46 protein-coding genes and 1 riboswitch are annotated in these 57671 nt (G+C 72.6%); of the genes, 25 read left to right on the top strand and 21 right to left on the bottom strand.

The annotated features are described in order from the left end of the window. Nucleotides 1-79: 79 nt before the first annotated feature. The gene (locus AB0G79_RS23905) at nucleotides 80-709 is read right to left on the bottom strand and encodes a hypothetical protein (protein WP_360809651.1); all 630 of its coding nucleotides are present in this window, start codon (nucleotides 707-709) and stop codon (nucleotides 80-82) included. A gap of 377 nt (nucleotides 710-1086) precedes the next feature. Here AB0G79_RS23905 and AB0G79_RS23900 point away from each other — a divergent pair, with 377 nt between their 5' ends. From AB0G79_RS23900 to AB0G79_RS23875, 6 genes are all read left to right on the top strand, one after another. Then, complete coding sequence (locus AB0G79_RS23900; RefSeq protein WP_360809649.1) at nucleotides 1087-3246, top strand: RecQ family ATP-dependent DNA helicase; 2160 nt, start codon at nucleotides 1087-1089, stop codon at nucleotides 3244-3246. A 153-nt stretch (nucleotides 3247-3399) separates the two neighbouring features. Continuing rightward, nucleotides 3400-4851 (top strand): DUF4192 domain-containing protein, encoded by a 1452-nt coding sequence (locus AB0G79_RS23895; RefSeq protein WP_360809647.1) that lies wholly within the window; start codon nucleotides 3400-3402, stop codon nucleotides 4849-4851. Between the two features lie 115 nt (nucleotides 4852-4966). Beyond that, nucleotides 4967-7045, top strand: a complete 2079-nt coding sequence (locus tag AB0G79_RS23890) for a glycogen debranching N-terminal domain-containing protein (RefSeq protein WP_360809645.1) — start codon at nucleotides 4967-4969, stop codon at nucleotides 7043-7045. Nucleotides 7046-7155: 110 nt separating this feature from the next. Next, a complete protein-coding gene (locus AB0G79_RS23885; protein ID WP_360809643.1) occupies nucleotides 7156-7959 on the top strand; it encodes an NUDIX domain-containing protein in 804 nt (267 codons plus the stop codon). 122 nt (nucleotides 7960-8081) lie between these two features. Beyond that, entirely contained in the window at nucleotides 8082-9986 is a 1905-nt protein-coding gene (locus tag AB0G79_RS23880) for an ATP-binding cassette domain-containing protein (protein WP_360809641.1), read from the top strand. A gap of 160 nt (nucleotides 9987-10146) precedes the next feature. Then, nucleotides 10147-11034 carry a FadR/GntR family transcriptional regulator gene (locus AB0G79_RS23875; protein WP_360809639.1) on the top strand — a complete coding sequence of 296 codons (888 nt, stop codon included), beginning with the start codon at nucleotides 10147-10149 and terminating at the stop codon, nucleotides 11032-11034. Between the two features lie 252 nt (nucleotides 11035-11286). On the opposite strand, the gene AB0G79_RS23870 is transcribed toward AB0G79_RS23875, so the two are convergent. Continuing rightward, complete coding sequence (locus AB0G79_RS23870) at nucleotides 11287-11478, bottom strand: hypothetical protein (protein WP_360809806.1); 192 nt, start codon at nucleotides 11476-11478, stop codon at nucleotides 11287-11289. On the opposite strand from AB0G79_RS23870, the gene AB0G79_RS23865 reads away from it, so the two are divergent. Together AB0G79_RS23865 and AB0G79_RS23860 are read left to right on the top strand one after the other, a co-directional pair. After that, nucleotides 11411-12958 carry an RNA polymerase sigma factor gene (locus AB0G79_RS23865; protein ID WP_360809637.1) on the top strand — a complete coding sequence of 516 codons (1548 nt, stop codon included), beginning with the start codon at nucleotides 11411-11413 and terminating at the stop codon, nucleotides 12956-12958. The genes AB0G79_RS23870 and AB0G79_RS23865 overlap by 68 nt on opposite strands. 135 nt (nucleotides 12959-13093) lie before the next feature. Further along, nucleotides 13094-13912, top strand: coding sequence for a serine protease (locus AB0G79_RS23860; protein ID WP_360809635.1), 819 nt, complete (start codon nucleotides 13094-13096; stop codon nucleotides 13910-13912). Nucleotides 13913-14258: 346 nt separating this feature from the next. Here AB0G79_RS23860 and AB0G79_RS23855 read toward each other — a convergent pair whose 3' ends face one another. Next, nucleotides 14259-14492, bottom strand: a complete 234-nt coding sequence (locus AB0G79_RS23855; RefSeq protein ID WP_360809633.1) for a hypothetical protein — start codon at nucleotides 14490-14492, stop codon at nucleotides 14259-14261. A 432-nt stretch (nucleotides 14493-14924) separates the two neighbouring features. On the opposite strand from AB0G79_RS23855, the gene AB0G79_RS23850 reads away from it, so the two are divergent. From AB0G79_RS23850 to AB0G79_RS23840, 3 genes are all read left to right on the top strand, one after another. Then, nucleotides 14925-17042: a DNA topoisomerase IV subunit B gene (locus AB0G79_RS23850; RefSeq protein ID WP_360809631.1), complete on the top strand. Its 2118-nt coding sequence runs from the start codon at nucleotides 14925-14927 to the stop codon at nucleotides 17040-17042. Nucleotides 17043-17210: 168 nt separating this feature from the next. Beyond that, complete coding sequence (locus AB0G79_RS23845; protein WP_360809629.1) at nucleotides 17211-17636, top strand: DUF485 domain-containing protein; 426 nt, start codon at nucleotides 17211-17213, stop codon at nucleotides 17634-17636. Next, nucleotides 17633-19228, top strand: a complete 1596-nt coding sequence (locus AB0G79_RS23840; RefSeq protein ID WP_360809627.1) for a cation acetate symporter — start codon at nucleotides 17633-17635, stop codon at nucleotides 19226-19228. The genes AB0G79_RS23845 and AB0G79_RS23840 overlap by 4 nt, the downstream gene beginning before the upstream one ends. A 21-nt stretch (nucleotides 19229-19249) precedes the next feature. Here AB0G79_RS23840 and AB0G79_RS23835 read toward each other — a convergent pair whose 3' ends face one another. Further along, nucleotides 19250-19936, bottom strand: coding sequence for a response regulator (locus AB0G79_RS23835; protein WP_360809625.1), 687 nt, complete (start codon nucleotides 19934-19936; stop codon nucleotides 19250-19252). Continuing rightward, nucleotides 19933-21621, bottom strand: coding sequence for a sensor histidine kinase (locus tag AB0G79_RS23830; protein WP_360809623.1), 1689 nt, complete (start codon nucleotides 21619-21621; stop codon nucleotides 19933-19935). The genes AB0G79_RS23835 and AB0G79_RS23830 overlap by 4 nt, the downstream gene beginning before the upstream one ends. 146 nt (nucleotides 21622-21767) lie before the next feature. Here AB0G79_RS23830 and AB0G79_RS23825 point away from each other — a divergent pair, with 146 nt between their 5' ends. Further along, on the top strand, nucleotides 21768-22820 hold the full coding sequence (locus tag AB0G79_RS23825; RefSeq protein WP_360809621.1) for a GTP-binding protein: 1053 nt from the start codon (nucleotides 21768-21770) through the stop codon (nucleotides 22818-22820). Between the two features lie 44 nt (nucleotides 22821-22864). Here AB0G79_RS23825 and AB0G79_RS23820 read toward each other — a convergent pair whose 3' ends face one another. Further along, nucleotides 22865-25324 (bottom strand): DNA topoisomerase IV subunit A, encoded by a 2460-nt coding sequence (locus AB0G79_RS23820; protein WP_360809619.1) that lies wholly within the window; start codon nucleotides 25322-25324, stop codon nucleotides 22865-22867. A gap of 181 nt (nucleotides 25325-25505) precedes the next feature. On the opposite strand from AB0G79_RS23820, the gene AB0G79_RS23815 reads away from it, so the two are divergent. The 4 genes from AB0G79_RS23815 to AB0G79_RS23800 all read left to right on the top strand — a co-directional run bounded on the left by AB0G79_RS23815 (nucleotide 25506) and on the right by AB0G79_RS23800 (nucleotide 30225). Further along, nucleotides 25506-26846 (top strand): pitrilysin family protein, encoded by a 1341-nt coding sequence (locus AB0G79_RS23815; protein WP_360809617.1) that lies wholly within the window; start codon nucleotides 25506-25508, stop codon nucleotides 26844-26846. A 26-nt stretch (nucleotides 26847-26872) separates the two neighbouring features. After that, nucleotides 26873-28240 (top strand): pitrilysin family protein, encoded by a 1368-nt coding sequence (locus tag AB0G79_RS23810; RefSeq protein WP_360809792.1) that lies wholly within the window; start codon nucleotides 26873-26875, stop codon nucleotides 28238-28240. A gap of 216 nt (nucleotides 28241-28456) precedes the next feature. After that, nucleotides 28457-28618: riboswitch (cyclic di-AMP (ydaO/yuaA leader) on the top strand. Nucleotides 28619-28625: 7 nt separating this feature from the next. Further along, nucleotides 28626-29408 (top strand): M23 family metallopeptidase, encoded by a 783-nt coding sequence (locus AB0G79_RS23805; RefSeq protein WP_360809615.1) that lies wholly within the window; start codon nucleotides 28626-28628, stop codon nucleotides 29406-29408. Nucleotides 29409-29541: 133 nt separating this feature from the next. Next, nucleotides 29542-30225 (top strand): GntR family transcriptional regulator, encoded by a 684-nt coding sequence (locus tag AB0G79_RS23800; protein WP_360809613.1) that lies wholly within the window; start codon nucleotides 29542-29544, stop codon nucleotides 30223-30225. Nucleotides 30226-30378: 153 nt separating this feature from the next. On the opposite strand, the gene AB0G79_RS23795 is transcribed toward AB0G79_RS23800, so the two are convergent. Then, nucleotides 30379-30660 carry an HPr family phosphocarrier protein gene (locus AB0G79_RS23795; protein WP_360809611.1) on the bottom strand — a complete coding sequence of 94 codons (282 nt, stop codon included), beginning with the start codon at nucleotides 30658-30660 and terminating at the stop codon, nucleotides 30379-30381. Nucleotides 30661-30835: 175 nt separating this feature from the next. Here AB0G79_RS23795 and AB0G79_RS23790 point away from each other — a divergent pair, with 175 nt between their 5' ends. From AB0G79_RS23790 to AB0G79_RS23775, 4 genes are read left to right on the top strand one after another with little or no spacing between them, the layout of a single operon-like run. Further along, a complete protein-coding gene (locus tag AB0G79_RS23790; protein ID WP_360809609.1) occupies nucleotides 30836-33916 on the top strand; it encodes a GNAT family N-acetyltransferase in 3081 nt (1026 codons plus the stop codon). 57 nt (nucleotides 33917-33973) lie between these two features. Next, a complete protein-coding gene (locus AB0G79_RS23785) occupies nucleotides 33974-34570 on the top strand; it encodes a DUF5998 family protein (RefSeq protein ID WP_360809607.1) in 597 nt (198 codons plus the stop codon). Beyond that, a complete protein-coding gene (locus tag AB0G79_RS23780) occupies nucleotides 34570-35775 on the top strand; it encodes a nucleotide pyrophosphatase/phosphodiesterase family protein (RefSeq protein WP_360809605.1) in 1206 nt (401 codons plus the stop codon). The genes AB0G79_RS23785 and AB0G79_RS23780 overlap by 1 nt, the downstream gene beginning before the upstream one ends. Before the next feature lie 47 nt (nucleotides 35776-35822). Next, nucleotides 35823-36473: a thymidine kinase gene (locus AB0G79_RS23775; RefSeq protein ID WP_360809603.1), complete on the top strand. Its 651-nt coding sequence runs from the start codon at nucleotides 35823-35825 to the stop codon at nucleotides 36471-36473. A gap of 13 nt (nucleotides 36474-36486) precedes the next feature. On the opposite strand, the gene AB0G79_RS23770 is transcribed toward AB0G79_RS23775, so the two are convergent. From AB0G79_RS23770 to AB0G79_RS23710, 13 genes are all read right to left on the bottom strand, one after another. Beyond that, nucleotides 36487-37143, bottom strand: coding sequence for a LysE family translocator (locus tag AB0G79_RS23770; protein WP_360809601.1), 657 nt, complete (start codon nucleotides 37141-37143; stop codon nucleotides 36487-36489). A gap of 17 nt (nucleotides 37144-37160) precedes the next feature. Beyond that, nucleotides 37161-38075, bottom strand: a complete 915-nt coding sequence (locus AB0G79_RS23765) for an alpha/beta hydrolase (RefSeq protein WP_360809599.1) — start codon at nucleotides 38073-38075, stop codon at nucleotides 37161-37163. Beyond that, nucleotides 38075-39454, bottom strand: a complete 1380-nt coding sequence (locus AB0G79_RS23760; RefSeq protein WP_360809597.1) for a hypothetical protein — start codon at nucleotides 39452-39454, stop codon at nucleotides 38075-38077. Before AB0G79_RS23760 ends, AB0G79_RS23765 begins: the two co-directional genes overlap by 1 nt. Continuing rightward, on the bottom strand, nucleotides 39454-40716 hold the full coding sequence (locus AB0G79_RS23755) for an ATP-grasp domain-containing protein (RefSeq protein WP_360809595.1): 1263 nt from the start codon (nucleotides 40714-40716) through the stop codon (nucleotides 39454-39456). The genes AB0G79_RS23760 and AB0G79_RS23755 overlap by 1 nt, the downstream gene beginning before the upstream one ends. After that, nucleotides 40713-41645, bottom strand: coding sequence for an alpha/beta hydrolase (locus tag AB0G79_RS23750; RefSeq protein WP_360809593.1), 933 nt, complete (start codon nucleotides 41643-41645; stop codon nucleotides 40713-40715). The genes AB0G79_RS23755 and AB0G79_RS23750 overlap by 4 nt, the downstream gene beginning before the upstream one ends. Then, a complete protein-coding gene (locus AB0G79_RS23745; RefSeq protein WP_360809591.1) occupies nucleotides 41642-42946 on the bottom strand; it encodes an MFS transporter in 1305 nt (434 codons plus the stop codon). Before AB0G79_RS23745 ends, AB0G79_RS23750 begins: the two co-directional genes overlap by 4 nt. Beyond that, nucleotides 42943-44205, bottom strand: coding sequence for an ATP-grasp domain-containing protein (locus AB0G79_RS23740; RefSeq protein WP_360809589.1), 1263 nt, complete (start codon nucleotides 44203-44205; stop codon nucleotides 42943-42945). Before AB0G79_RS23740 ends, AB0G79_RS23745 begins: the two co-directional genes overlap by 4 nt. A gap of 86 nt (nucleotides 44206-44291) precedes the next feature. Then, nucleotides 44292-44636 (bottom strand): Rieske 2Fe-2S domain-containing protein, encoded by a 345-nt coding sequence (locus tag AB0G79_RS23735; protein WP_360809587.1) that lies wholly within the window; start codon nucleotides 44634-44636, stop codon nucleotides 44292-44294. Beyond that, a complete protein-coding gene (locus AB0G79_RS23730; RefSeq protein WP_360809585.1) occupies nucleotides 44627-46045 on the bottom strand; it encodes an iron-containing redox enzyme family protein in 1419 nt (472 codons plus the stop codon). Before AB0G79_RS23730 ends, AB0G79_RS23735 begins: the two co-directional genes overlap by 10 nt. A gap of 65 nt (nucleotides 46046-46110) precedes the next feature. Next, entirely contained in the window at nucleotides 46111-47109 is a 999-nt protein-coding gene (locus AB0G79_RS23725) for a 50S ribosomal protein L11 methyltransferase (RefSeq protein WP_360809583.1), read from the bottom strand. Nucleotides 47110-47633: 524 nt separating this feature from the next. Continuing rightward, entirely contained in the window at nucleotides 47634-48083 is a 450-nt protein-coding gene (locus AB0G79_RS23720; protein ID WP_360809581.1) for a hypothetical protein, read from the bottom strand. Then, entirely contained in the window at nucleotides 48080-48850 is a 771-nt protein-coding gene (locus AB0G79_RS23715) for a 2OG-Fe(II) oxygenase (RefSeq protein WP_360809579.1), read from the bottom strand. Before AB0G79_RS23715 ends, AB0G79_RS23720 begins: the two co-directional genes overlap by 4 nt. Before the next feature lie 305 nt (nucleotides 48851-49155). Beyond that, nucleotides 49156-49830, bottom strand: a complete 675-nt coding sequence (locus AB0G79_RS23710; protein WP_360809577.1) for a TetR/AcrR family transcriptional regulator — start codon at nucleotides 49828-49830, stop codon at nucleotides 49156-49158. Nucleotides 49831-49945: 115 nt separating this feature from the next. Here AB0G79_RS23710 and AB0G79_RS23705 point away from each other — a divergent pair, with 115 nt between their 5' ends. The 4 genes from AB0G79_RS23705 (at nucleotide 49946) to AB0G79_RS23690 (ending at nucleotide 55913) form a co-directional block, all read left to right on the top strand. After that, nucleotides 49946-50566: an isochorismatase family protein gene (locus tag AB0G79_RS23705; protein ID WP_360809575.1), complete on the top strand. Its 621-nt coding sequence runs from the start codon at nucleotides 49946-49948 to the stop codon at nucleotides 50564-50566. 220 nt (nucleotides 50567-50786) lie between these two features. After that, nucleotides 50787-53447 carry a YfhO family protein gene (locus AB0G79_RS23700; RefSeq protein ID WP_360809573.1) on the top strand — a complete coding sequence of 887 codons (2661 nt, stop codon included), beginning with the start codon at nucleotides 50787-50789 and terminating at the stop codon, nucleotides 53445-53447. Nucleotides 53448-53474: 27 nt separating this feature from the next. Beyond that, a complete protein-coding gene (locus AB0G79_RS23695) occupies nucleotides 53475-54440 on the top strand; it encodes a glycosyltransferase family 2 protein (protein ID WP_360809571.1) in 966 nt (321 codons plus the stop codon). Between the two features lie 3 nt (nucleotides 54441-54443). Then, on the top strand, nucleotides 54444-55913 hold the full coding sequence (locus AB0G79_RS23690) for a polysialyltransferase family glycosyltransferase (RefSeq protein ID WP_360809569.1): 1470 nt from the start codon (nucleotides 54444-54446) through the stop codon (nucleotides 55911-55913). Between the two features lie 28 nt (nucleotides 55914-55941). On the opposite strand, the gene AB0G79_RS23685 is transcribed toward AB0G79_RS23690, so the two are convergent. Then, nucleotides 55942-56715, bottom strand: coding sequence for a VOC family protein (locus AB0G79_RS23685; protein ID WP_360809567.1), 774 nt, complete (start codon nucleotides 56713-56715; stop codon nucleotides 55942-55944). 121 nt (nucleotides 56716-56836) lie between these two features. Here AB0G79_RS23685 and AB0G79_RS23680 point away from each other — a divergent pair, with 121 nt between their 5' ends. Further along, the gene (locus AB0G79_RS23680; protein ID WP_360809565.1) at nucleotides 56837-57664 is read left to right on the top strand and encodes a sulfurtransferase; all 828 of its coding nucleotides are present in this window, start codon (nucleotides 56837-56839) and stop codon (nucleotides 57662-57664) included. Nucleotides 57665-57671 lie beyond the last annotated feature (7 nt).

The raw sequence follows: 57671 nt of genomic DNA, 5'->3' as shown, positions 1-57671 counted from the left end.
CGTCGAGAAGTCGAGCCGCCGTCGCCTCACGGGGTGCCGTACCGAGCCGCTCGCCCGCGCGGCCTCGACCGGTCTCGGCTCAGCGTGCCGCGGCGCGGCGCAGGGGTTCTGCCGCCCCGCTCGCGGTTCTCGGCGCGAGACGGCCGAGTTCGGCCGCCTCGGCGCCGAGCGGGACCGGGTGGGAGTCGGAGCTCGGGCGCCGGCCTCCGCGACCCTCGCCGAGCACCTGCCAACCCGCTCGGGTCAGCGTGATGTACGCGCCGCAGCGGAGCCCGTGGAGGGTGCAGGCGTCCCGGAGCCCCCACATCCAGGCCCCGTCCTCCTCCGTCCAGCGCTCGTCGCCCTCGCGGCAGTAGAGCAGCACCGCGGTCCTCACGGGGGCGCGGCGCCGCAGGTCGTGCGGAAGGACCCGGCGGAGGTGCGCCAGGAGCGCGTTCCGGAACTCCCAGCCGTCCGCCGGCAGGGAGCGGGGGACGAACGAGGCGCTGGCGGCGAGCCGTTCCTCGTGGTCCAGGATCGCCACGACCGCCGTCGACGGCGTCGGCGCGTGGCGCGAGTGCAGTCCGCTGACGACCTCACGCGGATTGCCGAGCAGCGGAATCCCCGCCGCGGCCCACTCGGCCGGTTCGAGTATCCGGGCGAGGCGGCTGGCGGACCCGGGCGACGAACGGGTCGAGGTGCCTGCGGACGGAGCGAATCCGAGGGTCATGGTCCTCCCTTCGGATACGCGCCCGCGCGGCGGGCAAGGGTCGGGTGAGGGCGCACCACGGCACGGTCCTTCAAGGCCGCAGAAGGGCCGTGTGGGGCGGTGCTCCAATTCTTGCTTGGCCTGCGGGGGACCGGCAATGAGCAATTGAAGTCGCTGACGAGAATGCGGTGGTATGCCTCTCATATCCCTGCCCCGTCGCCCATTGTTCACTCCCCGTTTCCTCCCCTGTTTCACCCCTGGCCGGTGAGCACCAACGGAAACATCCCTTCCGGTCCACTCGGGCCCCGACACACCGCGCACGGGGCCGCCGACCCGGGAGGGGAGCGTCACGCTGAGTGAGTTGGGCGATTGCCCGTGCCATCGGGTTGCATGGGGTCATGGACAACCAGGAGCTCCGCGCCGAAGCCGATGCCATCCTCGCCGAGCTCGTCGGTGCGCCCGGCGGCTCCGCACGGCTGCGAGAGGACCAGTGGCAGGCGGTGGCGGCCCTGGTGGAGGAGCGCAGGCGCGCCCTCGTCGTGCAGCGGACCGGCTGGGGCAAGTCCGCCGTGTACTTCGTCGCCACCGCCCTCCTGCGGCGGCGCGGCGCGGGCCCCACGGTGATCATCTCGCCGCTCCTCGCGCTGATGCGCAACCAGGTCGACGCCGCGGCGCGCGCCGGCATCCAGGCGCGCACCATCAACTCGGCCAACCCGGAGGAGTGGGACACCATCTACGACGAGGTCGAGCGCGGCGAGACCGACGTCCTCCTCGTCAGCCCCGAGCGGCTCAACTCCGTGGACTTCCGCGAGCAGGTCCTGCCCAAGCTCGCCGCGACCACCGGCCTCCTCGTCGTCGACGAGGCGCACTGCATCTCCGACTGGGGCCACGACTTCAGGCCCGACTACCGCCGCCTGCGGGCCATGCTGGCCGAGCTGTCCCCCGGCGTCCCCGTCCTGGCCACCACCGCGACCGCCAACGCGCGGGTCACCGCCGACGTGGCCGAGCAGCTGGGCACCGGGGCCGGTGAAGCCCTCGTCCTGCGCGGCACCCTGGAGCGCGAGAGCCTGCGCCTCGGCGTGGTCCGACTCCCCGACGCGGCCCACCGCCTCGCCTGGCTCGCCGAGCACCTGAACGACCTCCAGGGCTCCGGGATCGTCTACGCCCTCACCGTCGCCGCGGCCGAGGAGGCCACCGCCTTCCTCCGGCAGCGCGGATTCACGGTGACCTCGTACACGGGCCGCACGGAGAACGCCGACCGCCTGCAGGCCGAGACCGACCTCCAGGAGAACCGCGTCAAGGCGCTCGTGGCGACCTCCGCCCTCGGCATGGGCTTCGACAAGCCCGACCTCGGCTTCGTGGTCCACCTCGGCTCGCCCTCGTCCCCGATCGCCTACTACCAGCAGGTCGGCCGCGCCGGACGCGGCGTCGAGCACGCCGACGTCCTGCTCCTCCCCGGCAAGGAGGACGAGGCGATCTGGCGCTACTTCGCCGACACCGCTTTCCCTCCCGAGTCCCTGGTGCGGCAGACCCTCGCGGCCCTCGCCGACGCCGGACGGCCTCTGTCCGTACCGGCCCTGGAGGCGGCGGTGGACCTCCGCCGCACCCGTCTGGAGACCATGCTCAAGGTCCTCGACGTCGACGGTGCCGTGAAGCGGGTCAAGGGCGGCTGGGCCTCCACCGGCCAGCCCTGGAGCTACGACTCCGAGCGGTACGCCTGGGTGGCGCGCCAGCGCGCGGCCGAGCAGCAGGCCATGCGCGACTACGTCGGCACGACCGAGTGCCGCATGGAGTTCCTGCGCCGCCAGCTGGACGACGAGGGAGCCGTCCCGTGCGGCCGGTGCGACAACTGCGCCGGGCCCTGGGCCGACGCCTCCGTCTCGACGGAGACGCTGACCGGGGCCACGAAGGAACTCGACCGACCGGGCGTCGAGATCGAGCCGCGCCGGATGTGGCCGACGGGCATGCCGGCCCTCGGCGTCGACCTCAAGGGACGCATCCCCGCGGGCGAGCAGTGCTCCACCGGCCGCGCCCTCGGGCGTCTCTCGGACATCGGCTGGGGCAACAGGCTGCGCCCGCTGCTCGCCGACCACGCTCCGGACGGTCCGGTGCCCGACGACGTCCTGAAGGCCGCCGTGGCCGTGCTCGCCGACTGGGCGCGCTCGCCGGGCGGCTGGGCGCCCAACGTCACCGACGCGATCGCACGCCCCGTGGGCGTCGTCGCTCTGCCGTCCCTCACCAGGCCGCAGCTCGTCGGCTCCCTGGCCCACGGCATCGCCACCATCGGTCGCCTCCCCTTCCTCGGCACCCTGGCCTACACCGGCCCGGACGGTGCGCACGCGGCACGCCGCAGCAACTCCGCCCAGCGTCTCCGGGCGCTCTCCGGCGCCCTCGCCGTCCCTCCGGAACTGTCCGAGGCGCTGACCGCCTCGCCCGGCCCGGTCCTGCTCGTGGACGACAGCACCGACTCCGGCTGGACCCTCGCGGTCGCCGCCCGCCTGCTCCGTCGAGCCGGGGCCGGACAGGTGCTCCCGCTGGTCCTGGCCGCGGCCGGCTGAGGCCTGTCGGCACGTCAAACAGCGTCGAGCATAGGGGAATTCGGGGCATCGGACGTCGACCCTGTGGATAACTCCGCAGGGTCGGCAATGCCGCGTATCCGGAGTTATCCACAGGGCTTTCGGAAATCGGGAGATCGCGAGACCGTCCTGACCATGAACGCGAATCACCGCGAAACCAGCGGACCCTCCCGTACCCAGCGCATCACCCTGCGCGGCCCGGCCGAGCTCGCCGACGCGCTCCCCTTCATGCTGGGCTTCCACCCCACCGACTCCGTCGTCCTGGTCGCCCTCCACGGCGAACACGGCCGCTTCGGCGGCCGCGTCAGGCTCGGCATCCCCCGCTCCCCCCACGAATGGGCGTCCACCGCCGACCACCTCGCCGAGTGCCTGGTCGAGGGCGGCACCCGGCACGGCGCACGGCCGGACGGCATCGTCGTCTTCCTGTGCCAGGACCCGGCACCCGGCGAGACCGGCCGGGCGGTCACGGAGCGGCTGCGTCCCTTCGCCCAGCGCCTGCGCATCGCCTGCGGCGCCCTGGACATCCCCGTCTGCGAGGCCCTCTGCATCTCCGACGGCCTCTACTTCTCCTACTGCTGTCCGTCCCCCACCTGCTGTCCGGCCGACGGCACCCCGCTCGCCCTCGGCGGTACGTCGGTGATGGCGGCGACCGCGGCCTTCGCGGGGCTCCCGGCGCCCGGCTCGCTGCGGGAGATGGAGGCCCGGTTCAGGCCGCACGGCACGGCCGCCGACGAGCGGCAGCGCGCGGCCCTCGACGAGGCCGCGGCCGCGATCGTCCCCCGGATCGTCGAAGGCGCACCCGGGGAGGGCCGGGAGAAGGTGCGGACGGAGACGCTGCGGACCGCCCGCGAGATCCTCCGGCGCTTCGCCAGCCCGCCCCGGCCCGGTGCCGCCGCGATCACCGCCTCGACGGTCCGGGCCGGAGACGGGCCCGTCCGGGTCTCGGACTCCGGCGTGGAGACACCCGTGAGGAACCTCGGCGGCGTCGCGGCGACGGACGCGGCCGACGACGCCCTCGTCGGGGTCGAGGAGGCGGCCGCGCTCATCCTCGGCCTCCAGGACCGGGCGACCCGGGACCGCGCCGCCGAGTGGATGGAAGGCTGGGAAGGCACCGCGGCCCTGCGGCTCTGGCGGGTCCTCGCCAGGCGCTGCGTCGCCCCCTACCAGGAGCACGCCGCCGCGCCCCTGACCCTCGCCGGCTGGGCCGCCTGGTCCACGGGCGACGAGCCGACCGCCCGCGTCGCGCTGGGGCTCGCCCTCGAAGCCGACTCCGAGTACGTCTTCGCCCGCCTCCTCCACCAGGCCTGCAACGAGGGCCTCGACCCCGAGTCCCTCCGGTCCTGCCTGCGGGGCGAGCGGGACGCGCGCGCCACGGAACAGCTCGCGCCCGCCTCCTCCCGGCGGGTCAGGGTCCGCACCACCCGCCCGCAGGGAGCGCGGCTCGGCGCCGGCACGCCCGGTCGGCAGACCGGCGGAAGGCGCCGCGGGACCGCGGCCGGCGTGAGGCCCGGCGGCCCCGCCGCGAGCGGACCCGGGGCCCGGGCGGCACGCCACGACGGGCAGCCCGGCAGCAGGAGCGGACGATGACGCCCGTGACCCGGCCGCCCGCGCGCGCGTTCACCTCTCTGGCGGAGCCGGTCGCACCGCGCCGCCGACACCCCGCCGGCCGCCCGGACCGCACAGAGAGCAGCTCACACCCGCCATGGCCCTCAGCCCCCTCCCGGCCCCCGGACGACCCGCGGGACACCCACCGAAGGGGCTCGCCCCCGGCCACCCGTCCGGGGTGGGCGCCGCACCGCCCCGACCGGTACGGCCGGGCGAGCTGCCCTCGGTGCACGACGCCCTCCTCTGCGTCGCCCTGCCCGCCCTCGCCGTCTGCGCCGACCACGGCCAGCTCACCGGCGAGGGCCCCGAAGGGGTCTACACGTCGGGACGCCGGATCCTGTCCCGCTGCGTCCTGCGGGTGGCAGGACGCGAACCCGTCGCCCTCCAAGGCCGCCTCGCGGCCGTCGACCGGGCGGTCTTCCTCGGCGTCCTGCGGCTCCCCGGGGACGTGGGACCCGATCCCGGACTCTCCGTCGAGCGCACCCGGAGCGCCGACGGAACCGAGCGCGTCACCCTGCGCAACGCCACCGGCCGCCCCCTCCGCTTCCCGGTGGAAATCGCTCTGGGCACGGATCTCGCGGATCTGGGCGCGATCGCGTCCGGAAGACAGGGACCCGAACTCGCACCGAGCGTCCACGGCACGGGCCTGCGCTGGGCCTCCGGCGACGGCTGGTCCGTCGCCGTCACCGCCGACCCGCCGCCCATGGACTCCCTGGCGGCGGCCGGGGTCCTGCGCTGGGAAGCCGAACTCCCGCCCGGAGCCCCGTACACGATCCGGCTCCGGGTACGGGCGGACCGCGCGACCGGCACCGCCCCCTCCTCGGGGGCCGGCACCGGGCGACCCGGAGGCCACATCCTCGCCGAGGCGCGGGCCGAGGGCGACGACCCGCGCCCCGGAGAGCTGCTGCACACCTCCGTGGAGGACCTCCGGGCCCTCCTCCAGCGCGACCCCGCACACCCCACGGACGTCCACCTCGCGGCCGGTGTCCCCTGGCGCTGCGGACCGGTCACCGCCGAGGCCCTCTGGGCCGCCCGCATGGCCCTGCCCCTCGGGACCAGACTCGCCGTCACCACGCTCCGCTCCCTCGGCCGCGCCCAACTCCGGGGCACCGGGGCGGAATCGGGGCGCGTTCCCGGACCCCTGCGGGACGCGGGACCGGGCCTCCCGCCCCGCTGCACGGGAATCGAGGCCACCCTCGCCTTCCCCGTCGTGCTCGCCGAGGCCCGCCGCTGGGGGCTGCCCGCGGCGGACCTGGACGAGCTCCTCCCGGTCGCGGAGCGGTGCCTCGGCTGGCTCCGCCGCGCCTGGGAGCGCGACGGATACGTGCCGGACCCGGGGCCCACCGAGCCCTGGCGTGCCGAGACCCAGGCTCACGCCCACCGCGCGGCGCTGCTCGGCGCGGACCTCCTCGACGCCTGCGGCAGGCCCGGCGCGGACGCCCTGCGAGAAGGCGCCCGGGCGCTGCGAGAACGGTTCCGACGGGAGTTCTGGCTCGACGACCTCGGCGGCGGCCGGCCCGCCGTCGCCCGCACCGCCGACGGCGGGACCCGGTCCCAGCTCGGCGGCTGGGCCGCGCACCTCCTCGACACCGGACTGCTCGACGGCGGGCGGTACGCGCAGGGTCTTCTGGACAAGGTCGAGACCGAACAGGTCGCCCGGCTGCTGGCCACCCCGGCACTCGACTCCGGCTGGGGCCTGCGCGGCCTCGGGGTCAAGGAGCCCGGCTACAACCCCTTCGGGCACCGGGCCGGGGCCGTACGCGTGCACGAGACCGCCGTCGCCGTGGCCGGTCTCGCCGCCGCGGGGCACGAGAAGGAGGCCGCCGCCCTGCTGCGCGGGCTCCTCGACGCGGCGGAGTCCTTCGGCCACCGGCTTCCCGAGATGTACGCGGGCGAGCAGCGGACGGCCGGAGCGCGTCCGGTGCCCCATCCGGCGGCGTGCCGACCGGCCGCCGTCGCCGCCGCGGGGGCGGTGCAGGCGGTGGTGGCGCTCGCCGGGATCAGGCCCGACGCGCCGGGACGGTCCGTCTCGGTGCACCCCATGCCCTCCGCGCCGCTGGGAGCGATCCGCCTGTCGGGGCTCGTGGTGGCGGGCGAGCCCTTCGCCGTACGGGTCGGCCGACTCGGTCTCGGTATGGTCGAGGAGGCCGCGGAGGGGCTTCAGCTGGGTGTGTGACGGAATGCCGGGTGCGGATCCGGCGGAAGCGGCACGGTGCGGGGAAGATGTCACGGACGATCACTTCCCGGGGAGTGTTTATCGTCAGGAAGACGACTATGATTCGCGGCATGCCTCCCTACGACCCGTCGGCCTTTCCGCCTTTCGCTGTCACCGTCGACCTGGTCGTGCTCACCGTACGGCGCCACGCGCTCTGCACCCTGGTCGTGAGACGAGGGGAACCGCCGTTCCAGGGGCGCTGGGCACTGCCCGGCGGCTTCGTCCGGGAGGGCGAGGACCTCGGCGCCGCCGCGGCCCGCGAGCTGGTCGAGGAGACGGGACTCAGCGCCCACGACCCCGGCGCCCCGGCGCCCGTCACCGGCAACGGTGCGCACCTGGAACAGCTGGCCACCTACGGCGCGCCCGACCGGGACCCCCGGATGCGGGTCGTCAGCGTCGCGCACCTGGCGCTCGCCCCGGACCTGCCCGCGCCGCGCGCCGGCGGCGACGCGAACAGTGCGCGCTGGGCCCCGGTCGAGGAACTCCTCGGCGAGGACGGCCCCACCGGCGCGGAGGCCGAGAAGACGAGGGGCGGGGGAGGGGGTGGGGGCGGGGGAGCCGAACCCCTCGCCTTCGACCACGCCCGCATCCTCGCCGACGGCGTCGAGCGAGCCCGCTCGAAGATCGAGTACTCCTCCCTCGCCACCGCCTTCTGCCCGCCGGAGTTCACGGTCGGCGAGCTGCGCCGCGTCTACGAGGCCGTCTGGGGCGTCGCCCTCGACCCGCGCAACTTCCACCGCAAGGTGACCGGCACGCCCGGCTTCCTCGTTCCCGCGGGCGGCACCACCACGCGCCAGGGCGGACGGCCCGCCCAGCTCTTCCGGGCAGGTGGGGCCACCCTCCTCAACCCGCCGATGCTGCGTCCCGAGGTCTGACCGTCCCGGGGTTCCGGCGCCCCAGGACGCCGACCCTCCGCAAGAAGTCCGATATGTAGCGTTATCTTGCTGCGGTAGCGCCGCCCTGCCGCGGAGCGGTGTCACCTACCGCGAGAGAAGCGATGCTCCAGGCAATCGGACTGACCAGCACTCCCCGCCGCGATCACCCGCCGGCGGTGGACGATCTGACCTTCGAGGCCCGGCCGGGCGCCGTGACCGCGCTCCTCGGCCCCGCGGGGTCTGGCAAGACCACCGCGCTCCGTCTCATGCTCGAACTCGATCCGGGGCGCGGCTTCACCTACTTCAGAGGCCGGCCGCTGGCGCGGGCCGCCCACCCGTCCCGTGAGGTCGGCGTGTTTCTGGGGGACGTTCCGGGGCACCCGTCCCGGACGCTCCGCGGCCAACTCCGGATGCTCTGCGCCGCGTCCGGAACTCCCGTCGCGCGGGCCGACGACGTCATCCGGGCCGTGGGCCTGGCCGGACTCGAAGGCCGGCGCGTCGGGAGCCTTCCACGCGGGGCCGACCGTCGACTCGGCATCGCGTGCGCCCTGTTGGCCGCTCCGCACGCCCTGCTGCTCGACGATCCGGCCGGCGGTCTCGCCGCCGCCGACAGCGCGTGGCTCCACGGACTCCTCCGCGCGCACGCGGCCGAAGGCGGGACGGTCCTCTACACCACGCGGGATCCCAAGGACGCGGCCCGCAACGCCGATCGGGTCGTCACGCTCGACGGCGGCCGGGTGGTCGCCGACCAGGAGGCGAGCGAGTTCGCCCGCACCCGGCTGCGGCCCCGGGTCGCCGTCCGCACCCCTCATGCCGCGCGCCTCGCCGCCGCGTTGACCCAGGAGGCGCGGGCCGCCCGGCGGCCGGTCGAGGCGGTCGCGGAGGACGGCAACCTGCTGTCGGTCTACGGCAGCGACTGCGCCGCCGTCGGCGACACGGCGTTCCGGCACGGCCTCGTGATCCACCGGCTCGCCGACGAGACCGGCGACACGGCATCGGCCCGCACGCCCGCGCCCGCGTCCCCGTCCGCGCCCTCACCCGTGCCCCCGCCCACGCGCGTGCCTCCGACCGATCCCGTCGCCGCGGACGAGCCCGGCTCCGCATCCGCACCGGCACCGGCGTCCGCACCCGGCTCAGGTCCCGCATGCGGCCCCTCGTCCGGGTCCGGGTCCGCGTCCGCGCCTGCACCCTTGCCGGCGCCCAGTGGCCGAGCGGTCGAGTCCGTCACCGGGCGGCCGCCCGGCCGGAAGCCGCCCCGGGCGCCCTCGCGTCCGCTGCGGTACGAGCTCCACCGGCTCCTCGGTGTGCCGAGCACCGCGCTCGTCGCGGGGACGGTCCTGCTCGTCTCCGTGGCCTGCGCCCTGCTCCTCGGGCGCGGGGGCGCGGTCGACCTGCCGGTCGTCCTCGCCGGCTGGCCCGCGCTCGCCCCGCTGCCGCCCGCCGCCCTCGGTGCGGGTCTGATCGGCGCCTTCTCCTTCGGCGAGGAGTACCGCTACCCGGCACTCACCGCCGGGCGCGGTGCCGTCCCCCGGCGGCTCGGTCTGCTCCTGGCCAAGCTGGTCGTGGTGGCGGGGGTGGCCCTGGTCCTCGGGGCGCTCGTCGTGGCGGCCGACCTGGGGGCCCTGCGGGCCGTCTATGGCGCCGACTTGATTCCCGTACCGAAGAACTGGCCCTCCCTGGCCGCAAGTTGGTTCGGTCTGCTCGTCGGGTGCGCGTGGGCCGGGGTGCTCGGGGCGGGGGTGTTCCGGGCGGCGGCGGCCGGTGTGGCCGCGGTCCTCTTCGTACCGGTTGCCCTGGTTCCGGTTCTCGGGACCGTCCTGACCGGTCCCGCCGTCCGTTCGGCCGCCGGACTTCCCGCGCGGCTGCGCGAGTTGCTCGGACCCCAGTGGTCACCGGGTGTCGACCGCTGGCTGGCGGGTGCGCTGAGGGTCGTGGCCCAGCCCGTGGGGGTGGCGCTCACGCTGGTGTTGACGGGTCTGCTCTGCGCCTATGTGCTCACCGGGCTTCGCCGGAGCGTCCGTTGGTGATCACTTTTGGAGGGAAAGGGTTCGTCTCAAGGGCAACTCCCTTGGGTGGCACCCCATATGTCCGAATAATCGTCAATTGTGTAGGGGGTGCCGATCACCCTTTCGTGTGCTTTTCACCAAAGACCTCAAGGGTCACGGAGGCAACGCCGACAAAGGATGCGTGAGTACCCTTGCGCACACCATGATGACCGCCGCCCGCCCCGTCGAAGCAGGCCTCGGCGCCCCGGGCGACCTCGACCGCTACCCCTACGCGGAGACGCCCGGCGTCGGCCGCGCGACCCCGTCCTCCTGGGAGGGCGTGGACACCGACCTGGGCCGCGTCGGCCGCCGGACGGCCGGCAGCCGGGGCCGGGGTCTGCACGGACAGCTCGTCCAGCAGCTCGGCCAGATGATCGTCTCCGGCGACCTGGGCGCCGACCGCCCCCTCGTCCCCGAGGAGATCGGTCAGCGGTTCGAGGTCTCGCGCACCGTCGTCCGCGAGTCCCTGCGCGTCCTGGAGGCCAAGGGCCTCGTCAGCGCCCGCCCGAACGTCGGCACCCGGGTCCGGCCCGTCAGCGACTGGAACCTGCTCGACCCCGACATCATCGAGTGGCGCGCCTTCGGCCCGCAGCGCGACGACCAGCGCCGCGAGCTGAACGAGCTGCGCTGGACGATCGAGCCCCTCGCGGCCCGTCTCGCCGCCGGGCACGGCCGGGAGGACGTCCAGCAGCGCCTCGCCGACATGGTCGAGATCATGGGGCACGCGTACGCCCAGGGTGACGGCGTCACCTTCTCCCGCGCGGACACCGAGTTCCACTCGCTCCTCATCCAGCTCGCCGGCAACCGCATGCTGGAGCACCTCTCCGGCATCGTCGGGGCCGCGCTCCAGGTCTCCGGCGGCCCCGTCACCGGCTGTGACCGTCCGAGCGAGAACTGCCTCGCCCACCACGCCCGGATCGTCGACGCGCTCGCGGCCGGGGACGCCCAGGGCGCCGAGAACGCCATGCGCCAGCTGCTGACCGTCCACCCCGAGGTGGAGCGCGTCGTCCCTGCCCCCCGCGAACACTGACCGCGAGTCGTGGTGGGGAGCGCGGCGGCGCACGCACGGCGTGCCGCCGGGTCCGAGCGCGGTCCGGGGATCCGGCAGGGTTTCCCCGGATGGCGCCAGGGTTCCGGCGGCGCGAATGTGCCATGATGTAACGCTTCGGCTGTTTCGCCACATATGCGGTGTGACTCGGGCCACGAAGATTGGGCGTAACACTCCTCCGGGCCGTGCGATGACCTAAGAGGTGACAGCCGAGGAAGGAATACAGCAGCCGGTTCAGGCGCTGTGCAGTTCCCCGGTCCAGCCCGCGCCGTCGGCACATGTCCCGCCGACGGTCGTCGGCTCCAGCTCGATCCAGAGCGGGGCCGGAAGCCGTTTCCATCGTTCCGAGAGGTTGTTCGTGTCGGCCAGCACATCCCGTACGCTCCCGCCGGAGATCGCCGAGTCCGAGTCTGTGATGGCGCTCATCGAGCGGGGAAAGGCTGATGGGCAGATCGCCGGCGACGACGTGCGTCGGGCCTTCGAAGCCGACCAGATTCCGCCAACCCAGTGGAAGAATGTTCTGCGCAGCCTCAATCAGATCCTCGAGGAAGAGGGTGTGACGCTGATGGTGAGTGCAGCGGAGTCGCCGAAGCGCGCCCGCAAGAGCGTCGCCGCGAAGAGCCCGGTCAAGCGGACCGCCACCAAGACCGTCACCGCCAGGACGACCGTGACGAAGACGACCGTCACGGCCTCGGCCGCCCCCGCGGCGGACAGTGACGAGTCGGCCGACGAGTCGGGCGCCCCCGCCAAGAAGGCCGCCGCGAAGAAGACCGTCGCCAAGAAGGCGGTGGCCAAGAAGACCGTCGCCAAGAAGGCCACGGCGAAGAAGACCGCGTCCAAGAAGGACGCCGACGAGCTCGCCGAGGGCGAGGAACTCCTCGACGACGTCGCGCCCGGCAAGGGTGAAGAGGAAGAGACCGAGGGCGAGAGCAAGGGCTTCGTCCTGTCCGACGAGGACGAGGACGACGCGCCGGCGCAGCAGGTCGCTGTCGCCGGTGCCACCGCAGACCCGGTCAAGGACTACCTCAAGCAGATCGGCAAGGTCCCGCTGCTCAACGCCGAGCAGGAGGTCGAGCTCGCGAAGCGCATCGAGGCCGGTCTGTTCGCCGAGGACAAGCTCGCGAACTCGGACAAGCTCGCTCCGAAGCTCAAGCGCGAGCTGGAGATCATCGCCGAGGACGGCCGCCGTGCCAAGAACCACCTCCTGGAGGCCAACCTCCGACTGGTGGTCTCGCTGGCCAAGCGCTACACCGGCCGCGGCATGCTCTTCCTGGACCTGATCCAGGAGGGCAACCTCGGTCTGATCCGCGCGGTCGAGAAGTTCGACTACACCAAGGGCTACAAGTTCTCCACGTACGCCACCTGGTGGATCCGTCAGGCGATCACCCGCGCCATGGCCGACCAGGCCCGCACCATCCGTATCCCGGTGCACATGGTCGAGGTCATCAACAAGCTCGCGCGCGTCCAGCGCCAGATGCTCCAGGACCTGGGCCGCGAGCCCACCCCGGAGGAGCTGGCCAAGGAACTCGACATGACCCCCGAGAAGGTCATCGAGGTCCAGAAGTACGGCCGTGAGCCGATCTCCCTCCACACCCCCCTGGGTGAGGACGGCGACAGCGAGTTCGGTGACCTCATCGAGGACTCCGAGGCGGTCGTGCCGGCCGACGCGGTGAGCTTCACGCTCCTCCAGGAGCAGCTGCACTCCGTGCTCGACACGCTCTCCGAGCGTGAGGCGGGCGTCGTCTCCATGCGCTTCGGTCTCACCGACGGTCAGCCGAAGACGCTGGACGAGATCGGCAAGGTCTACGGCGTGACGCGTGAGCGCATCCGTCAGATCGAGTCGAAGACGATGTCGAAGCTGCGTCACCCGTCGCGTTCGCAGGTGCTGCGCGACTACCTGGACTGACAGTCCGACAGCTGAGGTGAAGGGCCCGGTTCCCCGAGAAGGAGGAACCGGGCCCTTCGCGTGTGCGCGGGTGCACCGGCTGGACACGTGCAGGACTCTGGGTGAACCGACATCACCGGAGAGTCAGGAGGCTCCATGCGAGGTCCCTTCACCCGCGCGCTGACGGGTGCCCTGGGCCTGGTCACGGCTGCGGTGGGCCAGGTGGCAGGCGCCGCACCCGCCGCGGCCGACAGCGTCGTGGTCGGGGGCCGGCAGGCCCTGACCGCCGACGCGCCCTGGGCCGTGGCCCTGTCCAGCCGTGACCGGTTCGGGGGTACCCGGGCGGGGCAGTTCTGCGGAGGCGTGGTCGTCGCGCCGACCAAGGTGCTGACGGCGGCCCACTGCCTGGGCCGCGAGGTGCTCGGCGGCGAGCCGTGGCAGCTGCGCGACTTCGTGGTCATCGCCGGGCGCGCCGCGCTGCGCGGGCAGGGTGGCCAGGAGGTCCGGATCGAGCGGACCTGGGTCAACCCGGCGTACGACCCGGCGACGAACTCGGGCGACCTGGCGGTGCTCACGCTGGCGAGCCCGCTGCCGGAGTCGTACGTGATCGGGGTCGCCCGCGCCGGCGACGCCGCGCACGAGCCGGGCACGGCCGCGGACGTCTACGGCTGGGGTGACACGACCGGTACCGGGACGTACGCCTCGGCGCTGCGGACGGCGCGGGTGCAGGTGCTGCCGGACGCGGCGTGCGAGCGGGCGTACCCGGGCGGCTTCGGCGTGCCCTACCGGGCCGCCACGATGCTGTGCGCGGGCGATCCGCAGGGCGGCAGGGACGCGTGCCAGGGGGACAGTGGCGGGCCGCTGGTGGCCAAGGGTCTGCTGGTCGGCCTCGTGTCCTGGGGGAGCGGCTGCGGGCAGGCGGAGAGCCCGGGTGTCTACACGCGGGTCTCCGCGGTGCTGCCAGAGCGTTTCTGACGCTCCGTGCGCGTCCGGTCACGGATCGGGCGCGGGGTGGAGGGTGGAGCCGGGTGCGGGGTCGAGGGCTGAGCCGCGTACGGGTTGGAAGACGGTGCCGGGTGCGGGGCTGAGGACGGAGCCGCGTGCGGGACCGCGTTCGGCTCCGAGGAGACTCCGGTCCGGCTCCGGTGAAGCTCCGGTCCGGCTCCGGACGGCTCCGGTGAAGCTCCGGGCCGGCGCCAGTGCCGCTCCAGTCCGGCTCCGGGTACGAGAACGGGCGGCCGCCCCCCTTGGTTGCGGGGGTGGCCGCCCGTCGTCCGGTCAGCGCTCGGCTACCGGCCCTGGGCTCGTCGTAGCCCGACTCTCAGGCGTGGTCCTCGCCCTGCGTGCGGGACGGCACGTCGGTGAGTCGGTCCGTCTCATCCTGTATCTCAGCGGCGATCTTCTTGAGTTCCGGCTCGAACTTGCGGCCGTGGTGGGCGCAGAAGAGCAAGTCACCTCCGCTGGTCAGGACGACACGCAGGTATGCCTGGGCGCCGCAGCGGTCGCAGCGGTCAGCGGCCGTCAGGGGGCTCGCGGGGGTCAGAACAGTAGTCACGTCGCCTCTTCTCTAGCTCGACGAGCTGTCGTACCAGGGTCAACATCCAACCAGGCCGAAAACGTTCCCGCTCGCGGCTTTTCCTTGAAACTTTTTCCGAAGGTGGCTGTCTGCTGCCGGTTGGCGGCGAATGAGCCGTATTGCGTTGCTCTACGGATTTCGCGTTGCTTGTCTCGTTGCGTCCTCCCGGCGGGGTGCCGGTTGTTGATGAGGACGTGCCCGGAGCCTAAATGGTTCATGCCTGGAAGGGAACGTGATGTTCGCGTCACCCCAACGAGGGATCGAACATTCATGCGACCCTGGACTAGTATGAGGAAACGGGGAGGGTGGTGTGAACACGGCTCTACCAGGCATCGGTACCCTCTGAGCGGTGAATGACGCCGGGCCTTACCCCACCGGGCCACTTTTCAAATTCAGCGAGGAGCGAACCGCGTGACCGCCGAAACGTCCGTGCCGTCCAGTGCGCTGCTGACCGCAGACCGTGACGCTTCCAACTACACCGCGCGGCATCTGCTCGTACTCGAAGGGCTCGAAGCGGTCCGCAAGCGCCCCGGCATGTACATCGGGTCCACGGACAGCCGCGGCCTGATGCACTGCATCTGGGAGATCATCGACAACTCGGTCGACGAGGCGCTCGGCGGCTTCTGCGACCACATCGAGGTCGTCCTCCACGACGACGGTTCCGTCGAGGTCAAGGACAACGGCCGCGGCATCCCCGTCGACGTCGAGCCGAAGACCGGCCTCTCCGGCGTCGAGGTCGTCATGACCAAGCTCCACGCCGGCGGCAAGTTCGGCGGCGGGTCCTACGCGGCCTCCGGCGGTCTGCACGGCGTCGGCGCCTCCGTGGTGAACGCCCTGTCGGCCCGCCTCGACGTCGAGGTCGACCGGAACAGCTCCACCCACGCGATCAGCTTCCGGCGCGGCGTCCCCGGCATCTTCACGGAGCAGGGACCCGACAGCCCCTTCGACCCCGGCAACGGCCTGCGCAAGACCAAGCGCGTCCCGAAGACCCGCACCGGCACGCGCGTGCGGTACTGGGCGGACCGGCAGATCTTCCTCAAGGACGCCAAGCTCTCCCTGGAGACGCTGCACCAGCGCGCCCGCCAGACCGCCTTCCTCGTGCCCGGCCTCACCATCGTCGTCCGCGACGAGCGGGACCTCGCCGGCATCGGCAAGAGCGAGGAGACCTTCCGCTTCGACGGGGGCATCAGCGAGTTCTGCGAGTACCTCGCCGAGGACAAGGCCGTCTGCGACATCCAGCGCCTCACCGGGCAGGGCACCTTCAAGGAGACCGTCCCGGTCCTGGACGACCGCGGCCACATGACCCCGACCGAGGTCACCCGCGAGCTCGCCGTCGACGTCGCCCTGCGCTGGGGCACCGGCTACGACTCGACGGTCAGGTCCTTCGTCAACATCATCGCCACGCCCAAGGGCGGCACCCACGTCTCCGGCTTCGAGCAGGCCGTCACCAAGACGGTGAACGAGGTCCTGCGCTCGACCAAGATGCTGCGCGTCGCCGAGGACGACATCGTCAAGGACGACGCCCTGGAGGGCCTCACCGCCGTCGTGACGGTCCGCCTCGCCGAGCCGCAGTTCGAGGGCCAGACCAAGGAGGTCCTCGGCACCTCGGCCGCGCGCCGGATCGTCGCCGCCGTCGTCGCCCGGGAGCTCAAGGCCTTCCTGACCTCCACCAAGCGGGACGCCAAGGCCCAGGCCCGCGCGGTCCTGGAGAAGGCCGTCGCGGCCGCCCGTACCCGTATCGCGGCCCGCCAGCACAAGGAGGCCCAGCGCCGGAAGACCGCGCTCGAGTCCTCCTCGCTGCCCGCCAAGCTCGCCGACTGCCGCAGCGACGACGTGGAGCGCAGCGAGCTCTTCATCGTCGAGGGAGACTCCGCCCTCGGCACGGCGAAGCTCGCCCGGAACAGCGAGTTCCAAGCGCTGCTGCCGATCCGGGGCAAGATCCTCAACGTCCAGAAGTCCTCGGTCTCGGACATGCTCAAGAACGCCGAGTGCGGCGCGATCATCCAGGTCATAGGAGCCGGTTCGGGCCGCACCTTCGACCTCGACGCCGCCCGGTACGGCAAGATCGTCCTGCTCGTCGACGCCGACGTCGACGGCGCGCACATCCGCTGCCTGCTCCTGACGCTCTTCCAGCGGTACATGCGGCCCATGGTCGAGGCCGGGCGCGTGTTCGCCGCCGTACCGCCGCTGCACCGGATCGAGCTCGTCCAGCCCAAGAAGGGCCAGGACAAGTACGTGTACACGTACTCGGACAACGAGCTGCGCCAGACCCTGCTCGAGTTCCAGCGCAAGGGGGTCCGCTACAAGGACGCCATCCAGCGCTACAAGGGTCTCGGCGAGATGGACGCCGACCAGCTCGCGGAGACCACGATGGACCCGCGTCACCGCACCCTGCGCCGGATCAACATCGGCGACCTGGACTCGGCGGAGACGGTCTTCGACCTCCTCATGGGCAACGACGTCGCGCCCCGCAAGGAGTTCATCACCAGCTCGGCGGCGACGCTCGACCGCTCGCGCATCGACGCCTGACCCCGCGAGGGCCGTGCGGTACGCACATCCGCACGGCCCGACCGGGCCACCCCGCCGAAGAGTCACCTGATCAGGTGAAGACGGCGGAGAGAAGAGTCCGGGATCTTCCTGCTCTGTCCATCCTTGGGCACGCGGCCGAAACGGTTCGCTGACAAGGAGAGTTGCCCGGTGGAGCAGGTCAACACACAGGAAGGGCGCGACGCCTCGGCAGAGCCGGTCGACGGGCCCTGGTACGACACGGCGGTCCCGCGACAGCGGGTCCCCAGCGCGGCGGAGATCTACCTGGAGGTCCAGCGCAGTCCGGCCTTCCAGGAGGTGCGGCGCCGCTACCGCCGTTTCGTCTTCCCCGCCGCCCTCGCGTTCCTGCTCTGGTACCTCGCCTACGTCGTCGCGGCGACCGCCGTGCCCCAGCTCATGGCCCGGCCGGTCGTCGGCGCGGTGAACGTGGCGATGGTCGCGGGCCTCGGCCAGTTCCTCACCACCTTCCTGCTGACCTGGGCCTACGCGCGCCACGCCCGGCTGCGCCGCGACCGGGCCGCCCTGGAACTGCGCTGGGACACGCAGGAGATGACCCGGGGGGTGGAGCCGCGATGACCCGCGACCACCAGACCCTGGCGCTCGTGCTCTTCAGCGTCTTCATCGCCGTCACCCTCGGCATCACCACCTGGGTGAGCCGCAACCGGCACGGATCGGCCGAGGAGTTCTACGCCGGCGGCCGGCTCTTCTCGCCCCTGGAGAACGGCTTCGCCATCGCCGGCGACTACATGTCCGCCGCCTCCTTCCTCGGCATCTCCGGCCTCATCGCCCTCTACGGCTACGACGGCATGCTGTACTCCGTCGGCTTCCTCGTCGCCTGGCTCGTCGTCCTCCTGCTCGTCGCGGAACTCGTCCGCAACTGCGGGCGGTTCACCCTCGCCGACGTAGTCGCCGCGCGGATGGCCGAGCGGCCCGTGCGGATCGCCGCCGGAACCTCCTCCGTCGCCGTCTCCGTGCTCTACCTCGTCGCGCAGATGGTCGGCGCCGGAAGCCTGGTCGCCCTCCTGCTGGGCGGGACCGGCGAGGCCGCCCGCTCCTGGACCGTCGTGGGCGTCGGGGCGCTCATGGTGATCTACGTGTCGCTCGGCGGCATGCGGGCCACCACCTGGATCCAGATCGTCAAGGCCGTCCTGCTCATGGCGGGCACCGTCGCGCTCACCGTCCTCGTCCTGATCCGCTTCCACGGCGACGTGAACAACCTGCTCGCCACCGCGGCCGACCGCAGCGGCCACGGGCGGGACTTCCTCGCCCCCGGCCTGCGCTACGGCGGCGACTGGACCTCCCGCCTCGACTTCATCAGCCTCGGCATCGCCCTCGTCCTCGGCACGGCCGGACTCCCGCACATCCTGTCGCGCTTCTACACCGTGCCCACCGCCCGCGCCGCCCGCCGCTCGGTCGTCTGGTCCATCGGTCTCATCGGCAGCTTCTACCTGATGACGATCGTGCTCGGCTTCGGCGCCGCCGCGCTCATCGGCCCCGCCGAGGTCCGCGCCTCCAACGCCTCCGGGAACACGGCCATCCCGCTGCTCGCCCTCGACCTCGGCGGCGGGGCGGGCTCCACCGGGGGCACGGTCCTCTTCGCCGTCGTCGCCGCCGTCGCCTTCGCGACCATCCTCGCCGTCGTCGCCGGGATCACCCTCGCCTCCTCGGCCTCCGTCGCCCACGACCTGTACAGCTCGCTGCGCCGGCGACACGCCAAACGGCAGTACAGCGAGGTCACCGTGGCGCGGCTCGCGGCCGCCGGGATCGGCGCGGCCGCGATCGGCCTCGGGCTGCTCGCCCGCGACCTGAACGTCGCCTTCCTCGTCGGCCTCGCCTTCGCGGTCGCCGCCTCGGCCAACCTGCCGGTGCTGCTCTACTCGCTGTTCTGGCGGAAGTTCACCACCCGGGGGGCGGTCTGGTCGGTGTACGGCGGCCTCCTCCCCGCCGTCCTGCTCGTCCTCCTGTCGCCGGTCGTCTCCGGCAGTCCCGAGGCGCTCTTCCCCGGAGTCGACTTCCAGCTCTTCCCGCTGCAGAACCCCGGCGTCGTCTCGATCCCGCTCGGCTTCCTCGCCGGCTGGGTCGGTACGGTCACCTCGGCCGAGCCGCCGGACGAGGCGCGGCACGCGGAGACCGAGGTCAGGGCGCTGACGGGGGCCGGGGCGGCCTGAGCCGTACGGCTCGGGAGCGGACTACGGCCGCTGCGAGGGCGCCCAGGTGTACCGGTGCTCGGGGCGGCCCGTCTCGCCGTAGCGGAGCGAGAGTCGCACGCGGCCGGTGCGTTCGAGGAGCTTCAGGTAGCGCTGACCGGTCTGGCGGCTCACACCGGCCCGGTCGGCGATCTCCTGCGTGGAGAGCGGCCCCTCGGCGGCGAGCAGGACCTGCCGGACCAGTTCGGCCGTCGTGGGGGAGTGCCCCTTGGGCAGGTCGGGGGCGACGGTGCCGGCCGCCAGGACCCCGAAGAGCCGGTCGACCTCGGCCTGTTCCGCCTCGCCGCCGGTCTCCAGGGCGCTGCGGAGGGCCGCGTACGCCTCCAGCTTGGCGCGCAGCCCGGCGAAGGCGAAGGGCTTGACGAGGTACTGGAGGGCGCCGTGCCGCATCGCCGCCTGCACGGTGGTGACGTCGCGCGCGGCCGTCACCATGATCACGTCGCACTGGTGGCCGCGCGCGCGGAGCTCCCGTACGGCGGCGAGGCCGTTCTCGTCCGGGAGGTAGTGGTCGAGCAGGACCAGGTCGACGGGGTGCTTGTCCAGGGCGGCCAGGGCCTCCGCCGTCGAGTGGGCGGTGGCGGCGACCCGGAAGCCGGGGACCTTGGCGACGTACGCGGCGTTGATCCGCGCCACGAGGACGTCGTCGTCGACGACGAGGACGTCGATCATCGGGGCTCCTCGGTGGGTTCGGGTGTGGTGCCCGCGGGTTCGGGTTCGGGGGCGGTCAGCGCGTCCGGGAGTTCGACCCTGAACTCGGCTCCGCCGTCCGGGCCCGCTGCCGCCAGGGCCGTACCGCCGCGGCGCTCGGCCAGGCGGCGGACGAAGGCGAGGCCGAGGCCCCGCTTGCCGTGCGACGGGAGCTCCTTCGTCGACCAGCCCTCCGTGAAGACCAGCTCGCGGTGTTCCTCGGGGACGCCCGGACCGCTGTCCGTGACCCGGAGCACGACCGTACGGCCCTCGGTGCGGAACGCGACCTCGATCCGGGCGGCGGGGGTGCCGGAGACGGCGTCCAGCGCGTTGTCGACGAGGTTGCCGACGACGGTGACCAGCTCGCGGGGGTCGACCAGCCGGTCAGGGAGGAAGGAGTCCGGGGAGAGGCGGAGCGACACCCCGCGCTCGGCGGCTACGGACGCCTTGCCGACCAGGAGCGCGGCGAGCAGCGGGTCGCGGACCCTCTCGGTGACCTGCTCGGCGGTGGCCCGGTGGACCCCGGCCACCTCGGTGACGTACGCGACCGCCTCCTCGTGCATCTCCAGTTCCAGGAGGCCGAGGAGGGTGTGGAGCCGGTTGGCGTGCTCGTGGTCCTGCGCGCGCAGGGCGTCGATCAGGCCGCGCGTCGAGTCCAGCTCGCGTCCGAGCCGCTCCAGCTCCGTGCGGTCGCGGAGGGTGGCGACGGCGCCGCCGTCGTCGGTCGGCATGCGGTTGGCGACCAGGACCCGGTGCCCCTGGACGGTGAGCAGGTCGTCGCCGGTGACCCGGCCGGCGAGGACGTCGGCCGTACGGCCCGGGCCGAGGACCTCGTCGAGGGGGCGCCCCGCGGCGTCGGGGCCGAGACCGAGGAGGCGCTGGGCCTCGTCGTTGACCAGGCGGACGGAGCCGGAGCGGTCGATGGCCACGACGCCCTCGCGGATGCCGTGCAGCATCGCCTCGCGCTCGGCGAGGAGTGCGGAGATGTCGGAGAAGGCCAGGTCGTGGGTCTGCCGCTGGAGGCGGCGGGAGATCAGGTACGCGGCCAGGGCGCCGACGGCGAGCGCGCCGCCCGCGTACGCGAGGAGGCCGGGGATCGTGGCCAGGAGGCGGTCGCGGACGCTGTCGTACGCGATGCCGACGGAGACCGCGCCGACGACGGCGCCGTCCGCGTCGCGCAGCGGCGACTTGCCGCGCGCCGTGCGGCCGAGGGTGCCGCTGTCGATCTCCATGACGTCGTGGCCGCCGAGGACCGTGCTGGGGTCGGTGGAGACCCGGCGGCCGAGCTGCGCGGGGTCGGGGTGCGACCAGCGCATCCCGTGCGTGTCCATGACGACGACGTACTCGGCGCCCGTGGACGTCCTGACGCGTTCGGCCGCGAGCTGCACCGGTCCGACGGCGGAGGGCGTAGTTCCGGTCAGGTCGGCGGCGAGGCGGGGCGAGGCGGTCGTCTGGGCGATGGCCAGGGCCCGGCGCATCGCCTGGTCGTCGAGCTGCGCGCTGAGCGGGGCGAGGAAGAGCCCCGTGGCGAGCACGGTCACGCCCGCCGCTATGCCCAGCTGCATCAGCAGCACCTGCGAGAACATCCGCCGGGGCCATCCGAACCGCCGCCGCCGCGCGCGTGGGCGCGCGGTGGCGGCGGCGGTAGTGCTCCGGACGGGACGCATGGCGGAAACGGTAAGCGGCCGGGGGCCGGGACCGGAAATACCGGGGCGGGGGCCGGGGGGATCGCGAGGCTCGGATCCGGGTGGCGTGCCTATCCTGGGGCGTTCCCACGGATGTGGGAGGAAACGCTCGACCGGAGGCGCCACCCTTGACCACGCAGCAGATCCCCGTCGTCGTCCTCGCCGGGTTTCTCGGGGCCGGGAAGACCACGCTCCTCAACCACCTGCTGCGCCAGGCCAGGGGCACCCGCATCGGGGTCATGGTCAACGACTTCGGGGACATCGGGATCGACGCGATGACCGTCGCCGGACAGGTCGGGTCGACTGTCTCCCTCGGGAACGGCTGTCTGTGCTGCGCGGTCGACGCGAGCGAGCTGGACGAGTACCTGGAGGTTCTCACCCGGCCCGAGTCACGGCTCGACGTGATCGTCATCGAGGCGAGCGGGCTCGCCGAACCGCAGGAACTGGTCCGGATGGTGCTCGCGAGCGAGAACGAGCGGATCGTCTACGGCGGGCTGGTCATGGTGGTCGACGCGGCCGAGTTCCAGGACACCCGGCAGCGGCATCCCGAGACCGACCGGCACCTCGGCATCGCCGACCTCGTCGTCGTGAACAAGTCCGACCGGGTCTCCGCGGGGGAGCTGCTCGCCGTCCGTGAGGCCGTCGGGGGGCTCGTCCGGCGGGCCGCCGTCGTCGAGGCCTCGCACGGGCGGATCGATCCGGAGCTGCTCTTCGACCGGGTGGTGCCCGAGGACGAGATCGAGGGCCAGATGTCCATCGAGGACATCCTGTACGGCTCCGACGACGACGGGCACGCCCACCCGCACGCGGCGTACGACACCGTCTCGCTGGCGACGTCCGCCCCGCTCCACCCCCGGCGGCTGATGGAGTTCCTCGACTCCCGGCCCGAGGGCCTCTACCGGATCAAGGGCTTCGTCGACTTCGGCGCCGCCGACCCGGCCAACCGGTACGCCGTGCACGCGGTCGGCCGTTTCCTGCGCTTCTACCCCGAGCCGTGGACCGGGGGCGAGGAGCGGACGACCCAGCTCGTGCTCATCGGGTCGGCCGTCGACGCCGCCGGTCTCCGCAAGGAGCTCGCCGCGTGCGAGCAGAACGGACCGCAGGACGCCCCCGACGAGCACAGCATGTGGGGCGTCCTGCGGTACGTGCGCCAGACGGAGGAGGAGCCGGACGAGGGCTGAGCCCCCGTCCGGCCTCTGTCCGACCGTCGTCCGGTCCCGCTCGGTCAGTTCGGCGGGGCCGCCACCACGTCGACCTGCTGCGGCAGCGGCGTGCCCGAGCCGTCGCGGCGCGGGTCCGGCTCCGGGAGGGCGACCGGGGTGCCGTTCTTCTGCGCGGCACGGGCCGGTGTGGCGCCCGCCCAGGCCAGGAGCAGGACGTCCTCGCCCTTCAGGAAGCGCTGGCAGCGGACGCCACCGGTCGCGCGGCCCTTGCGCGGGTACTGGTCGAAGGGCGTCAGCTTCGCCGACGTACCCGCCGCGCCGACCAGGGTGCCCGTGGTGCCCGCGACGGTGAAGACCGCCGCGTCCGCGGCCGGGTCCACCGCCGTGAACGAGATCACCTCGGCGCCCGCCGTCAGCTTGATGCCCGCCATGCCGCCGGCGGGACGGCCCTGCGGCCGTACCTGCGTGGCCTGGTAGCGCAGGAGCTGGGCGTCGGAGGTGATGAAGACGAGGTCCTCCTCGCCCGTGCGCAGCTCGGTCGCGCCGACGATCCGGTCACCGTCCTTGAGGGTGATGACCTCCAGCTCGTCCTTGTTCGCCGGATAGTCCGGCACCACGCGCTTGACCACGCCCTGGAGCGTGCCGAGCGCGAGGCCGGGGGAGGACTCGTCGAGCGTGGTCAGGCAGACCACCGTCTCGTCCGCCTCCAGGGAGAGGAACTCCGAGAGCGGTGCGCCGCCCGCGAGGTTCGGGGCGCTGGCCGTGTCCGGGAGCTGCGGCAGGTCGATCACGGACAGGCGGAGGAGGCGGCCCGCGGACGTCACCGCGCCGACGTCACCGCGCTGGGTGGCCGCCACCGCCGAGACGATCACGTCGTGCTTGCTGCGCTTGGCGTCCTCGTCGGCGGCCGGGAGCTCGCCCGTCGCCGTACGGGCCAGGAGGCCGGTCGAGGAGAGCAGGACGCGGCAGGGGTCGTCGGCGACCTCGAGGGAGACGGCGGCGACGGGCGCGCCGGCCGACTCGAGCAGGACCGTCCGGCGGTCGGTGGCGAACTTCTTCGCGACCGCGGCCAGTTCCGCCGAGACCAGCTTGCGCAGCTCGGTGTCGGAGTCGAGGATCCCGGTCAGCTCGTCGATCTCGCCGTTCAGCCGGTCGCTCTCGGTCTCCAGCTCCAGGCGGTCGAACTTGGTGAGGCGGCGCAGCGGCGTGTCCAGGATGTACTGCGTCTGGATCTCGCTCAGGGAGAAGCGCTCCATCAGGCGCTCCTTGGCCTGCGCGGAGTTGTCGCTCTCCCGGATGATCCGGATGACCTCGTCGATGTCGAGGAGCGCCACGAGGAGGCCCTCGACCAGGTGCAGCCGGTCGCGCTTCTTGGTGCGGCGGAACTCGGAACGGCGCCGGACCACATCGAAGCGGTGGTCGAGGTAGACCTCCAGGAGCTCCTTGAGGCCGAGCGTGAGCGGCTGGCCGTCGACCAGCGCCACGTTGTTGATGCCGAAGGACTCCTCCATCGGCGTCAGCTTGTAGAGCTGCTCCAGGACCGCTTCCGGCACGAAGCCGTTCTTGACCTCGATGACGAGGCGCAGGCCGTGGTTGCGGTCGGTCAGGTCCTTGACGTCCGCGATGCCCTGGAGCTTCTTGGAGCCGACGAGGTCCTTGATCTTGGAGATGACCTTCTCGGGGCCGACCGTGAAGGGCAGCTCGGTCACGACGATGCCCTTGCGGCGCGCCGTGACGTTCTCCACGGTCGCCGTGGCGCGGATCTTGAAGGAGCCGCGGCCCGACTCGTACGCGTCCTTGATGCCGGACAGGCCGACGATCCGGCCGCCGGTGGGCAGGTCGGGGCCCGGGACGAACCGCATGAGCGTCTCGAGGTCGGCGCTCGGGTGGCGGATGAGGTGCCGGGCGGCCGCGACGACCTCGCCGAGGTTGTGCGGCGGCATGTTCGTCGCCATGCCGACCGCGATGCCGGACGCGCCGTTGACCAGCAGGTTCGGGTAGGCGGCGGGGAGCGCGACGGGCTCCTGCTCCTGGCCGTCGTAGTTCGGCGAGAAGTCGACCGTGTCCTCGTCGATGGACTCGGTCATCAGGAGGGCGGCGGGCGCCATCCGCGACTCGGTGTACCGCATGGCGGCCGGCGGGTCGTCGTTGCCGAGGGAACCGAAGTTGCCGTGGCCGTCGACGAGGGGGAGCCGCATCGAGAAGGGCTGCGCCATGCGGACCATGGCGTCGTAGATCGACGCGTCGCCGTGCGGGTGGAGCTTGCCCATCACCTCGCCGACGACGCGGGCGCACTTGACGAACCCGCGGTCGGGGCGCAGACCCATCTCGCCCATCTGGTAGACGATGCGTCGCTGGACGGGCTTCATGCCGTCGCGGGCGTCGGGAAGCGCGCGCGAGTAGATCACCGAGTACGCGTACTCGAGGAAGGAGCCCTGCATCTCGTCGACGACGTCGATGTCGAGGATCCTCTCCTCGAACGCGTCGTCCGGCGGCGGTGTCTTCGTGCTGCGGCGGGCCATCGCGGCTGCGGCTCCTTCACCAACATGGTTGATCTGACGCGGACCATTGTGGACCGTGCCACCGACAACGCCGACCGCGACCCGGAAGAGGGACATCCCGTCCGGGCGGGAACTTCGCGAGGTGTCGGCGCGCTTGCATACAGTGGCAGGACTTTTTCACATCGCGATCGAAGGGACGTACATGCCCATGGGTCACACGGCCACGGCCGAGGCCGGCTCCGGCGGCCTGACAGCGACCGAGCACCGGTTGGCGAACGGCCTGCGCGTGGTGCTGTCCGAGGACCACCTGACCCCGGTCGCCGCGGTCTGCCTCTGGTACGACGTCGGCTCGCGCCACGAGGTCGCCGGTCGTACGGGCCTCGCCCACCTCTTCGAGCACCTGATGTTCCAGGGCTCGAAGCAGGTCCACGGCAACGGCCACTTCGAGCTGGTGCAGGGCGCGGGCGGCTCGCTCAACGGCACGACGAGCTTCGAGCGCACCAACTACTTCGAGACCATGCCCGCGCACCAGCTGGAGCTCGCGCTCTGGCTGGAGGCCGACCGCATGGGCTCGCTGCTCGCGGCCCTGGACGACGAGTCGATGGAGAACCAGCGGGACGTCGTCAAGAACGAGCGCCGCCAGCGCTACGACAACGTGCCGTACGGCACGGCCTTCGAGCGCCTCACGGCCCTCGCGTACCCCGACGGCCACCCGTACCACCACACGCCGATCGGCTCCATGGCCGACCTGGACGCGGCCACCCTCGAGGACGCGCGGAACTTCTTCCGTACGTACTACGCGCCGAACAACGCGGTGCTGTCCGTGGTCGGCGACATCGACCCGGAGCAGACCCTCGCCTGGGTCGAGAAGTACTTCGGCTCGATCCCCGGTCACGACGGCAAGCCCGAGCCGCGCTCCGGCGAGCTGCCCGAGACCATCGGCGAGCAGCTGCGCGAGGTCGTCGAGGAGGAGGTCCCGGCCCGCGCGCTGATGGCCGCCTACCGCCTGCCGCACGACGGCACGCGCGCGTGCGACGCCGCCGACCTGGCCCTGACGGTCCTCGGCGGCGGCGAGTCCTCCCGGCTGCACAACCGCCTGGTCCGCCGCGACCGTACGGCGGTGGCCGCGGGCTTCGGCCTGCTGCGGCTCGCGGGGGCGCCCTCGCTGGGCTGGCTGGACGTGAAGACGTCCGGCGGCGTCGAGGTTCCGCAGATCGAGGCGGCCGTCGACGAGGAGCTCGCCCGCTTCGCCGCCGAGGGCCCCACGCCCGAGGAGATGGAGCGCGCGCAGGCGCAGCTGGAGCGCGAGTGGCTGGACCGCCTCGGCACGGTCGCGGGCCGCGCCGACGAACTGTGCCGGTTCGCGGTCCTGTTCGGTGACCCGCAGCTCGCCCTCACCGCCGTCGACCGGGTGCTCGACATCACGGCCGACGAGGTGCGCGAGGTCGCCGCCGCCAAGCTGCGTCCCGACAACCGCGCCGTGCTCGTCTACGAGCCCGTGGCACCCGAGCAGAGCGACGAGGAAGAGGGGGCGGACCGGTGACCGACACTGCCGCGTCTTTGACGAGCATGGACTTCCACCCGCAGCCGACGCCCGGCGAGGCCAAGCCCTGGGCCTTCCCGGCCCCGGACCGCGGCAGCCTGTCCAACGGCCTGACGGTGCTGACGAGTCACCGCCCCGGCCAGCAGGTCGTCGCCGTGGAGATCTTCCTCCCGGCGCCGCTCGACGCCGAGCCCGCCGGTCTCGACGGCGTCGCCACGATCATGGCCCGCGCGCTCTCGGAGGGCACGGACCAGCGCAGCGCCGAGGAGTTCGCGGCCGAGCTGGAGCGCTGCGGCGCGACGCTCGACGCGCACGCCGACCACCCGGGCGTACGGGTCTCCCTGGAGGTCCCGGTCTCCCGGCTGCCCAAGGCGCTCGGGCTGCTCTCCGAGGCCCTCATCTCCCCGGCGTTCCCGGTGGAGGAGATCGAGCGCCTCGTGGCCAACCGGCTCGACGAGATCCCGCACGAGGCGGCCAACCCGGCGCGGCGCGCGGCCAAGCAGCTCTCCAAGGAGCTGTTCCCGGCGGAGTCGCGGCTGTCCCGGCCGCGCCAGGGCACCGAGGAGACCGTCAAGGCGATCGACGCCGCCGCGGTCCGCGCGTTCTACGACGCGCACGTGCGGCCCGCCACGGCGACCGCCGTGGTCGTCGGCGACCTGACCGGTGTCGACCTCGACAAGCTCCTCGCCGAGACGCTGGGCGCCTGGACGGGCGAGCCGGGCGAGCCGCTGCCGATGCCGTCGATCACCGCCGACGACACCGGACGGGTCGTCATCGTGGACCGGCCGGGCGCGGTCCAGACCCAGTTGCTGATCGGCCGGATCGGTCCGGACCGTCACGACAGCGTCTGGGCGGCTCAGGTCCTCGGCACGTACTGCCTGGGCGGCACGCTCACGTCCCGGCTCGACCGGGTCCTGCGCGAGGAGAAGGGCTACACGTACGGCGTGCGGGCCTTCGGGCAGGTGCTGCGCTCCGACGCCGAGGGGCGCGGCGCGTCGATGCTCGCGATCAGCGGTTCGGTCGACACCCCCAACACCGGTCCGGCACTTGACGACCTGTGGAAGGTGCTGCGGACCCTCGCCGCCGAGGGCCTCACCGACGGCGAGCGCGAGACCGCCGTGCAGAACCTGGTGGGCGTGGCCCCGCTCAAGTACGAGACGGCCGGTTCGGTCGCCGGGACGCTCGCCGACCAGGTCGAGCAGCACCTCCCGGACGACTACCAGGCCCGGTTGTACGCCCGGCTGGCCGAGACGGGCACGGTCGAGGCGACCGCCGCCGTCGTCAACGCCTTCCCGGTGGACCGGCTCGTCACCGTCCTGGTGGGCGACGCGGCGCAGATCGCGGAGCCGGTGCGCGCGCTCGGGATCGGCGAGGTCACGGTCGTGACGGGCTGATCCGACGGGCTGACAACCAGCTTGCCGGCACGGCCCGAGGAGGCCCCGACGTCATGGTTTCGTCGGGGCCTTCCGCTATGTCTGAATTGGGAACAAGTCGACAGTATGACCTGTGGCATGTCTTACAAACAGGCGTGTCTGTTTGGTGATGGGAAGACGGGACGCATAGCGTCGGGGCGGCTGTCCGGCAGTTGCACGTGCCGCACCCGCGGCGACGGACAGTCATCGCCGAGTCCCCGTCAGGCGCGAGCCTGGGGAGCCGGGGACCCATAGTCCCTGGGGTGAATCGGGCGCCTTCGTCACCGACGGAGGGGCTCGTAGGAGACCTTCCTGCTCCGAACCCGTCAGCTAACCCGGTAGGCGAGAAGGAAGGAAAGGAACAGCCTTGGCGTTCACCCGTGCCACCGGGAAGCATCGTGGTCCGAGCCGGATGGCTCGCCGCAGCGCGGGTATAGCGGGCGTCGCGACGCTCGCGACCACCGGCGTCATAGGAACCCTCGCCTCCCCGGCGCTCGCCGCCGACGGTGACAACCGCTCCGCCGAGGACACCGGGCTCACCCAGGTGATCACCGAGGACTCCCTCGCGGACCGGGTCAACGCCCAGGTCGCCGCCCAGGAGCAGGAGGCCTTCGAGGCCGCCGCCAAGGCGAAGGCCGAGGCCGAGGCCCGCGCGGAGGCCAAGCGCAAGGCCGAGGCCCGCGCCAAGGAGGTCCGCGAGGAGCGCGAGCGCGCCGCCCGCGAGGCCGAGCGCCGCCGCCTCGCCACCTTCCAGCTCCCCGTCGCCGGCTCGTACGTGAGCACCGGCTACAAGACCGGCGGCTCGCTCTGGTCCTCCGGCAGCCACTCCGGCATCGACTTCCACGCCGCCTACGGCAGCAGCGTCGTCTCCGTCGGCTCCGGCACCGTCGTCGAGGCCGGCTGGGGCGGCGCGTACGGCAACAACATCGTCATCCAGATGAACGACGGCACGTACACCCAGTACGGGCACCTCTCGTCCATCGGGGTCTACGTCGGCCAGACCGTCGAGCCGGGCCAGCAGATAGGCATCTCGGGCTCGACCGGCAACTCGACCGGCCCCCACCTCCACTTCGAGGCCCGGACGGGCGCCGAGTACGGCTCGGACATCAACCCCATCACGTACCTCCGCGCCCGCGGCGTCAGCCTCTGACGTACCGCGCGTTCCGCGTCACGAAAGCCCCGGCTCGTCCAGAGCCGGGGCTTTTTGAATTCTCGGGGGGCATCGGAATTTCCGCTCTGCTGCAATAGAGTCGGTCTCTCGCGGAAGAAAGCGGAGGTCGGTCATGCGCGTTCCCGCGCAATCGGTATGCACGGCGATCCGGGACGACATCGTCTCGGGCGTCTTCGAGCGGGGAGGGCGGCTGACCGAGGAGCAGCTCGCCCGCCGCTACGGGGTCTCCCGTGTCCCGGTCCGCGAGGCCCTGCGCACCCTGGAGTCCGAGGGCTTCGTCGTCACCCGGCGGCACGCCGGCGCCCACGTCGCCGAACCCACCGAACAGGAGGCGGCCGATCTCCTCGACATGCGGGCCCTCCTCGAACCGCTGGGCGCCGCCAGGGCCGCGCAGCGGCGTACGGAGGCGCACCTCAAGGTGTTGCGGGGCCTGGTCAGGCTGGGGCAGGAGCGGGCCAGGCGCGGCCAGGGCGAGGATCTGCGGGCGCTCGGGGCCTGGTTCCACGAGACCCTCGCGCAGGCCTCCGGCAGCCCGGCCCTGACGGCGCTGCTGACCCAGCTGCGGCACAAGATCGCCTGGATGTACGCGGTCGACCAGCCGGCCAAGCCCGTCGAGGCCTGGGCGGAGCACGGCGCCATCGTGGACGCGGTCGCGCGGGGGGACGCCGAGCGGGCCAGGGCGCTGACCGCCCTGCACGCGGAACGCACGCTCGGGCTGCACCGGCTCAAAAGACCGGACGGCGCCCGCGTGAGGGTTTCGCAACATGTCGTCAACACGGCGAGCGGCCGGAATTAACATGCGCGCCGTATACAAAGAGACGTATGCGGGGGGAAATTCGAACCGCGCTTTTCGTGCTGCCTGGAAAAGGTGAAACCGGCGCTCCGGAATGCGAATGGCCCGGCCGCCGGAATTCCGGCGGCCGGGCCATTCGTCGTGCGGTGGTCCGGATCAGACGGTCTCGGGGAGCTCGTCCAGGCCCTCGGCGACCAGCTTCGCGAGGCGGTCGAGAGCGGTCTCGGCGCCCTCGGCGTCGGAAGCGAGGACGACCTCCTCGCCGCCCTGCGCACCCAGGCCGAGCACCGCGAGCATGGACGCGGCGTTCACGGGGGTGCCCTCGGACTTGGCGATCGTCACCGGCACGCCGGAAGCCGTGGCGGCACGGACGAAGATGGACGCGGGGCGGGCGTGCAGGCCCTCGGCCCAGCCGACGTTGACGCGGCGCTCAGCCATGGTGTTGCCCTTCGGGTCTCAAGCGGGTTGTCTAGACCAGTCTCTCACGGGATGCGCGGTGCTCAAGCCGACCTTCGGCCCGGAACGGACCGTCTTTCGGCCCTCCCCACCTTGCCCGCCCGCCGCGCGCCGCGCGACCGATGCCCGTAGGGCGTACCACCCTTAGGCTGACCCCATGCAGAGCGCCTCGGAGCCGTCGGAGCACGCCTACCCCGATCACTGGGAGGCCGACGTGGTGCTCCGGGACGGCGGCACCGCGCGCATCAGGCCCATCACCGTCGACGACGCCGACCGGCTCGTCAGCTTCTACGAGCAGGTCTCGGACGAGTCGAAGTACTACCGCTTCTTCGCGCCCTACCCGAGGCTCTCCGCCAAGGACGTCCACCGCTTCACCCACCACGACTTCGTCGACCGCGTCGGCCTCGCCGCGACCGTCGGCGGCGAGTTCATCGCCACCGTCCGCTACGACCGCATCGACGAGCGGGGCATGCCCGCCTCGGGTCCCGCCGACGAGGCCGAGGTCGCCTTCCTGGTCCAGGACGCCCACCAGGGGCGCGGTGTCGCCTCCGCGCTGCTCGAACACATCGCGGCCGTCGCCCGCGAGCGGGACATCCGCCGCTTCGCCGCCGAGGTGCTCCCCGCCAACACCAAGATGATCAAGGTCTTCACGGACGCCGGGTACACCCAGAAGCGCAGCTTCGAGGACGGCTCCGTCCGCCTCCACCTCGACCTCGAACCGACCGACCGCTCCCTCGCCGTCCAGCGCGCCCGCGAGCAGCGCGCGGAGGCGCGGTCCGTGCAGCGGCTCCTCACCCCCCGGTCCGTCGCCGTCGTCGGCGCCGGCCGCGCGCCCGGCGGGGTCGGCAGGACCGTCCTCCGCGACCTCCTCGACGGCGGCTTCACCGGCCGTGTGTACGCGGTGAACGCGGCGCTCACCGACGAGACCGGCACCATCGACGGCGTCCCCGCGCACTCCTCCGTCGGCGCCGTCGGCGAACCCGTCGACCTCGCGATCGTCGCCGTCCCCGCCGAACGGGTCCCGGAGGCCGTCGCCGACTGCGGCGAGAACGGCGTCCAGGGCCTCGTCGTCCTCTCCGCCGGATACGCCGAGAGCGGCACCGAGGGCCGCGAGAGGCAGCGCGCGCTGGTGCGGCAGGCCCGCTCGTACGGCATGCGGATCATCGGCCCCAACGCCTTCGGCATCATCAACACCGCCGACGGCGTCCGGCTCAACGCCTCCCTCGCCCCCCAGATGCCGGCCGCCGGGCGGATCGGGCTCTTCACCCAGTCCGGCGCGATCGGCATCGCGCTCCTCGCCGGGCTCCACCGCCACGGCGCGGGGCTCTCCTCCTTCATCTCCGCGGGCAACCGCGCCGACGTCTCCGGCAACGACTTCCTCCAGCACTGGTACGACGACCCCGGCACCGACGTCGTCCTCCTCTACCTGGAGTCGATCGGCAACCCCCGCAAGTTCACCCGCCTCGCCCGCCGCACCGCCGCCGTCAAGCCGGTCGTCGTCGTCAAGGGCGCCCGGCACAGCGGCAGCGCCCCGCCCGGCCACCGCGTCCCCGTCACCCGCATCCCGCACGCCACGGTCTCGGCGCTGCTCCGCCAGGCCGGGGTCATCCGCGTCGACACCGTCACCGAGCTCGTCGACGCGGGTCTCCTCCTGTCCGCCCAGCCGCTGCCGGCCGGGCCACGCGTCGCGATCCTCGGCAACTCCGAGTCGCTCGGCCTCCTCACGTACGACGCCTGCCTCACCGAGGGACTGCGCCCGCTGCGGCCGCTCGACCTCACCACGGCGGCGGGCCCGGCCGACTTCCGGGACGCGCTCGCGGCGGCGCTCGCGGACGAGACCTCCGACGCGGTCGTCGTGACCGCGATCCCGTGGGTGGGGGAGAACGGAGCCACCGAGTCCGGCGACGGGGAGGTCCTCGCCGCCGCCCTGCGTGAGGCCGTCGCCGCCGCCCCGACCTCGGCGAAGCCGGTCGTCGTCGTCCACGTCGAGATGGGCGGCCTCGCGGAGGCCCTCGCGGTCGCGACGAGCACCCGCCCGGCGCCGCAGGGGGCGCGTACGGCACCGACGGGATCGCGCACGGCCCCGCCCGAACCCGGACCGCTCCCCACCACGTCCTCCACCTCCACCTCCACCTCGACGTCCACCTCCACCGGACAGGCCACGGCCCCGGTCACGCCCCCAACCACCCCCACCGGACCGGCCGCGGCCCCGGTCACGTCTCCCGCCACCACCGGGCAGGCCGCGCCCGCCTCCACCTCCGGACCCGCCACGAACCCGGCCGCCGCGCCCGCCTCCACCCCCGGCGCCGCCCCCGACGACGGCGAGGAGGCCGGCGGTTCCCCGGCGGCCCCCCACACCACGATCCCCGCCTACCCCGCCGCCGAGCGTGCCGTCCGGGCGCTCGCCGAGGCCGTGCGGTACGGGCAGTGGCGGCGGCAGGCCGCCGAGCCCGGCCGGGTGCCCGAGTACGACGACATCGACGAGCCCGGGGCCGCCGCGCTCATCGCGCGCGTGCTCGGGGACGACGCGGCGGACCCGCGGGGCGTGACCCTCGGGGCCGAGGACGCCGGGGAGCTGCTCGCGCGGTACGGGATCACCGTCCGGCCCACGCTCCCCGCGCCCACCCCGGACGAGGCCGTCGCCGCCGCCCGCCGCCTCGGCTACCCGGTCGCCCTCAAGACGACCGCGCCCCACCTGCGCCACCGTCCCGACCTCGGGGGCGTACGGCTCGACCTGGCGACCGAGGAGCAGCTCCGCACCGCCTACGCCGAGCTGACCGAGGTCCTCGGCAAGCCGGAGGAGCTCGCGCCCGTCGTGCAGGCGATGGTGCCCCGGGGCGTCGACACCCTCGTCCGCGCCGCCATCGACCCCGCGGTCGGCGCCGTCCTCTCCTTCGGCCTCTCGGGGGCGGCCTCCGAGCTCCTCGGCGACACGGCCCACCGCCTGGTCCCGGCCACCGACCGGGACGCCGCCGAGCTCGTCCGCTCCATCCGCACCGCCCCGCTGCTCTTCGGCTGGCGCGGCTCGGCCCCCGTCGACACCCCGGCGCTCGAAGAGCTCCTGCTCCGCGTGTCCCGGCTCGTCGACGACCACCCCGAGGTCGTCGCGGTCTCCCTGGAGCCGGTCGTCGTCGCCCCCGGCGGCCTCTCCGTCCTCGACGCCACGGTCCGCCTCGCCCCGCCCCCGCCGCGCACCGACCTGGGCCCGCGCCGCCTGCCGAGTTACGGAGACGCCTGAGGGAGAGAGCCGACGGGGCGGGCCGAGCGGCGCCCGCGGCCCCGTACCATGGAGTCCATGGCAAAGAGCGGGACGACGACCCAGGGGCTGCGCGCGGCGATCGAGCGCAGCGGCTACTACCCGGCCCTCGTGGCCGAAGCGGTGGAGGCCGCTGTCGGCGGGGACGCCGTCTCGTCGTACGTGGTGCACCAGGAGACCACCTTCGACGCGAACGAGGTCCGACGGCACGTCACCGTCCTCGTCCTGACGCCGCACCGCTTCATCGTCAGTCACACCGACGAGCAGGCCGCCGACTCCAGCTCCCCGACGCCGTACGCCACGACGTCCACCGAGTCCGTGAAGCTCGACCGGATCGCGTCCGTCGTCGTCTCCCGCGTCGTCTCCAACCCCGAGTCCTACACGCCGGGCACCCCGCCCCGCGAGGTCGTCCTCACCATCGGCTGGGGAGCCGTCTCCCGGATCGACCTGGAGCCCGCCGCCTGCGGCGACGCCAACTGCGACGCCGACCACGGCTACACGGGCAACGCCACCGCCGACGACCTGAGCCTGCGGGTCAGCGAGGCCGGCGACGGCCCCGACACCGTCAAGCAGACCCTGGCCTTCGCCCAGGCGCTCTCCGAAGCCATCGCGGCCACCGCCGCCCCCACGCGCTGATGGTCCAGCCGACCGCCGTGTCCCACGGCTGGCCCGACGACCCGGTTCCGCTGGCCCTCGACACCGCACCGGTGCCCGAGTACGGCTCCGGCTCGCTCGGCGACCTGCTCCCGACCCTCGTCGCCGCCCAGGGCGTCCCCGGCTTCGGCGGACGGATCGCCGAGCTGTCCCCGGCCGACCGGAACTGCGTCTTCCTGATCGACGGCCTCGGCTGGGAGCAGATCAAGGCCCACCCGGACGAGGCCCCCTACCTGACCTCGCTGCTCGGCTCCTCGCGCGGCGGCACGGGTCGCCCGGTCACCGCCGGCTTCCCCGCCACCACCGCGACCTCGCTCGCCTCGGTCGGCACCGGCCGCTACCCCGGCACGCACGGACTGCCCGGCTACACCGTCCGCAACCCCGCGACCGGCGAGCTGATGAACCAGCTCCGCTGGAAGCCGTGGACCGCGCCGCGCGCCTGGCAGCCCTACCCCACCGTCTTCGGGCTCGCGCACGAGGCCGGGATCCACACCGCCCAGGTCTCGTCCCCGATCTTCGAGCAGACCCCGCTGACGCAGATCGCGCTCAGCGGCGGGACGTTCCACGGCCGGCTCTCCGGCGAGGAGCGCATGGACTTCGCCGCCGAGCAGCTCGCCGCCGGCGACCGCTCGCTGGTCTACACGTACTACAGCGAACTCGACGGCGCCGGACACCGCTTCGGCATCGACTCCGACGCCTGGCGCGGCCAGCTCATGTTCGTCGACCGGCTCGTCCAGCGGCTCGCCGAGCAGCTCCCCGCCCGCTCCGCGCTGTACGTCACCGCCGACCACGGCATGGTCGACATCCCCTTCGACGAGCAGCACCGCATCGACTTCGACGAGGACTGGGAGCTGCGCGCGGGTGTCGCCCTGCTCGGCGGCGAGGGCCGCGCCCGCCACGTCTACGCGGTGCCCGGCGCCGAGGCGGACGTCCTCACCTGCTGGCGCGAGGTCGTCGGCGAGCAGTTCTGGGTGGCGAGCCGCGACGAGGCCATCGCCCTCGGCTGGTTCGGCGACGAGATCGACGAGCGGGTGTACGGCCGGATCGGCGACGTCGTGGCCGCCGCGCACGACGACGTCGCCATCACCGCTTCCGTCAACGAGCCCCACGAGTCGGCCATGGCCGGCATGCACGGCTCCATGACCGCAGCCGAGCAGCTCGTCCCGCTGCTCGAAGTCCGCTCCTAGCCCCCGCGCACACGTTCCCCCCTGCCCCGAAAGGTCTCCGACCCGTCATGCCCGAGCTGGTCTTCTTCTCCGGAACCATGGACTGCGGGAAGAGCACCCTGGCCCTCCAGATCGGACACAACCGTTCGGCGCGCGGGCTCCAGGGCGTGATCTTCACGCGTGACGACCGGGCGGGCGAGGGCAAGCTCTCCTCCCGCCTCGGCCTGGTGACCGAGGCCGTCGAGGCGGGGGAGGGCATGGACCTGTACGCGTACCTCGTCGGCCAGCTCTCCCAGGGCGGCAAGGCGGACTACGTGATCGTGGACGAGGCGCAGTTCCTCGCCCCCGAGCAGATCGACCAGCTCGCCCGGATCGTCGACGACCTCGACATGGACGTCTTCGCCTTCGGCATCACGACCGACTTCCGGACGAAGCTCTTCCCCGGCTCGCAGCGGCTCATCGAGCTCGCCGACCGCATCGAGCAGCTCCAGGTCGAGGCCCTGTGCTGGTGCGGCGCCCGCGCCACCCACAACGCGCGCACGGTCGGCGGCGAGATGGTCGTCGAGGGCGAGCAGGTGGTCGTCGGGGACGTGAACCGGCCGGCCGAGGAGATCGGGTACGAGGTCCTCTGCCGCCGTCACCACCGGCGCCGGATGACCTCCGCCGCGGCCCGCGCCGGGGCGCTCTCGCCGGACGTCCTTCCGGTCAACCAGGCCTGATGCCCCCGGGGGCCTACACCCCCAGGGCCAGCCGCACCCCGAAGCCGATGAAGACCAGGCCGAGGCCCAGCTCCACCCAGCGCATCAGCGCGTCACGGCCGTCCGGCCGGCGGTGGGCGAGGGCCGCGCCGATCCTGACCAGGCCCTCCGTGAGCACGATCAGCCAGAGCGCGCCGATCGCCAGGTAGACCGCCGCCAGGATCGCCATGGAACGGCCCGGCGGTTCGCCCGCCGGGACGAACTGCGGCAGGAAGGCGAGCAGGAAGAGCCCGACCTTCGGGTTGGTGCCCGTGCAGGCCAGGCCGTGGAGGTAGGTGCGGACGAGGCTCCGGGGCGGTGAGGGTGCCACCGCCACGGGGGCCGCCGGGGACGTCGCGTGCGCCGGGGACCGTACGGCTCCGATCACGGACCGCGCCCCCCAGTAGAAGAGCAGCGCCGCGCCCGTCCACTGCACCACCCGGAACAGCGTGCTGTCCGTGGTCAGCAGCAGCGAGACCCCGAGGATCGAGGCGGCCGCCTGGAGGGCGCCCGCCGTGATCATGCCGGCGGCGGCGGAGAGCGGCCGTGCCCGGCCGCCCCCGCCGAGCGCGAGCCGGGTGATCAGCGCCGCGTCCGGTCCCGGTACGACGATGACCAGCAGGGAACTGGCCAGGAAGATGCCACTGATCATCGGTCCCGCACCTCTCGTCAGCCGGCCTTCCAGAACTCCCGCAGCAGTGCGAAGAGCGTCTCCGGCTCCTCCACGTGGCCGAACGAGCCGCTGCGCTCCAGGATCCGGAACTCGAACTGCGGCGCGTGGACCACGAAGTCGTGCTGGAGCTTCGGGTACAGCGCCCGGTCGAACCGGCCCGCGAGGACCAGCGTCCGCGCGGTGATCTCCTTGAGGCGGGGACGGAAGTCCGGGATCCGCGCGACCTCGCCGCCGATGATGAAGTCGACGTCGGCACCGACGAAGACCGGGTACAGCTCCATGTTCCGCGCGCCCGGCTCGTTGAGCAGGAGCGAGGCGTTGTCCGGGTGGTAGAAGCGCACCAGCTTGGTCGCCGCCGCGAACTGCTCGCGCAGCGCCTCGTCCGTCGACACCAGGCCCTGCGCCCGCAACTCCTGGATGCGCGCCCACACTTCGGGAGCCTGATGGGCCAGTTCGCGGTTGATGTTGGCGTGGTTGAGCTGCCACATCTCCGGGCTGTGCAGGCTGTTGGCGAGGACGAGCGTCCGGACGAGGTGGGCGTGGTCGAGCGCGAGGGCCTGGCCGAGGAGGCCACCGTACGAGAAGCCGTAGACGTGTACGGGGCCGAGGCCGAGCGCCTCGATCAGGGCGGCCACGTCGGCCACGTCGTCCTGGAAGGTGATCTCGGAGAGCTCGCCGGGGGCGTCCGAGCGACCGCGCCCGTACAGGTCCACGTAGACGACCTGGTGGGTCTCGGCCAGGGCCGAGAAGAACGGGTGGAAGACGAGGTGGGAGCCGGCCGGGCCGAGTCCGGACAGGAGCAGCACCGGCTCGCCGCTGCCCTCCGTCTCCACCCACAGCCGGCGCCCGCGCACCTCGTAGTGCCGCCCCTCCGGGTGGTGGATGCCGCTGACCTGCTGCTGAGTCGTCATCAGGGTGCCTTTCCCTCGTCGTACGTGAAGACCCCGGCGGTCCGGGTCCTCGCATTGCTGCCGATGCCGATGACGGCGCTCTCGTCGGCCGGCAGGGCGCGCGCGTACGTGCCCGCGTAGCCCTGCGGCGTCAGGAACATCCCCCAGGCGGCCTGCCACCGCTCCGGGCGGCCCGTCTCCGGGTCGATCACCGGCTCGTGCCGCGGCGTCACACGCCGCTGCACGATCGCACCCGCCGCGTCGACCGACTCCAGGGCCCGCCGCCAGGAGGCCTCGTCGACCTCCCAGCCCGCGACGATACCCGCGCCGCCGTACAGCGCGTTGGGCTTGAGGATCAACTCCTCGCGGAGATCCATGAATTCGTCCGGAAGAGCACCCGTGTCCCGGCCGACGGTGCCGCCGATCGCCCTGGTCCACGGCACCACCCGCTCGACGAGCGCGCGCTCGGCGTCGGTGAAGTCGGCCTGGAAACGCGGGTCGGAGACCATCGCGAAACAGCCCTTGTTGTTGAAGAGGTTGGACTCCATCGGCGTCCACAGGACCAGCGTTCCGGCCTCCACCGCCCGGTGGACGGGCTCCAGGAGCGCCTCGCCGTCCGGCTGTTCGAGCATCTCGTCGGCCGAGAAGCACCGCAGGATCACGTCGAGCCGCCGGCCGTCGAGGACGATCCGGTCGCCCTCGGCCCGGACGTCGCTGATCTCGCCGATGTGGAAGTCGAGGCCGAAGCCCCGCATCAGCTCCTCGAAGGCGCGCCAGGCGCCCCCGTACGAGCCGAGGCCGCCCGGCGCCTCCAGGAGGGCGATCACCGGCTCGCGGCCGGACGCGACCTCGGCGCCGGCCGTACGGAGGGTGTCGGCGACCATCCGACCGGTGTCCGTGTACGCCAGGTCGTGTTCCTTCGCGAACCGCGCGAAGGCCTCGACCTCCAGGAGCAGCCGGGGGAGTTCGCCGGAGCGCTCGATGCCGCCGAGCTCGCTCGCGATGTTGAACTCCAGGAGCCGGAAGGCCGTGCCGTCGTGGTACATGTCGGCCCGGCCGTACCGCGGCGGCGTCACCCCGCCGAGGCGGGTGATCATCCGGGTCCGGCGCTCGCCGATCGAGAGCGCCGCGCAGTACCGCTCCAGGTCGCCGCCGAAGAGCCGGGACGGCAGCGAGGAGAACAGGTCGAAGACGCCCGAGATGTCGTCGGCGAAGGCGCGGACCTGTGCCTCCTCCACGAACAGCGGTCGGGGGAAGAGGCGTTGCCCGGAGTCGGCGGCGAGCAGCGGCGGAAGCTCCGCGTCGCTCATCGCCGTGAGCAGCCGGCTGTCCGGGGCGAGGCAGTCCCGCAGGTACCGCTCCGTCACCCCGTCGGCGTCGACGCCGGTGAACTCGTTCATCAGGCGGGGTCCTCCGTGACGATCAGCCCCGCCTCGATCCGCCTGACCTCCGCGTAGTCCGCCTCGATCTGCGCCCGGTCGGGCCCGCTCAGCACCGCGAAGCCGAGGCTCAGGGTGTTCAGGAGGTCCTTCGTGACCTCCAGGCGGTCGCCGTCCTTCACACCGACCACGTGCGCGTGGTGGCTGGGCAGCTTGCCGATCTCCTCCAGGCAGTCCGCGTTGCGGACGATGCCCGCACTGCGGCTGATGAGGAAGACGACCAGCGTCGGGTTGAGCAGCTCGTAGTGCTCGGGAAGCTCGCCGTCCTTCGTGAAGTGGCGCACGGCCCGGTCCACCTGGCTGTCGCCGGTCGCGGCACGGCAGAACCGCGGCTGACCGCCGCCGTGCGGGCGGGCGTTGAGCTCGATGAGGCGCGGGCCGTCCTCGGTGAGCATCACCTCGACGTGCGCGGCACCGGTGCGGAAGCCCACCGAGTCGAGGAACGTCTTGGTGTACGCGACCAGTCCGGCGACCTCGGGGGCGTCGGGCGCGACCCACTCCATGGCCTCGTACACGGCCATGTGCGTGCCGTTGTCGACCTTGCTGTAGCGGCAGAGGTCGGTGACCGAGTGGACGCCGTCGTGGCTGAAGACGTCCACGACGTACTCGTCGCCGGTCACGAACTCCTGTACCAGCATGACGTCGTTGACGATCTGCCACTGGTTGGGCCGGCCGAGCTGCGCCTCGAACGCCTCGCGCCAGTCGTCCCGTACCCGCGTCACGCCGTCCGTGCTCGCGCTCTTCGGCGGCTTCACGACCAGGTCGCGCCCGGTGAGGCCCTCGGCCTCGATCCAGGCGGCGACCTCCTCCGGGTCGGCCGTGCAGATCTGCCGGATCACCGGCAGCCCGGCCCGGCGGGCCGCCGCCGCCATCTCGCCCTTGTGGCGGCGCGCGAGGCGCAGCTCGGGGACGTTGGCGAGGTCCTCGGTGACCCGCTCGGCGAGGAGGTCGGCGAGCTCGACGCCGGACTCGGCGCCCGGCAGGACGCAGCGGGGTGCGAGCTCCCGCAGCCGGGCCGTGACCGCGTCGAGGTCACCGTCGAAGACGATCACCTCGGGGAAGTCCTCGGGGTGGAAGGAGGCGCGGTAGACCTCCGGCATGTCGGGGCCCGAGAGGACGGCCACGACCGGGACCCCGGCCTCCTTGAAGGCGGGCGCGTACATGCCGCCGGAGGAGAAGGGGTCGACGATGACCGCCGGGCCCGTGGGGTTCGAGAGGGTCACGCGTCGACTCCTGTCAGGCGGGCGGCGGCGGCGCAGTACCGCAGCCAGGCGTCCATCACGTTCGGGGAGAGCTGCCGGGCGCGTACGGCCGCGTGCACGAGGCCCGGCTCGACGACGAGCTCCACCTCGGTGCCGTTCTCGCGCAGCAGGTCGGCGTAGGTCGTGGAGTCGACGACGAGGGAGTCCAGCTCGGCGCCCATGATGTACGCCGGCGGGAGCCCGTGGAACTCGCCGCGGACCAGCGGCGAGACGTACGGGTCCAGGACGTCGGAGGCGTCCGGGCAGTAGCAGGCGGTGTAGTACTCCATCTCGCCGCCGGTCAGCAGCGGGGCGTCGTCGCCTCCCTCGCGCCAGCGGGAGAAGTCCAGGACCGGGCTGATCGGGGCCTGGCCGGCGATCTTCGGGCCCTGGCGGTCGCGGGACATCATGCAGAGGACGACGGACATGTTGCCGCCGGAGCTGTCCCCGCAGATGACGACCTTCTCCGGGTCGACGTCGAAGCGGTCCGCTTCGGCCACCACGCCGCACAGCGCGGCGTAGCAGTCCTCCAGGCAGGCCGGGAAGGGGTTCTCGGGGGACATGCGGAAGTCGACGGCGACCGTGACGAGACCGGAGTTCGCGGCCAGTTCGGCGGCGACCGTGTTGTGCGTGTCCAGCGAGCCGACGACGAAGCCGCCGCCCCGGATGTAGAGCAGCACGCCCCGGCCCTTGCGCTCGGCCGGTCGGTAGACCCGGACCGGGACCCGCAGCCCCTCGTGCTCGACGGCGTCGTCGCTGATGTCCACGCCCTCGGGCAGCTCGTACGGGAACTCCTCACCGAGCCCCAGGTAGAGCGCGCGCTGCTCCTCGACCGGCTTCAGGTAGAAGTCCGGCGGCATCGCCGCGTTGCTGCGCGAGACGAACTCCTCGATACCCGGCGCGTACATCATCGATCTCCCTTGGATTCTGCGGTGTTGAGGACGGCGGCACGCATGCCGCGCCGGAGGAGTGCGGGCAGGCACAGGACGGTGCCGACGGCGCCGATCCACATCGCTCCCGTGAGGCCGACCAGGGCCGTCGCGATGGAGGCGAGGAGGCTGCCGAGCGAGATCATGCCCCAGATCAGGAACCGCTGGACGGAGCCGACGCGGCCCAGGAGCTCGGAGGGCGTGACCATTTGACGGAGCGTCAGAGAAGTGGGCGAGTACGAGCCCTCGCCGACGCAGTGGAAGATGGAGCCGAAGATCAGGCCGATGGTTCCGGGGATGCCGCCGAGCGAGCCGAAGGCGGGCATCAGCAGGATGCCGGTCACGGAGATGCTCGCCGAGATGAACAGCGCCTTCTCGTAGCCGATCCGCTCGCCGAGCCTGGCCGAGATCATGTTGCCGATCGGGTAGCCGGCCGCCGCCGCGCCGACCACGACGCCGATCCACTGCGTGGACAGGCCCAGCTCGATCTTGCAGTACAGGACGAGGCTGGTCGTCACCATGGTCAGGAACAGCGTGTAGGTCGTGCCGCACAGCATGATCGGCTGGAGGATCGGGTGGCTGCGCACGAAGGTCAGGCCCTCGCCGATGGCCTTCCGCATCCAGCCGCGCTCGCGCTCGGTCTTCGCGCGCGGCGGCTCCTTGTGCTTCATCATCGCGAGCGTCACGACGGAGACGGCGAAGCCGACGGTGTTGGCCGCGACGGCGCCGACCAGGCCGAGGAAGGCGATGACCGGGGCGCCCACCATCGGGCCGACCGCCTGGGAGGTCGACTCGGACAGCGCGAGACGGGCGTTGCCCCGGTGCAGGTCCTTGGTGTTCTTGAACAGGTCGGGCAGGTACGAGGTGTAGGCGACCTGGAAGAACACGACCGCCACGCCGCTGACCGTGATGAGCGCGAACAGCGTGACGAACGACAGCGAGTCGACCGCGGCGAGCAGCCAGATCGCGCCGAAGGAGAAGAACTGGATGGTGTTCGCGCCGATCATCGTCGCGAGCCGGGGCAGCCGGTCGACGATCGCACCGGCCTGGAGCCCGAGCAGCAGGAACGGCAGGAAGAGCGCGAACTTGAGCAGGGCGGCCTGCGCGGGCGAGGCGCCGAGCGTCGTGACCGCGAGCAGCGGCAGGGCCAGCGTCATGAACTGGTCGCCGAAGAGGCTGACCGACTGCCCGGTCCACAGCAGCGCGAAGTCCCGCTTGGCGGTGGGCGCGTTGGGCGGGACCTCCGCCTCGGGCAGGGCGCCCGCGTCGGGTGCGGAGGTCATGAGGTCGCCGCCGCCCGCACGCTCATGGCCTGCCGCGCCGTCTCCGCCGCCGCGTCGCACTCGGCCGCCGACGCGCCCTCGACGACCACGTATCCGTACCGGCTCGTGACGTGCCCCGCCGGCGGGAGCAGCAGCTCCTGCCCGGGCCCGGCCAGGACGCCCGAGGCGTTCGTCGCGGCGGCGAGCGCGGGCTCGTCGACGACGACCTCGCTCACCACGCAGTCCGCCTCCGGGTAGAGGAAGTGCACGGCCGCCACCCGGCGCTGCGTGCCGGCGACGTCGGGGCGCTTCCCGCAGGCCACCTCGACCGCGACCCGGCCGGGGTCGACGCCCGTGGCCACCGAGCCGACGTACGGGATGAGGTCGCCGCCGAGCCGGGCGTTGATCTCGATGATCTTCGGGCCGTCCGCGGTGAGCCGCACCTCGGTGTGGGTGATGCCCGTGGTGTAGCCGGTCGCCGCGTGCGCCCGCGTCAGGACGTCGAGGAGGGCCGGGTCGGTGAGCAGAGGGTCGGCCGCGTCGACCGTGTGGCCGGTCTCCTCGAAGTACGGGTCGAAGCCGCTGATCTTGCGGGCCACGAAGAGCGGCAGCAGCTCGCCGTCGACGAGGGCCGCGTCCACGCTGATCTCGTCGCCGACGAGGTACTCCTCCACCAGGACCCCGGCCTCGTAGAACGGCACGCCGTCCTCCTCGGCGCCGCGCGCCTCCGCGTACCCGGCTTCGAGCCCGGCCTCGTCGGCGACCGCGTTCACGCCGAAACTGGCGCCCAGGGCACGGGGCTTGAGGATGACGGGGTAGCCGATGCCGGCCGCCGCCTCGCGCGCCTCCTCCAGGGAGGAGACCAGGACGGACGCGGCCTGCGGGACGCCGGACGCGGCGAGGGCGGTACGGGTGCGGTGCTTGTCCCGGCAGCGGCCGACGGCCTCCGGGAGGGTGCCCGGCAGGCCCAGGGCCTGCTGGAGCTCGGCCGTCTGGACCATCCGCACCTCGTCCCAGCACAGCACGCCGGAGACCGCGTGCCGGCCGTCGAGGTCCTTGGCGGCGGCGGTCATGGCCGCGACGTCGAGGGTGTCGACCACGGTGTGGCCGACGATGTACCGCTTCTCCCAGGTCGGCTCCTGGGTCAGGAACAGCCAGACGCGCCCCGCCCCCGACACCAGGTCGAGCAGGTACTCGCGGTAGAGGTGGTAGCCGCTGCTGACGAGGATGATCAGCGGCTTGTCGGCGTCCTCGCCGGTCGGGTGAGGGTGGGTCGTCATCGAGGTCTCCTGGAAATGCGTGGTGCGGGGTGGCGGACCGGCGGGCCGGGCGGTGTGCGTCGCCCGGCCCGCCGGCCGGTGGTGCGTCAGACGTCTGCGCGCAGCGCGGGGGAGAGCGGCCGGTGCTGGAGCTCGTACGAGCCCTGCCCGGGCTCCGGCAGGACGGCCGTCACCCGGTCGCCGTGGCGCACGGCCGGGATCCCCGCCCGGATCGCCTTGGTGACCGAGGTGGCGCGCTCGTGCCAGGGGCAGACGAGCCGGTTGCCGCGCCCGCCCTCCTCGAACGAGGCCAGGTTGAGCGGGCCTCCCCGGTGCGGGCACTTGGTCGCGAGCACGAACGAGCCGTGCTCGGTGCGGGCGTAGACGTAGCTGTCGTCACCGAGGACGACGCAGTTGTCGCGGCCCTCGACCGCGAAGGTGACTACAGGCATGCGCGGTAGTCCCCCACGGAGTGGATCTCGTAGACGCACTCCTCGGAATCGATGATCGCGCCGTGCAGCCGGTTGCGCTCGATGACCGTGCCCTCGCCCGCCTCCAGGATCTGGTACGACTCGAAGCCGGCGACGAACTTCATGGTTCCGGAGACGATGTGGCACAGCTCGTCGCCGTCGTGGCAGTGGGTGTTGGACAGCTCGCGGTACGGCTCCACGATGTTCGCGACCGGGGCCGTGACGCGGCCGCTGGAGATGGCGTCCCAGACGGGGGCGTGCAGCTCCTTGTTCTTCGGGCCGTCGTCCATCCACGCGATCTGCGTCGCGAAGTCGCGGTCGGCGATGTCCGAGATGAGCTGGAACTCCTCGTAGCCGCGCACGATCTCGGGGATGATCACCTCGCCGTGCTCCTCCACCAGCGGGAGGATGAGCTTCTCCAGCGCCATCTTGCCGTGGTGCAGGTCTATGCCGACGTGCTCGGTGAAGTACTCGACGTCGACGTCGGGGCCGAAGACCTCGGTGAGCAGGTCGGCGGCGCGGCGGCACCAGTCCACCAGAGCGGTCTCCGTGTAGTAGAGCGCCCCGATGTAGCGGAAGAACAGCTCGTGGTTCTTCCCCAGGTAGTGGAAGTAGTTGTTCACCATGAGGCTGCTGTTCAGGTAGTACTGCCAGTAGTGGTGAACGTCCGTGCGCAGGCCGACGGACTCCATGGTCCGCTCGAAGAGGTGGCTGTGCTTGGTGTCGTGGACGCCGTAGCCGTACTCGTCGATGATGATCTTGAACCACTCGGACTGCGCGGCACCGTAGTAGCCGAGGACGTTGCGCAGCATCGGCGAGGCTTCCGAGAGGAAGTCCGGCGCGAACTGGATGAGCCACATCTTCGCGGCGCGGACCGGGTCCGCCGACTTCTTGATCGCGGTCTCGGAGAGCGAGGGCTGCGTGAGGTCCTTGTCCTGGAGCGCCCGCAGGTACGTCTCCAGGTCGGCCTTGGTCCACTGACCGGAGACCTCGACCTCCTCGTCGAGGAAGCCGAAGGCGAACTTCTCCAGGGACGGCCGGATGATCTCACCGAGCACACGGTTGCTCGGGTTGTAGTACGCCTTGAAGTCGTTCCACTTCTCCTTGAGGCCGCCCTTGGGGAGGAACATCAGGTCGGCTTCGTAGATGCTGGTGAGAATGCGCTGCGCGGCGAGTCCCTCGTAATGCAGGATTTCCTTGCGCGGAAGGACGCGGCTGAAATCGAGATAGGGGAGGACCTGCGGCCGCAGTTGCCGGTGGTACGGGTTGTCGTCGTTCTCCCATTCCTCGTTGTCGAGGTAAATGGGATTCGTCGCGTACTGGACGACGTATTCCTTGAGCTGCTCCGGGGTCAGCTCGAACGGCTTGTGGGCCGGAAGGGCGTGGCTCATTCCTCACCTTTTTCGAGATGTGCGGCATTTCGAGTCGTGCGGAATTGCGGTGGTGCGGGGCGTTGTCAGGCGACCGTGAACCGGCCGTCCTGCCAGCGCAGTTCGAGCGCGAGGTCCTGGCCCTCGACGACCGGGATCGGCGTGTCGAACGGGATGAACGCCTGCATCCAGTGCGAGCTGACGTTGTCCGGCGCGTTGCGCAGGGTCACGCCGGCGCCCAGGTCCATCTCGAACCAGGCGGCGATCCCGTGGGCGGTGCCGTCCGCGGTCACCGGCAGGTCCACCTTCGTGCCGCCGTCGTCGAGTGAGCCGTCGACGAAGTCGTACGCGACGAGTTCCGTGGTGGCGGAGAGCGTCGTGTGGGGCCAGGTGTGCAGGCGGACCGGGAAGTGGCCGACCGTGGACATCGCGTTGATCAGGCCGATGTCGAAGCCCGCGGCCCGGTCGGCGCGGTTGAGGTTGGCGATCACGGGACTCTGCACGAGCGTGCCGTAGACCCGTGCCGACGGCGGCATCAGTACGCCGCCGGGGGCGAGCAGATGGGCGCGGGCGTGCCGCATCGTGGGCATGATGCCCTCGCCGATCAGGCCGCAGTCGACGATCTCGGAGACGATCACGTCGGCCGGCCGTTCCAGGTCGCGCCCGACGACCAGGTCCGACGACATGCGCGGGACGACCTGGATGACGTCGGACAGCCCGTGCGAGGCGACGACCTGGGTGGCGATCTCCGCCATGACCGGGTTGGCCTCGCAGCTGATGACCCGGGCGGCCCCGGCGCGGGCGGCGAGCATGGCGAGCAGCCCGGTGCCGGCGCCGATGTCGAGGACGTGGTCGCCGGGTTTGACCTGGCGCTCGATCGCGGTGGCCAGGGCTTCGTTCCGCTCGATGTCGTTGAGCATCGCGAAGTGCCAGCGCGGTACGAGGTTCTGGGCCAGGGAGCCCGCGAGGCGCCCGGCCGAGGGAGAGTGCTCGGTCACGGCGGCGACGGTCTCGCCGATCGCGGTCGACATCCGGGCGACTTCCGCCGCGCTCGCCCGAAGGGAGGCGAGCAGCAGCCTGTTCATGTCGAGCGGCGCGGTGCCGACAGGGAGGATGTCATCGAATTTGTTTACGGTGCCGACAGGCTCCGACTGGTCTGCAATCTTGCTTTGCACGGCCTTCCCTCATTTAGGAATCCAGTGGCGCGAATAGATGTGTAGCGAGTGATTCGCTCACCATGCAAAGACGCGGAAAAGGAAGCCCGAGAAGACTCGAGAAACCTTTGCTTTTCCGCGCTACCCCCGTTTCGAAGCCAGAGTAGATCACACGGCCGATCACTGGACAAGGGTTCTGCGTGGCGCACTGATGGGTGGACGTGGGCTTTCTCATTGGTGTCTGTAGGCGGCATGGAATTGCACGTACCGGACGGTTTGCGAACGGTGGCGCAATTGGGACCTTCTCCCGCCCGGATTCCGCTTTTCACCTTGCGTGACGGTGAATGGGTGGTTCCGGCCGTCCGCGCGGCGTGGCGATCACGGAGTGCTGTCATGCGCATGACTTACAGGCGCACGAGGCGGCGAGATCTCGCCAGGTGAGACGGGGCGGGAACTCACGCCCCGGTCACGATCCGTGGCGGGGTGGATCCCTTGGGTAACGCCTCGTTCCTCCGGTTGACGCCCCGGCCATCCGGACGATCGGGAGTAAACGGTTCGCCAACATCTGGTTCCCGCAGGTCGGCCCCGCCCGCGCCCTCACCGCCGGTGCCGCCCGCCGCGGTTCCGTTCTTCCACCGCGCGTACGGCTCCGGCAGGCAGACGGCGCACGGCCGGAACCCCGCCGCCACGGCCACGCCCTCGTCCGGGAAGAACACCCGGTGCCGGACGTATCCGCCGGCCGCGATGGCCCGCAGCGCCGAACGGCAGTCCAGGAGCCCGTAGATGCGGGTCCGGCCGCGGCGGTATCCGCCCAGCGTCCCCGGCGTCGCGCTGCGGTACGGCAGGCCGTCCCGGCCCAGCAGCGTCCAGCGGGATCTCCCCGGAGGCTCCGCCCCGCCGCTCACTCGGCATCGTGGAAGACCAGGCCGAGCGCGTGCCGCAGCCCGGACCTCACCGTACTGACGCCGTGCCGCACCGGCCCCTGCGACCAGCCCCGCACCGAACGCACCGGCCGGTCCCGGGTCGTGAACACGAGTCCGTGACCCTGCGCCAGGGTGACCGTCGTGCCCCGGGACTGCGCCCGCGGCCGCTGCTCGACGAGGAGGAACTCGCCGCCCGTGTAGTCGACGCCCGGCTCGTCGAGGCCGATGACCACCTGGAGCGGGAAGACGAGGTCCCCGTACAGGTCCCGGTGGAGCGCGTTCCAGTCGCCCTCGCGGTAGCGGAGCAGGATCGCCGTGGACCGGTTCTGGCCGGCCGCGTGGCACATGGCCGTCCACTCCTCCAGCGTGTCCGGCCAGGGTGCGGGCCGGCGCAGCCGCTCGGCCCACTCCCGCGCCACGGGCAGCAGCCGTGGGTAGAGCGCCTCGCGCAGCTCGGCGACGAGCTCGGGGTAGGGGCGGCCGAAGTACCGGTACTGGCCGGAGCCGAAGCGGTGGCGGGCCATGTCGACGGTGGAACGGAAGAGTCCGGCGTCCTCGTACAGCTCGCTGATCGATCGGCACTGCTCCGGCGTGAGCAGGGGAGGGGTCAGCGCACAGCCGTGGAGGTCGAGCTCGTCGCCGAGCCGCTGCCAGTCGGCCGAGCCGACCCGCTCGGCCGGGGTGCGCCGGTCGGCCACGTAGTACGCGAGGGCTGTCTCCTGCGGATCGCCCGCTGGTCGGACCGTCATGGGCCCACCGCCTTTCTTGCCGGTGGGCGGCGCGTGCGAGGGAAGGTCGCCGCCCTCGATCACCCTGCTCTCCGCCCCGCGCCCGTGCTGGCGGATTTCGGACGTCAAGTCGGAGAGGGCCACGGCCGGGGCGTTGCGGCTCCGAGCGCGCGGCGGTCCCGACGGGCGTGAAGGCTCCGGGCGGGCGGGGGTCGGGCGGCCCCGACGGGCGTGACGGCTCCGGGCGGGCGGCGGCTCCGAGGGCGTGGCGGCCGGGCGGGCGGCCCCGCGGAAGCGTCACGCCTCCGGGCGGCCCCGCGGGAGCGTCACGCCTCCGGGCTCGCGGTCCCCGTCAGCCCGGCCAGCGCCTCCGCGTCGACCGCCGTCGTCCCCGTGAGCGTGCCGAGCAGTGTCTGCGCCAGGACCGTCGCCGTACCGATCCTGCCGTCCTCCCGCTCGTCGCCCGTGGCCTTGCCGATCACCGCGTCCCGTACCGCCCGCGAGATCCCGGCGTCCCCGAAGAGCTCCGGGAACGACAGCGCCATCATGCAGACGCCCACGTTGGCGGAGAGGATCGCCTGCCCGGCGAGCTCGGGCGCCATGCGCAGCCGCCCGGCGTCGCGGCAGCGCTCCACCGCCGCCAGGAGGATCGCCTGTGCCTCGACGATCGCCCGCGGCTTCGCGTCGCCGGTGGGCGTGACCATCAGGCGGTAGAGGTACGGGTTGCGGAGCGCGAAGGCGACGTGGCTGTCCCAGGCCGTGGCCAGGTCCGCCACGGGGTCCTCGGTGAGGGGGTTGCGCCGCTTGGCCTCGAGGAAGCGCGCGAAACCGATGTCGGCGACCGCCGTGAGCAGGCCCTGCTTGTCGCCGAACTGCCGGTAGATCTCCGGCATGCCGACCTTGGCGAGGTCGCAGATGGCCCGGGTCGAGATCGCCAGGGCGTCCTTCGTCGCGAGCAGTTCCTCGGTGGCTTCCAGGATGCGCTCTCGTGCCGTCGACATGGTCCCCACGATAACAGCGCTCACAGCATCTCGTTATCGATGATTACGGATCGTGTTAGCGTGTGAATCACCCGGGGGTCCCCGGACCCTCCGCCGACCATCGAGAGGAACCGTCATGACCGCGTCCACCACCCTGCGCGACCTCAGCGGCCTGCCCCAGGGACTGCCCCGCCTGAGCGAGTCGGTCCTGCTCCTGATCGACTTCCAGAACACCTACCGGACCGGCGTCATGGAGCTCGACGGCGCCGAGGAGGCCCTCGCCGCCGGCGCCCGCCTCCTCGCCGCCGCCCGCGCCGCCGGAGCGCCCGTCGTGCACGTCATGAACGACGGCGGCGAGGGCACCCCGTACGACATCCGCGCCGAGATCGGCGCCATCAGCGCCGAAGTGGCCCCGGTCGAGGGCGAGAAGGTCGTCGTCAAGGGGTTCCCCAACGCCTTCCACGCCACGGACCTGAAGGAAGTCCTCAAGGGGCTCGGCGCCGAGGGCGGCTCGCTGGTCATCGCCGGGTTCATGACCCACATGTGCGTCCTCTTCACCGCACAGGGCGCCTTCAACCTCGGCTACCGCCCGACCGTGGTCGCCGAGGCCACCGCCACCCGCTCCCTCAGGGCGCCCGACGGCAACGTCGTCCCCTCGGAGGCCCTCCAGGCCGCGAGCCTGACGACGGTCTCCGACCTCTTCGGCACGGTCGCGCGCACGGTCGACGAGCTCGTGGCGCTGGTCCCCACCCCCTGATCAGCGCAAACCGCGTTGGCGGCACCGGGAGTTCACCCGGGATGTACCGGAAAACCGCCTGGAGAACGCCTCCGGGTCGCCCGCCTCGGCGGTAATGGCGGTCGGCCCGGCGGTCGTCGTACGACATCACCCGACACCACCCGACAGCGCATGGCATCGCACGACATCGCAGGACGGGAAACGGGCCCTCCCTTCTGTCCCACGCATTTCTGGAGGACGTGTGCCCCCCGCCGCCGAGACCGTGCTCGACGACGTCGACGGCGAGGAGGCGGGGGGCGATTCCGGAAGCCGCCCGGCCTCCCGGGCCCGGAACCCGGCCGTGGTCGCGCCCCTCGCCGCCGCCGTCCTCACCTCCGCGCTGCTCTGCCTCGCGACGGCGCTCTCCCGCACGTACCCCTTCGGGCCCGTCACGAGGAACATCGTCGACCTCGGCCAGCAGTACCTGCCCTTCCACGCCTACTGGCGCGCCTTCCTCCTCGGTGACACCCACGGCGACGCCTTCCTCAACTGGAACTCCGGCTTCGGCGCCAACTTCCTCGGCGACATCGGCACGTACCTGAGCAGCCCCTTCGACCTGCTCGTCGTCCTCTTCCCCGCGGACCGGATCGAGCTCGCCCTCTACGTCGTCACCGTCGCCAAGACCGCCGCCGCCGGAGCCGCCGCCGCGCTCCTCCTGCTCAGGCTGCGGCCCGGCCCCCGGCCGCTCGCCGCCGTGCTCGGCAGTGCGTACGCGCTCTGCGGCTGGACCCTCAACTTCGGCGCGACCGTCCCGATGTGGCTCGACGGCCTCGTCGCGTTCCCGCTCCTCTGCCTCGTGGGGGAGTGGGCCCGTACCGCCCGCCGCCCGGTCCTCGGCCCCCTCGTCGTGGCCCTGGCCTGGACCGCGAACTTCTACACCGCCTACATGGCCACCCTCGGCGCCGCCGTCTTCCTCGCCGTCCGCCTCCTCGCGACGGAGGAGGCCGCGCCCGCACGGCACCGGATCGCCGGAGCGCTCCGCGCCGCCCGCTCCGTCCTCATCGGCATCGGCCTCGCCGCACCGCTCGTCACCGTCGTCTTCCTCGGCACCAGGACCGCCGACCCGACCCCGGAGACCGCCTTCGCCCGCGCGCCCTGGACGGACCTCGTCGCCCGCTTCCTGCCGGCCACCGCGAGCACCGACAGCCCCGCCCTCTTCATCGGCACGCCCGCCCTCGCCCTCGCCCTGACCCTCCCCTTCAACCGGGCCGTCGCCGCGCGCGTACGGATCGGGTGGACGGCCGCGATCGTGCTGGTCACGCTCTCGCTCCAGTGGGAGCCCACCCATCTGCTCTGGCACGCGGGCGCCTCGCCGAACGGCATCCCGTACCGCCAGAGCTTCGTGCTCTGCGGCCTCCTGCTGATGGCCGCCTGGCTCTCCGTCGCCCGGGGCGTGCCCCGGCCGGGCGCGCTCCTCGCCGCCGGCGCGCTGCTCGCGTCGGGGGCGTGGGTGGGCCGGGGAAGTCCCGAGACCGACGCGTGGACCTTCCCGGCGTTCCTGACCGCGGCCGGACTGACCCTCGCCGCCGCGTTCCTCGCCGTACGGGCCACGCCGCGATCCGCACCGCGATCCACGCCGCGATCCACGCCCCGATCCTCCCGGTACGGCTCCCGCCTGCTTCCCGCCCTCGCCGTCATCCTCTTCGTCGCCGCCCAAACCGGCGAGACCGTCGTGACGGCGAAGCGGATCGAGGAGCGGCAGCGCGACGACGTCGCCTGGTCCCCGCGGATCGGCCCGTGGCACGCCGACGCGGCCCGCGAGGTCGCGCGCGCCGACGCGTGGCCGCGCCACCGGACGGACCCCGGTGAGCTGCCCGGCGGCAACGAGCCCCTGCTCGTCGGCGGCCAGGGCGCCGAGTACTACAGCAGCCTCACCGCCAAGGTGACCGCGTCGACCCTCACCTCCCTCGGCTTCGGCTACTACGCGAAGGGCCGCCACCCGGTCACCCTCGACAACCCCGTGACCGACGCCCTCTTCTCCGTCGGCACCCGTCTGCGCTCCGAACCCACCGAATACGTACGGAAGGACGCCCCGCCCCGGGCCGCGGTCACCGCCACCACGACCCCCGTCCCGCCCCTCGTGACCGTCCGCCCCCGCGCGGAGCGCGATCCGAGGCCCCGGGACTCCGCCTTCGTCCGGCAGGAACTCCTGCTCGGCGCCTCGGTGTACGAGCTGCCGCCGGCGGCCCGCCGCACCACCACGGCGGGCGCCACCCTCGCCGCCCGCTGCCCCGCGGGCTCCGAAGTCTGGTTCTGGGCGCCGGACTTCAAGGGCTCGGCGACCCTCGCGGGCTACGGCTTCGTCGACTTCGACGGCCGCCCGCCCGCCGTCAGCGCACCGATGCGGAGCCTCGGTCACGTCCCCGCCACCGGCGAGGTCCGGATCGACCTGACGGCCGAGACCCGGATCAGGCTGCCCCGACAGCCCGTCGGCTGCCTCGTGGAGGAACGGCTGGACTCCGCCGTGCAGCGGCTCACCGCCACCGGCGCCACCCGCGTCGAGACCGGCGGCCACACGCTCACGGCCCAACTGCCCCCGGGCAGCGCGGGCCTGGCCGTCCTCGCCGTCCCCCGCATCTCCGGATGGCGCTGCGCCGCGGGCGACGCGCCCCTCGCACCCGCCGCCGCCTACCAGGGACTCGTCGCCGTCCCGCTCAACGGCCGCGACACCGAGGTCCGTTGCGCGTTCCGGCCCCCGGGCCTCCGTCTCGGAGCGGCCGTCGGAGGAGCCGCGCTCCTCGCCCTGACCCTGGTCGGATACGCGGGTTTCCGCCGGGGACGACAAGAGTTCACCCGGAGTGCACCCGCGGATCGTTCACGCGGAAAAACGGGCGACTACTCTGCCCGCCGTAGCGGCGTTTAATTGTTCGATTCAGTGTGGGGATTCCGAGTGCCAAAACTGTCCGTCGTCGTCCCGTTCCACAATGTCGGGCCCTACGCGCCCGACACCCTGCGCAGTCTCGCGAACAACGCGGACCCGGAATTCGAATTCCTCCTGGTCGACGACTGCTCGACGGACGACACCCCGGAAATCCTCGACCACTGGCGCGACCGGCTGCCGAACGCCACCGTCATCCGGCACGAGACCAACCTCGGCGTCGCCCAGGCGCGCAACACCGGCATCGACGCGGCGCGCGGCGAGTACCTCACCTTCCTCGACGGCGACGACTGGTACGCCCCCGGCCACCTCAGGGCCGCCGTCACCGGGATCTCCGAGCTCGGCTGCGACTTCGCCCGCACCGACCACGTCCTCGCCGAGGGCCGCAAGCGGCAGGTCAAGTACGCCCCCGCCCGGGTCCGCGACGCCGTGATGGACCCCCGGGACGGCATCTCCCCGGCCAGCATGGTGACGATGGTCGACTACCCCTTCGTCCCCTTCGGAATCTACAGCGGAAAGCTCTTCGAAAACGGGGAATCGCGATTCGAGACCTCCCTCCGCACCGCCGAGGACCGTCTCTGGATCTGGCGCCTCCACCTGAAGGCGCGCACCTTCGCCGCGCTTTCCCTGCACGGCGTCTTCTACCGCCGCGGCGTCACCACCTCGCTCACCCAGATCTCCGACAACCGGCAGCTCGACTTCCTCTCCTCGTACGACCTGCTGCTCGACGACGTCTCCCGGGACCCCGAGGCCGACCGCTTCCTCCCGAAGGCGGTCCGCACCTACTGCGCGATGATCGCCTTCCACATGGGCAAGGCGAAGAAGTACGAGCCGGAGGTCGCCGCGCAGCTCCGCGCCGACGTCGCCGACGCGCTGCTCCGCATGCCGCAGGAGGTTCTCGACGAGACCCTCGCCACCATGGACGTCCCGCGCAGCACCCTCCTCCGGGGCCTGCGCGACACCGGAAGGACCGCCTGAACCATGGCCCCCGACACCCACCCCGCCACGGTCACGGGCCCCGTCACCTCCGCCTCGGCCACGGCACCCGACCGCCCCCGGGTCCAGATCTTCCAGGTCTCCACCCTCTACGGCGCCGCCACCCTCGCCGCCGCGCTCGACGCCGGACAGTTCGGCCCCCGCGACGAGGCCCGCAGGCTCCTCCTGATCTCGCACAACGCCGAGATCCCCGAGACCTCGCTGCGCCTGCGGTCCATGACCGGGTACGACCGGATCGCCACCCGCTTCGACGGCGTCCTCGACTGGAACGAGACGATCCACCCGTACCACCCGGCCACCTGGGCGCCCCGCCCCGAGGAGACCCCGCTCTGGCAGCGCGTGCTGCGGACCGCCTGGGGCCTCGGCACCGCCCGCGTCGAGCTGGTCGTCGAGTCCATCCAGGTCAACCCGGCCAAGGCGCTCTGCGCGGTCCTCCCCGAGAGCACGGTCCACGTGTACGCGGACGGGCTCATGAGCTACGGACCGACCCGCTCCGACCTCGCCCAGTCGATCGGCATCCGCATCCGCCGGGTGCTCCACCTCGATCTGGTGCCGGGCCTGCGCCCGCTGCTCCTCAGCGAGTACGGGGTCGAGCCCGAACTCGTACCCGACGACGCCTTCCGCGCCGTGCTCGCCGAGATCGCCGAGGCCGCGCGGGCTGCGGAGACCCAGGACTCCCCCCTCGCGCGGGCGGCCGCCGCCGGCCCCACGGCGCTCCTCCTCGGCCAGTACCTGGCCGCGCTGGGCCTGCTCACCGCCGAGGAGGAAGAGGAGCTGCACCTCCGGATGCTCCGGGGGGCCGCCGGTGCGGGACACCGCTCGATCGTCTTCAAGCCGCACCCGACCGCGCCCGTGCGCTACTTCGAGGCGCTGGACGAGGAGGCCGAGGCGCTCGGCGTACGGCTCACGGTCCTGGACGGCCCGCTGCTCGCCGAGACCTTCTACGAGCGCTGCCGGCCGCGGCTGGTCGTCGGCTGCTTCTCCACGGCGATGCTCACCGCCGCCGTCTACTACGGCATCCCGATCGCCCGCGTCGGCACGGTCGAGGTCCTCGAACGGCTCACCCCCTTCGAGAACAGCAACCGCATCCCGCTCACCGTCGTCGACCACCTCGTCGCCGACCTGGAGGAGGGCCGGGAACCGGCCGTCCCCGGCGCGGCCCCCGCCTCGCTCGCGCCGCTCGTCCGGGCGGTCGGCTACTGCATGCGGCACAAGAGCCACCCGGGACTCCGCGAGGAGGCCGCGCTCTTCCTCGCGGAACACGTCACGGACCCGGGCATCGCGCACCACTTCACGCCCCTGCGGCTCAGGCAGCTGGACCTGCCGGGCCTGCCGGACCCGGAACCGGCGCCGGAGCCGGAACCCCGGCACGAGCCCGTCCCCGACCCGGTGACAGCGGCGCCCGCGCCCGCCCCCCGCTTCCTCCGCACGCTGGCGAGGGCCCGCAGGAACTGAGCGGGAACTGAGCGGGAACGGAGACGGACTACCGGCCGGTGGACCTGACCAGGGTGAACACCGCCCCCTCCGGATCCGCCACCAGGGCGAGCCGCCCGGCCGTGCCCTCCCGGGGCGGCCGGAGCACCTGGCCGCCGAGCTCGGCGACGAGCAGGGCCGCCCGGTCGGTGTCGGCGACCTCGAAGTACGTCATCCAGTGCGCGCCCCGGTCCCGGGGCAGCTCGTTGCCGACGCCGTGCAGCGAGGCGACCGGGCGCCCGCCGAGGTGGAGCGTGGCGTAGTCGAGGTCGGCGGAGACGACGGGCTCCACCTCGTAACCGAAGACCGACCGGTAGAACTTGCCGACCGAGGAGGTCTCGTACGTGAGGAGCTCGTTCCACACGGGGGTCCCCGGCGGTCCCGCGGTCGCCGTGCCGTGGTGGGCCTCCGCCTCCCAGACGCCGAAGACCGCGCCGGACGGGTCGGAGCAGATGACGAGCCGCCCCGCCTCGCCCGCGTCGAGCGGGCCCACCGCGACGGTGCCGCCGCAGCAGCGGATGGTCTCGGCCGTCTCGTCGGCGTCGTCGGTGGCCAGGTAGGTGGTCCAGGCGATGGGCAGGTTCCGGTCCGGCGGCAGCTGGCCGATGCCGGCCACCTCGCGGCCGTCGAGCAGGGCACGCACGTACGGGCCGAGCTGCTGGGGACCGGGGACGAAGTCCCAGTCGAAGAGGGCGTTGTAGAACTCCCGCGTCGGTTCGAGTCCGTGCACCATCAGACTCACCCAGCAGGGTGTGCCGGGTGTGCGCCGAGTGGCCTCGGTCATCGTCTACACGCTCCTTGGCAGTGGCGCGTTCTCGCGGTTCTCGCGGCTCCCGCGGCTCACTCGGGAGTGAGGCACCGGTCCGTACCCCCGCGACCGCGCCGGCTGCGCGAGGATGGCACCCATGAAGCCCATCATCTCCGCAAGCGAACTCCTCAGCGAGTCGGCGGGCGACCGGCCGCCCGTCGTCCTGGACGTCCGGTGGACGCTCGCAGGCCCTCCCGGACGGCCGCTGTACGAGGCCGGCCACATCCCCGGAGCCGTCTACGTCGACCTGGACGAGGAGCTCGCGGGCCCGCCCGGGACCGGTGGACGCCACCCGCTGCCCGACGTGGCGGCCTTCGGCGCGGCGATGCGCCGTGCGGGCGTCTCGGCGGACCGGCCGGTCGTCGTCTACGACGGCGGCCTCGGCTGGGGCGCGGCCCGCGCCTGGTGGCTGCTGCGCTGGGCGGGCCACCCGGACGTGCGGGTCCTGGACGGCGGCCTCGCCGCCTGGACGGGCGAGCTCTCCGAGAAGACCCCCGAGCCCGAGCCGGGCGACTTCCGACCGGAGCCGGGGGCCCTCGGCCTCCTCGACGCCGACGCGGCGGCGGAGCTGGCCCGGACCGGGCTCCTCCTGGACGCCCGCGCGGGCGAGCGCTACCGGGGTGACGTGGAGCCGATCGACCGGGTGGGCGGGCACATCCCCGGCGCGGTCTCGGCCCCCACGACGGAGAACGTCGACGCGGACGGCCGCTTCCTCCCGGCGGAAGCCCTCCGCGCCCGCTTCACCGCCCTCGGCGCGACCGACGCCGCACCGGTGGCCGTGTACTGCGGCTCGGGCGTCTCCGGCGCCCACGAGGTCCTGGCCCTGACCCTCGCCGGCATCCCGGCAGCCCTCTACGCCGGCTCCTGGTCGGAATGGTCCTCGGACCCCACCCGCCCGGTGGCGACGGGCCCGGACCCGCGGTAGGCACGGC

Source organism: Streptomyces sp. NPDC020807 (genome assembly GCF_040641575.1).
Lineage (GTDB): Bacteria > Actinomycetota > Actinomycetes > Streptomycetales > Streptomycetaceae > Streptomyces.
The sequence above is the reverse complement of the archived record's forward strand: the minus strand, read 5'-3'. Positions and strand labels throughout refer to the sequence as shown.

Bases quoted from the DNA above. Each gene is read 5' to 3' on its own strand.
- AB0G79_RS23905 (WP_360809651.1), bottom strand. From the start codon at position 709: ATGACCCTCGGATTCGCTCCGTCCGCAGGCACCTCGACCCGTTCGTCG.
- AB0G79_RS23900 (WP_360809649.1), top strand. From the start codon at position 1,087: ATGGACAACCAGGAGCTCCGCGCCGAAGCCGATGCCATCCTCGCCGAG.
- AB0G79_RS23895 (WP_360809647.1), top strand. From the start codon at position 3,400: ATGAACGCGAATCACCGCGAAACCAGCGGACCCTCCCGTACCCAGCGC.
- AB0G79_RS23890 (WP_360809645.1), top strand. From the start codon at position 4,967: ATGGCCCTCAGCCCCCTCCCGGCCCCCGGACGACCCGCGGGACACCCA.
- AB0G79_RS23885 (WP_360809643.1), top strand. From the start codon at position 7,156: ATGCCTCCCTACGACCCGTCGGCCTTTCCGCCTTTCGCTGTCACCGTC.
- AB0G79_RS23880 (WP_360809641.1), top strand. From the start codon at position 8,082: ATGCTCCAGGCAATCGGACTGACCAGCACTCCCCGCCGCGATCACCCG.
- AB0G79_RS23870 (WP_360809806.1), bottom strand. From the start codon at position 11,478: ATGAGCGCCATCACAGACTCGGACTCGGCGATCTCCGGCGGGAGCGTA.
- AB0G79_RS23860 (WP_360809635.1), top strand. From the start codon at position 13,094: ATGCGAGGTCCCTTCACCCGCGCGCTGACGGGTGCCCTGGGCCTGGTC.
- AB0G79_RS23840 (WP_360809627.1), top strand. From the start codon at position 17,633: ATGACCCGCGACCACCAGACCCTGGCGCTCGTGCTCTTCAGCGTCTTC.
- AB0G79_RS23835 (WP_360809625.1), bottom strand. From the start codon at position 19,936: ATGATCGACGTCCTCGTCGTCGACGACGACGTCCTCGTGGCGCGGATC.
- AB0G79_RS23830 (WP_360809623.1), bottom strand. From the start codon at position 21,621: ATGCGTCCCGTCCGGAGCACTACCGCCGCCGCCACCGCGCGCCCACGC.
- AB0G79_RS23820 (WP_360809619.1), bottom strand. From the start codon at position 25,324: ATGGCCCGCCGCAGCACGAAGACACCGCCGCCGGACGACGCGTTCGAG.
- AB0G79_RS23815 (WP_360809617.1), top strand. From the start codon at position 25,506: ATGCCCATGGGTCACACGGCCACGGCCGAGGCCGGCTCCGGCGGCCTG.
- AB0G79_RS23810 (WP_360809792.1), top strand. From the start codon at position 26,873: ATGGACTTCCACCCGCAGCCGACGCCCGGCGAGGCCAAGCCCTGGGCC.
- AB0G79_RS23800 (WP_360809613.1), top strand. From the start codon at position 29,542: ATGCGCGTTCCCGCGCAATCGGTATGCACGGCGATCCGGGACGACATC.
- AB0G79_RS23795 (WP_360809611.1), bottom strand. From the start codon at position 30,660: ATGGCTGAGCGCCGCGTCAACGTCGGCTGGGCCGAGGGCCTGCACGCC.
- AB0G79_RS23790 (WP_360809609.1), top strand. From the start codon at position 30,836: ATGCAGAGCGCCTCGGAGCCGTCGGAGCACGCCTACCCCGATCACTGG.
- AB0G79_RS23785 (WP_360809607.1), top strand. From the start codon at position 33,974: ATGGCAAAGAGCGGGACGACGACCCAGGGGCTGCGCGCGGCGATCGAG.
- AB0G79_RS23780 (WP_360809605.1), top strand. From the start codon at position 34,570: ATGGTCCAGCCGACCGCCGTGTCCCACGGCTGGCCCGACGACCCGGTT.
- AB0G79_RS23775 (WP_360809603.1), top strand. From the start codon at position 35,823: ATGCCCGAGCTGGTCTTCTTCTCCGGAACCATGGACTGCGGGAAGAGC.
- AB0G79_RS23770 (WP_360809601.1), bottom strand. From the start codon at position 37,143: ATGATCAGTGGCATCTTCCTGGCCAGTTCCCTGCTGGTCATCGTCGTA.
- AB0G79_RS23765 (WP_360809599.1), bottom strand. From the start codon at position 38,075: ATGACGACTCAGCAGCAGGTCAGCGGCATCCACCACCCGGAGGGGCGG.
- AB0G79_RS23760 (WP_360809597.1), bottom strand. From the start codon at position 39,454: ATGAACGAGTTCACCGGCGTCGACGCCGACGGGGTGACGGAGCGGTAC.
- AB0G79_RS23750 (WP_360809593.1), bottom strand. From the start codon at position 41,645: ATGATGTACGCGCCGGGTATCGAGGAGTTCGTCTCGCGCAGCAACGCG.
- AB0G79_RS23745 (WP_360809591.1), bottom strand. From the start codon at position 42,946: ATGACCTCCGCACCCGACGCGGGCGCCCTGCCCGAGGCGGAGGTCCCG.
- AB0G79_RS23740 (WP_360809589.1), bottom strand. From the start codon at position 44,205: ATGACGACCCACCCTCACCCGACCGGCGAGGACGCCGACAAGCCGCTG.
- AB0G79_RS23735 (WP_360809587.1), bottom strand. From the start codon at position 44,636: ATGCCTGTAGTCACCTTCGCGGTCGAGGGCCGCGACAACTGCGTCGTC.
- AB0G79_RS23730 (WP_360809585.1), bottom strand. From the start codon at position 46,045: ATGAGCCACGCCCTTCCGGCCCACAAGCCGTTCGAGCTGACCCCGGAG.
- AB0G79_RS23725 (WP_360809583.1), bottom strand. From the start codon at position 47,109: ATGAACAGGCTGCTGCTCGCCTCCCTTCGGGCGAGCGCGGCGGAAGTC.
- AB0G79_RS23715 (WP_360809579.1), bottom strand. From the start codon at position 48,850: ATGACGGTCCGACCAGCGGGCGATCCGCAGGAGACAGCCCTCGCGTAC.
- AB0G79_RS23710 (WP_360809577.1), bottom strand. From the start codon at position 49,830: ATGTCGACGGCACGAGAGCGCATCCTGGAAGCCACCGAGGAACTGCTC.
- AB0G79_RS23705 (WP_360809575.1), top strand. From the start codon at position 49,946: ATGACCGCGTCCACCACCCTGCGCGACCTCAGCGGCCTGCCCCAGGGA.
- AB0G79_RS23690 (WP_360809569.1), top strand. From the start codon at position 54,444: ATGGCCCCCGACACCCACCCCGCCACGGTCACGGGCCCCGTCACCTCC.
- AB0G79_RS23685 (WP_360809567.1), bottom strand. From the start codon at position 56,715: ATGACCGAGGCCACTCGGCGCACACCCGGCACACCCTGCTGGGTGAGT.
- AB0G79_RS23680 (WP_360809565.1), top strand. From the start codon at position 56,837: ATGAAGCCCATCATCTCCGCAAGCGAACTCCTCAGCGAGTCGGCGGGC.